The following is a 55,945-nucleotide window of genomic DNA, read 5'->3' as shown; positions in this document are numbered from 1 at the left end:
CGTGGCCACGGACCAACGCCGTCAGAAGTCGAAACTCGTTGGGCGTGAGATGGACGGGTATGCCCGCGCGCGCAACTTCGTGCGTGGCAAGATTGATGGTGACCGACCCGAACTTGGCTACGGGCGACGCTGCGCCGCCGTTCGATACGGTGCCGGCGCGCCGCAGTTGTGCCCGCACTCGCGCCAGGAGTTCGGGCACGCCAAACGGCTTGACCAGATAGTCGTCGGCGCCGGCGTCAAGCGCCTCCACCTTTTCGGTTTCCTGCTCGCGCGCGGAGAGTACGAGAACGGGCGCTGACATCCAGCCGCGCACTTCCCGGATCAGCGTCTTGCCGTCGCCGTCGGGTAGTCCGAGATCGACGATCATCAGGTCGGGCTTGCGACTGCCCGCATTCAACCGCGCCTCTTCGGCCGTGGCCGTCTCGAAGACATTCATGCCCTCTTTTTCCAGCGCCATGCGGATAAAGCGCCGAATATCGGCTTCGTCTTCAACGATCAGAATGCGCGGCTTGATCATGGATCGGTTCACTTTCGATCGCAGGCGGCGTCCCAAGCGGCAGTCGTATCTCGAACGCGGCTCCGTTTGGTTTGCGCTGTTCGGCTCGGATGCTTCCGCCGTGAGCCGTGATGATACTGCGGCAGAGCGCGAGCCCCAATCCAACGCCGGCGACCGACGACTCCTTCTGCCCGCGCGCGAACGGCTCGAAGAGCGTTTCCGGATCCCGCACGGGGAGCCCGGGGCCATTATCTTCAACGATAAGATACATGGTGTCCGCCGTAGCACCGGCCCGAACGTTTATCGTGCTATCGCGCGGCGTATACTTGGCGGCGTTGTCGAACAGATTGATCAGAACGCGCTCGATGAGCGTGGCATCGGCCTCTATGAGTGGAAGATCCGCCGGCAGATTGGTGCGAACCTTGCGAGGTTCGAGGATCGCGCGCGATTGTAACACGGCGCTGCCGACTATCTCGCTCAAGGAATTCCATTCCTTGTTGAGCCGCACGCCCTCGCTTTGCATGCGTGCCAGGTCGAGCAGGTTGGCAACGAGGCGCTTGAGCTCGTCGGCCTGAACCCGGATCGAGCGCGCCAGGTCACTGCGATCTTCGACTGGAAGCTCTTTGCGATGCTCGAGCGTCTCGGCCAGGCCGCGGATCGCGGTCAGCGGCGTCTTGAGGTCGTGCGATACGGCCGACAGCAGCGCGTTGCGGAGCTTCTCACCCTCCATCCGGACCAGGGTTTCCTGTGCGACTTCCATGAAGTGGATGCGCTCGAGCGTGAGGCCAATGGTCGAGCAGCAGGCATCAAGCAGACGGCGATCGTCCGGATCGTCGGGCAGCGGCGCGCCGACCGGCACGACCGCCAGCACTCCGCGCATGGCCATCGACGCTTTCAAGGGAAGGTACAGGGCGTGGGCGGCGCTCAAGGTCTGAGTGCCAAGGCCCGCTTGCTGTCCATGATCGAAAGCCCATTGTGCGGTCGATGTATCGACAAGGCCGGGGTCCTCGGTAGGCATCAAGCGCTCGTTCTTGTCGGGAACCAGAAGGATGATCCGCGCTTCGAACAGTGGTGTCAGCGCTTCCCGGCAAATCGCGACAACTTGGTCTATCTTGATCGCGCTTGAGAGGTCGCGGGCGATCCTGGCCAAGGCCGACGCCCTTCGTTCTCCGGCACGGGCTACACGAGCTTCCGATCGGAGCCGCGCCGCGAGTTGGCTGATCACGACTGCGACTACCAACATAAGCGCGAAAGTGAATATGTATTGCGTGTCGGTGACCGCGAACGAGAGCTTCGGCTCGACGAAGAAGAAGTCAAAGCAGCCCACCGAAAGCAGGGACGCCCACGCCCCGGCGAGGCGGCCGAGTCGCAAGGCGATGAACACGGTCGTCACCAGGAAAAGCATGACGACGTTGGAAAGATCGAAAAAGCCTACGAGCTGGGAGGCGAGGAAGGTCGCTGCGCCGCATGCGAGCGTGGCGATGCCAAGCGCCGCGATCTGCGTCTGCGGCTCCTCCGGTATCCAACGAACTCGGCGGGTCGCCCGGACTTCGTCAACGCTCAGCAGCAGGAGCCCAATTTCCGGATTGGCGCGGGCAAGCCGTTCCTGCAATCGACGTTTGAACGTAAATATGCGTCGGCGAGCTGTGTTTCCGATGATGAGCTTGGTGGCGTTGCGCTTTCGAGCATAGTCGAGGATCGCCTCGGTAATGTCTTGGCCAGGGACATTTGCAAACTCCGCGCCGGCTGATTGGGCCGTCTTGGCGATGACGAGCAGCGCCTCCCGGGATCGCGCATCATTATTTTGATAGGGCTGATCGACGTGGACGACGATCCATTTGGCCTGAAGCCGCTGGGCGAGGCGCCCGGCTTCACGGACGAGCTTTTCCTGGGACCGATCCGCGCTGACGCAGACCATGAGCAATTCCTGCGTCGGCCAGACCGTCGTGATCGCGTGCGAGACGCGGTAGGTCCGGACATCGGCGTTGACCCGGTCGGCGACGCGGCGGAGCGCAAGCTCGCGTAGCGCGATCAGATTGCCGCGGCGGAAGAAGTTCTGACGCGCGCGCTCGATTGACACGGGCAAGTAGACCTTGCCGGCGTTCATGCGGGCGAGCAGATCGTCCGGCGGCAGGTCGACCAGCACGACATCGGTCGCGGAATCGAAAATGCGATCGGGAACGGTTTCACGGACGCGAATGCCGATAATGCCGCCGACGATGTCGTTGAGGCTGTCGAGGTGCTGTACGTTGAGCGCGGTGTAGACATCGACGCCGGCGTCGAGCAGCTCTTCGACATCTTGCCACCGCTTGGCATGGCGGCTGCCGGCGACGTTCGTGTGGGCAAGCTCGTCGACCACCAGCAGCTTGTAGTCGGACGCCAGGGCGCCATCGAGATCGAACTCGGTGACAGGCCTGCCATTACCCGGCAACGTCTTGCGCGGGAGAATGGCAAAGCCGTCGATCAGCGCCTCGGTTTCCTTGCGGCCGTGCGTCTCGACGATGCCGATCCCGACGCGCACGCCCTCAGCCTGAGCCTGCCGCGCCGCTTGAAGCATCGCAAAGGTCTTCCCCACCCCAGCGCAGGCCCCGAAGAAAATCTTGAGCTGTCCGCGTTTGGAGTGCTCTGCGTTACCTCTTACGGCCTCCAGAAGAGCGTCCGGATCAGGTCGCTGATCGTTCATCGTCTACTGCCTCACGCCAGTGCCGCACGCCGTTCGTCTAAAAGAACGGCGTGAGCACGAGGTCGATGAGCTTTATACCTATAAATGGCACGATAATCCCGCCTAATCCGTAGATGAGCAGGTTCCGACCGAGAAGCCGCGCCGCCGGTTCGGCGCGATACTTCACCCCGCGTAGGGCGAGCGGGATTAGCACGACGATGATCAGCGCGTTGAAGATGACCGCAGAGAGAATCGCCGAGGCTGGGCTGTGCAGTCCCATCACGTTGAGCGCGGCGAGCGGCGGATAGGTCGCGACGAAGGCGGCGGGAATGATCGCGAAATACTTGGCCAGGTCGTTTGCGACGCTAAAGGTCGTGAGCGCGCCGCGCGTCATGATCATCTGCTTGCCGACTTCGACGACGCGCAGCAGCTTGGTTGGGTTGCTGTCGAGATCGACCATATTGCCGGCTTCCTTGGCCGCCTGCGTACCGCTGTTCATCGCGACGGCGACATCGGCTTGGGCGAGCGCGGGCGCGTCGTTGGTGCCGTCGCCGGTCATCGCGACGAGCCGTCCCTCAGCCTGATACTGGCGAATAAGACGGAGCTTGTCCTCCGGCGTCGCCTCAGCCAAGTAATCGTCGACGCCGGCTTCGGCCGCGATGGTCGCTGCCGTCAACTGGTTGTCGCCGGTGATCATCACGGTCTTGATGCCCATCGCGCGAAGCTCGGCGAAGCGCTCCTTGATCCCGCCTTTGATGATGTCCTTGAGCTCGATCACGCCCAGGACATTGGTTCCGTCGCTAACGACGAGCGGTGTGCTGCCGCGGCGAGAAACTTCTTCGACGGTCGTGGTCACTTCCTTGGGGAAGACACCGCCCATCGCCTCGACATGGGCGCGGATCGCACTGGCCGCACCCTTCCGGATCTGGCGGCCGTCGATGTTGATGCCGCTCATTCGGGTTTGCGCGGTGAAACCGATTGTCTCCGCGCCCTGCAGCTCGCGGCCGCGGATGCCGAAAGCGTTCTTGGCCAGGATCACGATAGAGCGCCCTTCGGGCGTCTCGTCGGCAAGGGATGCGAGCTGCGCCGCGTCGGCCAGCGCGGGCTCTTTGATGCCGGGCGCGGGATGGAACTTCGTCGCCTCGCGATTACCGAGCGTGATCGTGCCGGTCTTGTCGAGGAGGAGGACGTCGACATCACCCGCCGCCTCGATCGCGCGGCCAGAGGTGGCCAGCACATTGGCCTTCATCATCCGGCTCATACCGGCGATGCCCACGGCTGAGAGCAGTGCTCCGATCGTCGTCGGGATGAGGCAAACGAGAAGCGCAATGAGCACCGTGATCGTCACCACCGTGCCCGAGCCGTTGATGATCGTGCTGAAGCTAGAGAACGGCAGGAGGGTGACGCAGACGAGCAGGAAGATGATCGTGAGTGCGACCAATAGGATCGTCAGTGCGATCTCGTTGGGTGTCTTGCCACGCTTAGCGCCTTCGACCATCGCGATCATGCGATCGAGGAAGGCCTCGCCCGGCTTGGCAGTGACCTCGACAACAATCCAGTCCGAAAGCACGCGTGTGCCGCCCGTCACGGATGCGAAGTCGCCGCCTGCCTCGCGGATGACGGGGGCGGACTCGCCGGTGATTGCGGACTCATCCACCGAAGCTGCGCCTTGCAGCACTTCGCCGTCGGCCGGGATGATCTCGCCGGCCTCGACAAGCACGTATGCTCCCACACCCAATTCGTCGCTCGCCTGAGGCCAGGATTCGGCGTCACGTCGCGGCTCCTTGAGCATCCGGGCGAGAACGCGCTGGCGGGTGGCGCGCAGCGCATCGGCCTGCGCCTTGCCGCGGCCTTCCGCCATCGCCTCGGCAGCGTTGGCGAAAAGGACCGTGAACCACAGCCATGCAGCGATTGCGAAGATAAAGGGAGCCGACGCTTCGCCTTTGCCGGTCACGGCCTGAATGAAAAGCAAAGTTGTGACGATGCTACCGAGAAACACGACGAACATCACCGGGTTCTTGATCTGAACGCGCGGTGACAGCTTCTTGAAGGCTTCCGCGGCCACTGAGGGCCACGGCACTTGCTTGACGTTTCCGCCGAGGACGGCGGCGCTCTGCGCCGTAGGAGTCTCTAGATCGGACATGATGCCACCTCGGTTTTATTGGGCAGCCGGACGGGCCGGCGCGGCAGCCGCGTCGAGCGCGAGATTGAGTGCAAGGACGTTGACGCGTGGATCGCCGAACAGACCGAACTGCGGTCGATCGACATTGTCATTGATCAGCGCCAGGACGCGGTCCATCGCCAGCCCTCGGGCGCGAGCGACCCGCTGCGCCTGGATGTTTGCGTTGGCGATCGAGATATGCGGGTCGAGACCTGAGCCGGACGCCGTCACGGCGTCGACCGGAACGGCGGCGTTGGCCGCCAGTCCGTTTTCCTGACGGTAGGCGATGGCGCGCTCTTCGACTGCGGTGAGGAGCTTCTTGCTGAGAACACCCTGGTTGCTCGCGGCGCTGGCTCCAGCGTTATACGGCTGGTCGACCGTCTTGGAGGGGTCCTGCGGGTCGGGACCGGACGTGGCGCTTGGCCGACTATGGAAATATTCCGGACGGGCAAAATATTGTCCGATCTGGCGAGACCCGATGGCCTGCCCGTTCCTCTCGATCAGGCTTCCCTGAGCCTGGCTCGGGAAGAGCAGATTGGCGACGCCGGTCGTCGCCAGCGGATAGGCCAGACCTGTCACGACCATGAACAGCAGGGCTGAAACAAGCACCGGCCGGGCGATGCCCTTGAAGGCGGGGGCGGCAGAGAGGTCGGCGGATGTCGATTGATCGTATTGCATGGCGATGTCCTCAGAATGTCGTGCCAGACAGCATCAGCAGATGCTCGACGATCGGGCCGAGCGCGAGCGCGGGGAGGAAGGTCAGACCCCCGACCACCAGCACCACGAACACGAGAAGCCCTGTGAACAGCGGCGTTGCGGTCGAGAGCGTCCCTGGGCCGGCCGGCACCGTCGTCTTCGCCGCCATCACGCCCGCGACCGCCAGCATCGGCAGCAAGGTCAGATAGCGCCCGACCAGCATCGCGAGCCCAATGGTTGTGTTGAAGAAGGGCGTGTTGGCGTTGAAGCCGGCGAAGGCCGACCCGTTGTTGGCGGTGCCCGAGGTATAAGCGTAGAGCACTTCGCTGAAACCGTGGGGCCCCATGTTCGCCAGACTGTCGACGGTGGACGGCATGACGCATGCGAGCGCCGTGAAACCTAGGATGCTGAAGGCATGGGCCAGAACAGCCAGCATCACGAACTTCATCTCGCGCGCCTCGACCTTCTTGCCGAGGAATTCGGGCGTTCGCCCGATCATCATGCCGACCAGGAAGACGGTCAGGATCGCATAGGTGACGAGATTGATGAGGCCGACGCCATCGCCGCCGAACACGTTGTTGAGCATCATCTGGGCGATCGGGACGAGGCCGCCAAGCGGCGTCAGCGAGGCATGCATCGAGTCGACCGATCCCGTCGTCGCCGCCGTCGTGGTGGTCACGAACAGGCTGGTCTGCGCGATGCCGAAGCGAAGCTCCTTACCCTCCATGTTGCCGCCGCCGAGAGTTGCGGTCTGCGCCTGATCAATCCCCAGCGGCGAAAGCATCGGATTGCCCGCATGCTCGGCGCCGTAGACCAGCGCTAGGAAGCCGAGGAACATGACGAAGAAGGCGGCGAAGAACGACCAACCCTGCTTGCGGTTGGCGATCATCGATCCGAAGACGTAGGTCAGGGCCGACGGGATCAACAACATGCTCAGGATGTGCAGCGTGTTGGTGAGCGGTGTCGGGTTCTCGAACGGATGCGCGGCGTTCATGCCGAAGAAGCCACCGCCGTTTGTGCCGATGTGCTTGATGGTCTCGAGACTGGCCACCGGCCCGATGATGAGTTGCTGGCGAGCGCCTTCGAGCGTCGTGACCACCGTGTCGGCCGTCAGCGTCTGCGGCACGCCCTGCCACACATAGATGAGCGCAAGGACGAAGCAGACCGGGAGCAGCAGGCGGTAGGTGACGCGCGTGAAGTCGACCCAATAATTGCCGATGTCGCCGGCGCTCCTGCGGCTAAGGCCCCGGATGAAGCCGCCCGCGGCGGCAACGCCGGTCGCTGCGCCGACGGTCATCAGGAAGGTGATGACCGCCATCTGCGACAGGTTCGAGAGGCTCGTTTCGCCAGAATAGGCCTGCCAGTTGGTATTGGTGATGAACGAGGCGACGGTGTTGAACGCGAGGTCGGGTGTCTGCGAAGAGCGACCGAGCGAATCGCCGGGCAGAAGTTGCTGGATGCGCAAAATCAGGTAGCCGAGCAGCATCATGGCGGCGTTGCTGAGGAGCAGCACCGCGCCATACCGTTTCCAAGACATCGGCTCGGCGGGATCGACGCCCAGCAACCGGTAGGTGCCGCGCTCGATAATATTGTGTCCAGGCGCGTTGAAGATGCGCGTGAGCCACGGGCCAGTCACAAAGACGAGGCCCGTCATGATCGCCAGAACGACGATGAATTGATTCAGATCGTATCCCATCAGAGCCCCCTCAAATTCGATCGAGGGCCACGATGAACCCTGCTGTGATTGCGAAGAATCCGAGCGTTACCGCTACGAAGATGAGGTCGCCCATATTTGCCACCTGCCGGTTAGAATGGATCGTTGACGCTCAGAAGCGCTCAGGCTTCATGAGGGCGTAGAAAAGGTAGATGAAGAGGCCGACCGCGCAGGCGCCGGCCAGAACAATCACAAGGGTTGCGGTCACGAGGGTTCTCCAAACAGCGCGACGACGCCGAACGATCGTCTCTTCGTGCGAGAGCGCGGACGCACGCGGCTCAGTAGACGCGCAGATCTCGGCTCCTCGGCCAGAAAGTTGCTGAGCATTTTGGCTGCAGCTCCAGTTTAGTGTCAGTCTGCGGGACGCCTTTAAGACGTTGCACGTAAAGGCGGCGCTGAGTTTTTATGCCCGTGTATAAGGATGGCGTAAGGAAGCATGTCACAGCCACCGCCCGCGACGTTTCTTGGCCGACCATGAATAGATGAATGCGAGTGAAGTGGAGTACGCACTGGAACTGGCGAATGAGGGTTGCGTTTACGCGGTCTTTGCGGTCGCCCCTCGAAACTCTACGTGATCCTTATGTCACCCGGGGTAAGCAGCGTTCTATAGCATCGCGTTCGACTCGACGCGTTCCAATTACAGGTAACGCCGAGATGCGCTGTAGCTTCCATCCCCACCGACATCGCTGCGTAGCCCGGCCCTTCTGGCGGTGAAGGCCTTTGAGCTAGAGCTTAGGCACATACGATACGTTGTGACGGCCGCCCGGTTCGGAAGCTTTCGCAAGGCATCCTCACGCCTTGGCGTGCGGGAGTCGACGATCAGTCGGCAGGTCAGAAACTTGGAAGACGGGTTAGGCTCCAGCTTATTTCTTCGCAAAAGGTCCGGCGTTTCGCTAACGCAAGCTGGGTCTATTTTTGTCGAGCATGCCCAAGCCGCGCTGAACGAGATTGATCGTGCGGTAGGCGATGTCGGCACGATCGGTCGCGGCAGGTCCGGTACGGTTCGCGTCGGCCTGTCATCTCCGCTCGCAACCGGGTTCCTCGGGGAGCTGCTTATTCGCTTTTGTCATCAACATGAAGCAGTGCAGCTTGAGTTTGTGGAAGGCACACATACACATCTCTTCGAGGACTTAGAGCGCGGCAATCTCGATATCGCGTTCATGGCCGCGCCGCTTGACACTGGCAGCCTCGCCACCAAACGGCTGTGGACCGAGGATGTGTTTGTCGTCTTGTCGGAGAATGATGCACTCACGAAAAAGAGCGAAATCGCGTGGAGTGACATCAGGCTGAAGCAGTTTCTGGTGACCGAAGCTGCGCCGGGACGCGATATCGAAGCGTTCGTTTTCCGGCACCTCTCATCCATTGGATATTCGCCACGGATACAGCGTGACCGCGTGTCGTCACAGACCCTGATGCAGTTGGTTGCGATCGGCAGAGGCATCTCGATAGCGAGCCAATCGGTCGCGGAGACGTCGTTCCCCGGCATCACCTATCGGAAGCTCGAAGGTTGCGCGCTGCCCTTCTCCGCGGTTTGGTCGACCGAAAACGATAACCCGCCCTTTCGTCGGCTGCTGAGCTTGACGGCCGGGCAAGCCGCTACCGCATAATGGTCGAAGTCGCCCGTGCTGAGGTTCGTTACCGCCAGGCGGTCTAAGCCGCGTCAAACAGTGCGGACGCTGCTCAAATATATATGCAATCCTTACGGCTCAACGTCAGATAAAGCGCCGACTTTATACGCGTAAAATTAGTGCTTCGCTGCATCTGCCCAAGCAAATGGGGATGCATATATGCCCGGACGTGCCGATTTCTCTGCTATTCGCAAGTCGACGCCGCGACACAAACGGTGGTTGACATCGCCCTCGACCCTGGCGCTTGGAGTGGCGTGCGCTACGCTCTTCGGCGCGAGCGCGGCATATGCAGATCCGGTTCCGTCACCGAGTTTTGCTGGCCCCCTCGTCCCTAATCCTGACGCCATCGCGCTTGAGGCAGGACCGTTCGGTCAGATTCTGGTGTCGGGCCAAGTGACGGGCATTGGCGTCGCGCAGACCAATGCAACGCACGCCGGCGGGATCGGCAACCGCGATGGCTTCGTCGATATCAGCAACGCGCAAGTCCAGTTTCAAACGACCCGGGGCCCTCTACAGTTCTATGTTCAGACGGGCATTTACTCCATCCCTTCGCTGGGTACGTCTTACCTGAAGGCAACCGAAGCGACGGAACAGCTTTTTGGTCCGGTTCCAGTGGCGTACGCGAAAGCGGTGATATCGCCCGAACTATCCGTGTCTGCCGGATTACTGCCGACGATGGTCGGCGCGGAGTCGACGTTCACCTTCCAAAACGTCAATATCGAGCGCGGCTTGCTGTGGAATCAGGAGCCGGCCATCAGCCGCGGCGTCCAAGTGAACTACGCCAAGGGAGCCGTCAGTGCAGCGGTCTCGCTTAACGACGGCTACATTTCGGGAAAGCTGAACTGGCTCTCGGGCACGCTTTCCTACGCGTTTGATTCCTCGAATTCGCTGAGCTTCGTCGGCGCTGGTGCGCTATCGCGTAATGACAAATCCTCCTTCGCGACGCCTTTGGCGCAGAACAATAGCAGCATTTTCAATCTCATTTACACCCATACGAGCGGTCCGCTCACGCTGACGCCGTATCTCCAATACAGCCACGTTGGCCGCGATGATCAGCTCGGCATCAATCGTTCCGCAGATACCTACGGCGGGGCGCTGCTCGTTAAATACGCGATCGACAAGGAGTGGTCGCTCGGCGCGCGGGCTGAGTATCTGAAGACTAGCGGGGGAAGATGCGGATCGGATGCGTCGTGTGCGCCAACGAACTTGCTTTATGGTCCCGGAAGCAGTGCCTGGTCGCTGACCTTCACGCCGACTTATCAGAAAGGCATATTCTTCGCGCGAGGAGAGGTGTCGTACACCCGGATCGGGAACCTCGAGGCGGGCTTTGGCTTCGGTCGTGACTTCGATCGACGCGATCAGGTGCGCGCGCTGATCGAGACAGGCATACTTTTTTGAAGGCCGCACCGCGCTATCGCGCACGTGCGAGCTGATCGATGGGACCCGCGAACGCATAGTTGGCGCGATGAGGGCAGCGAGCATTCATGATGCCGCATCTAGACGCGGAGTCGCGCCTGACGCTCCGACGCTTCGCTACAAAACTCTGCGTCTCCTCTATTATTGGGCTATACAGCCGGGCGCATTATTTCCCAATGGTGTCGCTCGTACTCTCGCTTTACTCGATCTGTAGCGTCGTCTTTGCGATCACGCTCGGTGAGAAATTCCTGAGGCGTGATGGGTTCAACCATTGGGACGAGGCGCTGTGGCTGCTTTTGGTTAGCACCGCTGTTCGCGTCATACACGGAATATACTGAGGGGTCGTCCCCGTCAGTCCGGAGCTGACTTCCTGGCGGCTGTGAACGCGCGATCGGTCGCGATGAAACGCTGCAACATCGGCGCTATGAGCTTGATCGGATCTGAAATGGTTTGCCCCTGTTCGCGCCCCAGGACCTCCGCGTAGAGCACCAAGTCGCGATGCAGCGAGGCCGGCAGTTCGAGCGACACCTTAACAGCCTTGTCTTCCAAGAGCGCGCCAAGCTTGAGCTTCGCCATGATCACCCTCCATATGGTTCGAGTACCAGATCCCGCGTCACGATCACCCTGACCGGGAAGCCCGGCCGGATCGTGAGCGTCGGAGCGACGTTAAGCTGGCGGCGAACGATCTGCTGACCGGCATCGTTGATCGTGTCTTGGCCACCGTTGCGGATGGCTCGCAGCAGCCGGTCTTGATCATCGACGGCAAGTTCAGCACCGACGTTGAGGAGTGTGGACAGACCAGCGGCCTTGGCGAGATCCCACCAGTGGTAGTCCACGCCATCTTGAAGGCCGGCAAATCCTTGGGAGTCAGCTCCGGGTTGGCGTTCTAGCACGATCGAACGACCGTTCGGGAAAATCAGCCGGTTCCAGACCAAGAGCACGCGGCTCTGTCCGAATTGCACGCTGTTGTCGTACTGGCCCACGACGCGCGTGCCCTGCGGCACGAGAAGGATTCGCCCGGTCGGGCTGTCGTAGATGTTCTCGGTCACCTGCGCCGTGATCTGTCCAGGTAGATCGGAACGAATTCCGGTGATGAGCGCAGCCGAGATGACGGCGCCGGCTTGCAGAACGTTCGGAGATGGCGGCGCGACGACTCGATCGGGCGCCACCGTCCTGCGATCGGGCGCGGCATTGAGGAAGGCGTTCTGACGATCCTGGGCCGAAGGCGTTGCCGGCGGCGGCGCGAGCCCGAGGCTGGCGAGGTTTGGCGTCGGCGGAGGCACGACGGCCGGCGTTGTTGCGGGGGCACCGGCGCGGGACTCCGACCCGGAGAACAGCCGGCTGGTCCGGGCGGTTTCGATTTCCTGAAGGCGCCGCTGCTCCTCTTGACTAAGCCCGGGATTCGGAGTCGCGATGCCAGGGGCCGGAACAGGCTGTCCGCCGTTCGCCGGGCTGAGCATCGGCCGGCCGAGATCGCCGGGAAGCGGTGGACCGAGCCGAGGAACACCGCTGTAATCGCGCGGCAGGCCCGCGAGCCCGTCAGCCGTCGAGCGATTCTCGGTCGAGTAGAGTTCCTCATTGGGTCGGCCGCTGTCGCGGGTTTGAAGCGCGTAGATCAAGGCGCCACCGAGGCCGAGGCTCGCGACCAGGCCCACGCCAGCCAGGACCTTGCGCGATAGCCGGGTGACGCGGGGTGGATCCGCGCGCAGCCGCATCGGCGCCGCGCTGGCCGGTTCGCCGGTCAACGGCTGCGCGTCGTCGTCGGGCGCATCCTCATTCCGGAGAGGGTTCTCGCTCACGAAGTCGGCCTCCCGTCGGTGCGGGTGATGCGAACGCGCCGCTGCCGATCGCCGGAACCAAACCGCAGTTCAGCGGCGGCGAAGAGGCGGTCGACGATCATGTGGTGCCCGCGCACGCGGTAGTTCACCAACTCTGAGGTGTCGCCTTCCGCGCCAACGACGAAGAGCGGCGGCATTTCGCCCTGACCGATGCCGCGGGGAAACTCGATGAAGACCTGGCGACCATCATCGAAAGCGCGCAAGGGACGCCAGGGTGCCCGATCACCATCGATCGCATAGCGGAAGTTGACGTTGGCAAGATCGACACCGCTCGCCACAGGCTGCGCCGCCTGAGCCTCGGCGTTCTGCCGGCGCAGCGCAATGAGCTGGTCCTGCGGGTACTGCCAGGAGACCGATGCCATATAGGTGCGCTCGGTCGACCGAAGCTCCATGTGGTACGTGCGCATGTTGGTGTTGATGACGAGGTTGGTCATCAGTTCGGCGCGGGTCGGCTTCACCAGGATATGGATCTGCCGCGTCGCACCCGCGCCGCTCTCGGTGTCGCCGATGATCCAGCGCACGGTGTCGCCGGCGGCGACGGGGCCGGAGCCGACGAGCTGCTCGCCCGGCTGCAACGCGATATCGGTGATCTGACCGACGGCGGTATAGACCTGATAGAGCGCGCCTTGGGTGAAGGGATAGACCTGCATCGAATTGATGAAGCCATCGCGCACCGGCTGAATGCGCGCGGCGGCGTTGGCCTGGTTCACTCGCGCCGTCGGATCAGCGGGCTCGGCCGGACGCCGCGATGGCTCGACGCGCTGCAACTGGCCGGGCAGCGGCAGCGGGCGCGGCAGCTCGACCACGGTGACAGGTGCAGGCGAATCGACAGTCTGCACGGCGGGAGCCGCGTTGTCGTAGGAAATCTCGGGCGGCGGCGTGGTAGTGGCGCAGCCAGCGAGGGCGGTCGTCGCCAGCAGGATCGCCGGGATTGCGGCTCTGCGGAGAGCCGGAAATGCGAGACTGTGTGAAGCCGGGTTTCCGGCTTTACGGAAAGACGGCTTCATTGCCCAAGCTCCCGTGACCAATTTATTGCGTTGACGTAGATGCCGAGCGGGTTCGCCCGGAGGCGATCGGCGTTGCGGGGGATCTGGACCACGATCGTCAGGATCGCGGTCCAGCGCGTGGTCTCGGCGAGTTGGCCGTTTTCGTAGCGGCGCTCGACCCAGGCAACGCGAAAGCTGTCGGGTGACGCGCGAATGACGCTGGAGACATCGACGGCGATCTGCTGGCGGCCTACCTTCGCGAACGGGTCGTTCGACCGCGCGTAGTCGTTCAGGGCCGCAGCGCCGCGATCGGTCGTGAAATCGTAAGCTCGCAGCCAGTTTTGGCGGACGATGATGGCGTCCGCGGGAATCGATCGGACCTGCTCGATGAAGCGCGCGAGGTGAAAGGCGATTTGCGGATCGGTCGGACGATAGTCCGCCTGAGCGGGGGCAACCGCTTGCGCCTGGCCGAGCCGGTCGACTTGGACCACCCAGGGCACGATGGTCCCGCGGGCTGACTGTACGACGAGCGCGGTGGCGAATCCGGCTGACAGGAGCAACGAGCCAAACGCCATCAATCGCCAATTTTTGGCCTGGATGCGTGATGCGCCGATGCGCTCGTCCCAAACTTGGGCGGCGCGCTGATAAGGCGTCTCCGGCTCGGGGGCCTTGCCGTAATGGGTAGAGGGTCGTTTGAACATCAGCGATCGCCTTCGGACAGGTTGACGGACGAGCCACCGCCATGTGCGTCGCCTGAGCGAACGGCATGGGCTGTGGCCTGCGCGGCGTGGGTCATGTGTTGGGAGCGCCGCATGCGTTGCGCCCAGGCCGGAGCGCCGCCAGCGCTCGCGGGCGCTGCTCCGTCGCCGGCGGCATCACCGCCAATCGAGCCCATGGTGGAAGTTCCGCCTGTGGCCCCGAATGCCGCCTTGCCGCCAGCGCTGAAGCTGGAACGCATGCTTTCGGCAGCGCGCGACGCGGCACGGCGCAGCGGCGACACGGCGGCGCTGCCGCCGGCGCGGGCGACCCCGCCGAGCCCGGAAGCGACGCCGGCTGCACCGGACTGTCCGGCTGCGCCAAGGCTATATGCGGTCGATGCGCCACCCGCGAACGCGGCGCCGCCCCGAGCGGCGGCGGCGGCGCCACCAGCCAGTGCGGCACCGCCGGATGCGGCCGCGCCGACGGCGCCGGCGCCGAGAGCGACCATGCCACCGGCGGCAAGGCCCGTCCCGACGGCGGCGCCGGCGCTGAGTTGAGGACCGCCTGAGACGATCCCGCTGGCGATGCCGGGACCGAAGATGCCAAGACCGAGTAGCGACAGAGCGGCCAGCACGATCGCCATCGCTTCATCAATCGAGGGGTTCTGGCCGCCGAAACCGGACGTGAATTCGGAGAAGAGCGTCGAGCCGATGCCGATGATGACGGCCAGCACCAAGACCTTGATCCCGGACGAGATCACGTTGCCAAGCACTCGCTCGGCCATGAAGGCCGATTTGCCGAACAGGCCGAACGGGATCAGCACGAAGCCGGCGAGCGTTGTCAGCTTGAACTCGATGAGCGTGACGAAGAGCTGGATGGCGAGGATGAAGAAGGCGAGAAGCACCAGCGCCCAGGCCAGGAACATGCAGGCGATCTGGATGAAGTTCTCGAAGAACGACCAGTAGCCCATCAAGCTGGAAATGGAATCGAGCAGCGGCCGGCCGGCGTCCAGACCCGTCTGTGCGACCTTGCCCGGACGCAAGAGATCGGCCGTGGTGAAGCCTGTTCCACTGGCTTTGAGGCCGAGGCCCGCGAAGCTTTCGAAGATGATGCGGGCGAGGTTGTTCCAGTTGCCGATGATGTAGGCGAAGACACCGACGAACAGCGTCTTTTTGACCAGCCTGGCCAAGATGTCGTCCTCGGCGCCCCAGCTCCAGAACAGCGCGGCCAGCGTCACGTCGATCACGATCAACGTGGTCGCAATGAAAGCGACCTCGCCGCTGAGCAGTCCGAAACCGCTGTCGATGTAGCGGGTGAAGACCTCGAGGAAATGGTCGATAACGCCGGTGTTGCCCATGACGTTACCGAGCCTCGTCGAGCTGTGGGGTGAGGGTTGGCGCGGCGGGCGGCGGCATCGGAGGGTTGCGCTCATCAGGCTGAGGGGTGAGGCTCTCTCGCGGCGCGGACGGCATGTCCGGCAAACGCTCGGCCGGGCGGGCACCGGGCGCGAGGAAGCGGTTTCGGTTCTCGGCCCATGCGCGGCGGCACGCCGGATCGCGCGGTCCGTCTTCGCCGAGCGCCTGGCAGCGGATCAGGGCGTCGCGCAGCGGATCGACCCGCGCTTGAACGGCGCGGCCTGACGACCAAGACGCTGGCGCCTCCTCTTTCCGCGTCATCTCGATCGCGGTCGCGGTGATCGCGACGGCGACGAACACCGCCGCGCCGATCCTTGCGAGCATCTTGCCGTCCATGGCCGCGGTCTCAGTTGCCGTTCGGGAACATGCGGGCGTTGCCCGGCTGGTAGCCGCTGCCAGGCGTCAGGAAGCGACGGCGTTGCTCACGACCCTGCTCGGCCGCGGCCGCACGCTCGGCCTCGGACAGACTCTGCGCACGGCCGTTGGCGGCCACGACCGCGGTGAGGTCGGCAAGCTGCTGCGCCTGCAGGGCGAGAAGCTGGTTGCCGGCCTGGGTCGCCTGCAGCGCACCGGTCGCGCCCTGGCTCTGCCCGACAAGCGCGGACATCTCGCTACGGTTGGTGTCGATGTTGCCGACAACGCCGGCCTGGACGCGCATGGCGTCCTGCAAACCGCCGACGGTGTTCTGCCAGCGTTCACGCGCCTGCGCGACAAGCGCCTGATCGGAAGCCGACATCGATGCATTTCCGTAGGTGGTCTGGAACGCGCGATCGATTTGCTGGACGTTGAGGGCGATGCCCTGCGCCTGTTGCATGAGCTGCTGCGTGCGCTGTACCGATTGCTGAAGCTGCTGAAGCGACGAGTATGGCAGGCTCGCAAGGTTGCGGGCCTGATTGATCAGCATTGTCGCTTCGTTCTGAAGCTGCGTGATCTGCTGGTTGACCTGCTGGAGCGTCCGCGCAGCCGTCAGCACATTCTGCGCGTAGTTCGTCGGATCGTAGACGATGCCGCCGAATTGGGCCGCAGCTGGCGTGCTGATAAAGAGCGAGATAGCGACTGGTGTCGCAGCGATGATCGTGGCGAAACGCAGTGCGCGAGAGCGCGAACGGAATGAGCGTGTCATGAGAATACCTCCTGATGGGCTTGGGGGATGACGTTGGTGAGGTTGGGAATGAGATCGGCAGCCCAGGCGAGCCGGCTCGAGATCAGCCATTCGGAGAGGAAGCCGTCGGTGCCGCTTCGCGCGTGAACCTCGGCGATCAGCGCTTGGTGCTGCTTGGATGAGGCTGCGCACAGCGCCAGCGCGACATCGGATAGTCCGAGCTCGAACAGGCGGTTGCCGCGCCGCGACTGGCAGTAATACTCGCGCTTCGGCATGGCGCGGGCGAGGATCTCGATCTGCCGGTCATTGAGACCGAAGCGGCGATAGATGGCGGTGATCTGCGGCTCGATCGCGCGCTCGTTCGGCAGAAGGATGCGTGTCTGGCAGCTCTCGATGATCGCCGGTGCAATCGCCGAGCCGTCGATGTCGGAGAGCGACTGGGTGGCGAAGATGACGCTGGCGTTCTTCTTGCGCAGCGTCTTCAGCCATTCGCGGAGCTGGCCGGCGAATGCCTCATCGTCGAGCGCGAGCCAGCCTTCATCGACGATCAGGAGCGTCGGCCGTCCGTCGAGGCGGTCCTCGATGCGGTGAAAGAGATAGGCGAGCACGGCGGCGGCGGCGCCGGTTCCGATCAGTCCTTCAGTCTCGAACGCCTGGACGTTGGCCTCGCCGAGATGCTCGGCCTCTGCGTCGAGGAGGCGGCCATAGGGTCCGCCGACGCAGTAGGGTCGCAACGCCTGCTTCAGGTCGTTGGACTGGAGCAGGACGGACAGGCCGGTCAACGTGCGCTCGGAGACCGGCGCCGACGCCAACGAGGACAGCGCCGACCACAGGTGTTCCTTGACCTCGGGCGTGACGGACACGCTTTCGCGCGCCAGGATTGCGATCAGCCAGTCCGAGGCCCATGCGCGCTCTGCGACGTCGTCGATCCGGGCAAGCGGCTGGAGCGACACGCTGTCTTCGGCGCCTTCGGTGAGGCCGCCGCCGAGATCGTGCCAGTCGCCGCGCATCGCGAGCGCCGCGGCCCGGATCGACCCGCCGAAGTCGAAGGCGAAAACCTGGGACTGCGGATAGCGCCGGAATTGCAGCGCCATGAGCGCGAGCAGTACGGATTTGCCGGCGCCGGTCGGACCGACGATCAACGTATGGCCGACATCGCCGACATGGATGGAAAGCCGGAACGGGGTCGAGCCTTCGGTTCTGCCGTAAAGCAGTGGGGGTGCATCGAAGTGCTCGTCCCGTTCCGGTCCCGCCCACACCGCTGACAGCGGGATCATGTGGGCGAGATTGAGTGTGCTAATGGGGGGCTGGCGGACATTGGCGTAGACATGGCCGGGCAAGGAGCCGAGCCAGGCGTCTACGGCATTGATGGTCTCCGCCATCGCGGTGAAATCGCGCCCCTGAACGACCTTCTCGACCAGCCGCAGCTTCTCGGCGGCGATGCGCGGATCGTCGTCCCATACGGTGATGGTGGCGGTGACATAGGCTTGGCCGGCATAGTCGGCGCCGAGTTCCTGCAGCGCCATGTCGGCGTCGGCCGCCTTGTTGGCCGCATCGGTGTCGACGAGCGCCGAGGCTTCGTTGGTCATCACCTCCTTGAGAATGGCGGCGATGGACTTGCGCTTGGCGAACCATTGCCGACGGATCTTGGTCAGCAGCTTGGTCGCATCGGTCTTGTCGAGAAGGATGGCCCGCGTCGACCAGCGATAGGGAAAGGCCAACCGGTTCAACTCGTCGAGAATGCCGGGCGTCGTCGCGGTCGGGAAACCGACGATGGTGAGGATACGCAGGTGCGTTTGCCCGAGGCGGGGTTCGAGTCCGCCGGTCAGCGGTTGATCGGCCAGAAGAGCGTCGAGATACATCGGCGTCTCAGGGACGCGGACACGATGACGCTTCGTCGAGATGGTCGAATGCAGATAGGTGAGTGTTTCGGCGTCATCGAGCCACGCGCATTCCGGCATGAAGGCGTCGATCAGGTTCAAGATACGATCGGTACGATCGACGAAACCGCGCAGCACTTCGCGCGCGTTGACGCCGCCGTGGTCGCGACCCTCGTATAGCCATGCTTCGGCACGCGCCGCGTCTTCGGCCGGCGGCAGATAGAGGAAGGTGAGGAAATAGCTGGACTCGAAGTGCGCGCCTGCTTCCTCGAAGTCGGCCTTGCGTTCGGCGTCGACCAGCGCAGAGGCGCTGTCGGCGAACAGGCTGGAGGGATAGGTCGCGGCGTCGTGGCGTTGCGCTTCGACGAAGATGGCCCAGCCGGAGCCGAGACGTCGGAAAGCGTTGTTGAGCCGGCCCGCGACTGCGACCAGCTCGGCCGGCACGGCGCTGTCGAGGTCAGGACCGCGGAAGCGCGCAGTACGCTGCAGGCTACCATCCTTGTTGAGGACGACGCCTTCTCCGACCAGGGCGACCCAAGGCAGGAAATCGGCAAGCCGCGTATTGCGATTGCGATATTCGGCAAGGTTCATCATCGCGTCGTTCCCTCAGACCGACAGGTGACCGGGGACGCGTAGATGCTTGCGCACGACGTCGACGAACTGCGGATCGCGTTTGGCCGCCCAGACCGCCGCGAAATGCCCCACAGCCCAAAGCCCGAGGCCGACTAGCCATAGGCGAAGGCCGAGGCCGAGCGCGGCCGCCAGCGTGCCGTTGAGGATGGCGAGCGAACGCGGCGCGCCGCCGAGCAGGATGTGCTCGGTCAGCGCCCGGTGTACGGGAACGGAGAAGCCCGGCAGCTCGCCGCCATGATCCGCGCCGTCAGCCATCAGACGAGCGCCCCGCCGCCAAACGAGAAGAACGACAGGAAGAAGCTCGACGCCGCGAACGCGATCGACAGGCCGAACACGATCTGGATCAGCTTGCGGGCGCCGCCCGACGTGTCGCCGAACGCGAGCGTCAGACCAGTGATGATGATGATCATAACGGCGATGATTTTCGCGACCGGCCCCTCGATCGATTCGAGGATTTTTTGAAGCGGCGCCTCCCAGGGCATGGACGAGCCCGAAGCGTGGGCGGCGGGTGCCAAAGCGAGCGAAAGAAAAATCATGCACACCGCTGAGGCGATGTGCCGGCGGATACGCAAAGCGTGTTTGATCATGACGGGTCTCCTGCGGAGGGCTGGCTTGCGGGGGTGATACGGTAGTCGCCCTCAGGGCCGAGACCTTCGACGCGGGCGAGTTCGGCCAGGCGACGCGAGGCGCCGCGGCCGGAGAGCACGGCGACCAGATCGATCGTCTCGGCGATCAGCGCGCGCGGGACGGTGACGACGGCTTCCTGGATTAGTTGTTCGAGACGCCGCAGCGCTCCGATCGCGGTGCCGGCATGGATCGTTCCGACGCCGCCTGGGTGCCCGGTGCCCCATGCCTTCAACAGGTCGAGTGCTTCGGCACCGCGGACCTCGCCGATCGGAATGCGATCCGGCCGCAGGCGGAGCGAAGAGCGGACCAGATCGGAGAGCGAGGCGACGCCGTCCTTCGTCCGCATCGCCACCAGATTGGGCGCAGCGCATTGCAGCTCGCGCGTATCTTCGATCAGGACCACGCGATCCGAGGTCTTCGAGACCTCGGCGAGCAGAGCGTTGGTGAGCGTGGTTTTGCCGGTCGAGGTGCCGCCGGCGACGAGAATGTTGCGCCTGTCGGCAACGGCTTGACGGAGGGTTTCGGCCTGACCAGCCGACATGATCCCGGCCGCCACATAGTCGTCCAGGGTGAACACCGCGACGGCGGGCTTGCGGATCGCGAAGGCCGGCGCGGAAACGACCGGGGGCAACAGCCCTTCGAACCGCTCTCCTGTTTCGGGCAGCTCGGCCGAAACGCGTGGAGCGCCGGGATGCACCTCGGCGCCGACATGATGCGCGACCAGGCGAATGATGCGCTCGCCATCGGCGGGCGACAGTCGTTCACCCGTATCGGAAAGACCTTCCGACAGCCGGTCGACCCAGAGCCTCCCATCGGGGTTGAGCATCACCTCGACGATCGCGGGATCTTCGAGAAACGTGGCGATCGCAGACCCGAGGGCTGTGCGCAGCATTCGCGCACCGCGAAGAATCGCTTCCGATTTCTGGTGAGTTGCCGCCACGTCGTCCCCGTTCTCTTGCGGGTCCGCGATGTGCGGCCCTGGATCGGGGATGAGTAGAAGAGGAAGAAATCATGGCCTGACAACAACCGTCATGTGGTCGTCGTACTGTGGCGTACAAAGACAGGAGAACGGCGGAACGCTCGAATACTTGCGGCGCGCGCGTCAATGATTATTCCGCGTCGCGCGCGGGCGGGATGTCTTCCGAAATCTCCTGTCTGAGCTTCGGTCCTGTTGCGAGTCGACGGCCGAGCGCGGTCACGAAGTCATCATAGCGCTCCCCCGCCTTGGCGCGCGCCGCAAGCTGGGCCGGCTCGGGCAAGGGCGGATTGGACGTCAGCCAAAAGCGGATGAATACGGCGAGCGTCTCGACCGATATGCCGAGATCGCGCTCCATGCGCGCCATACGCCGGTCGAGCTGGTCGAGCCGCTTTGTCGTCGCCGCTTCCTGCCGCTCCGCAGCGTCGGGTGATAGGAAAGACGCGATGCCGGCCTCGGCGACCAGCGAAAGGGACACGTCGCGCCGCGCGGCATGGACAGCGAGCGCCTTCATGACGTCCGGATCGAGATAGACGGAAAGACGCTGCTTCTTCGGAGGCTTGCTCATCGGCGCCTCCTAAAGCTCGATGCCGTCGCCCGGATCCAGCGACGCCTGTCGAGCGACCTGGCGCATGGTCTGGGTCATGCGGCTGAGGCGAGCGGCGTCCTCCTCGACTTCATCGCGAGGATCGATCTCGAACTCGTTCTCGATGACCGGCTTACGCTCGACCGTCTTGGTGCGGCTCAGCTCAGGCTGGTGCCGCCGCTCCGAATCCGTGGGATCATCATCTCCTGCATCCTCCGCAGCGACGGGCGTGTTCAGCACCGGGCGTTCGGGCAAAGCCAGCGTGCTCCAATCGTCGGCCCTCGCGGTTGTCGGCTTGGTGAGTGCGGGCGGCGTCAGGATACGTTCCTGAAACCTGCGATCCTCGTAGTAGCGCGCCTTCTTGGCGCGGATCGGTGGAATGCCGGCGACCATGACGATCTCGTCCGACGGCGGGAGCTGCATGATCTCGCCCGGCGTGAGCAGTTGCCGTGCGGTTTCCGAGCGCGACACCATCATGTGGCCGAGCCATGGCGACAGACGATGGCCGGCATAGTTCTTCATCGCCTTCATCTCGGTGGCAGTGCCGAGCGCATCCGAAACGCGTTTGGCGGTTCGCTCGTCATTGGTGGCGAAGCTCACCCGCACATGGCAGTTGTCGAGGATCGAGTTGTTCGGGCCGTAGGCCTTCTCGATCTGGTTCAGCGATTGCGCGATGAGGAAGGCCTTCAGGCCATAGCCTGCCATGAAGGCAAGCGCGCTCTCGAAGAAGTCCAGGCGGCCGAGCGCGGGAAACTCGTCGAGCATCAGCAGCAGACGATGGCGCTGGCCCTTGGCGTGCAGGTCCTCGGTCAACCGGCGCCCGACCTGATTCAGGATGAGACGGATGAGCGGCTTGGTCCGGTTGATGTCGGAAGGCGGCACGACGAGGTAGAGCGTGGTCGGATGCTTGCCGCCGACCATGTCGGCGATGCGCCAATCGCAGCGGCGGGTGACCTCGGCGACGACGGGATCACGATACAGGCCCAAGAACGACATCGCGGTCGACAGCACGCCGGACCGCTCGTTGTCGGATTTGTTGAGCAGCTCGCGGGCCGCGCTGGCGATGACGGGATGCGGGCCGGCCTCGCCGAGATGGGCGGTTTTCATCATCGCCGCGAGCGTCGACTCGATCGGCCGCTTCGGATCGGACAAGAATGCGACGACGCCGGCCAGGGTCTTGTCAGCCTCTGCATAGAGAACGTGAAGGATCGCCCCGACCAGCAAGGCATGGCTGGTTTTTTCCCAGTGGTTGCGCTTCTCAAGCGATCCTTCCGGATCGACCAGGATGTCGGCGATATTCTGCACGTCGCGGACTTCCCATTCGCCGCGCCGCACCTCGAGCAGAGGGTTATATGCGGCCGACTTCACGTTGGTCGGATCGAACAGCAGCACGCGACCGTGGCGGGCGCGATAGCCGGCGGTCAGCGTCCAGTTCTCGCCCTTGATGTCGTGAACGATCGCCGAGCCCGGCCAAGTCAGCAGCGACGGCACGACGAGTCCGACGCCCTTACCGGAGCGGGTCGGCGCGAAGCACAGCACATGCTCCGGACCGTCATGGCGGAGGTAGTCGCGATCATGCTTGCCGAGGACGACGCCATCCGGCCCCAGCAATCCTGCGGCTTTCACCTCGTCAGGGCGGGCCCAACGGGCAGAGCCATAGGTTTCGACATTCTTCGCTTCGCGCGCGCGCCACACCGACATGCCGATCGCGACGGCGATGGAGATGAAGCCGCCTGATGCGGCGATGTAGGCGCCCTCGACGAAGATGGGCGGGGCATAGGCGTCGTAGAAATACCACCACCAGAAGAAGGATGGCGGATAGTAGATCGGCCAGCCCGCCAATTCAAACCAGGGGCCCCCGAGTTGAGGCTGAAAGCCCAGACGATAGGCGGTCCACTGTGTCGCGGCCCAGGTGGTCATCAGCACGATCAGGAACACGGTGAGGATCTGGCCCCAGAGGATTTTCGTCGCCGACATGGCAGGCACTCCGTTCTTGGTTGGGCTACATGCCGAGGCCGCGATTGCGACCGAAGCTCCAGTCGACGCCGCCAGCCCCGCGCGAGATGCCGGATACGTGCTGGCCGATGTGGCGTTCGAGGGATGGCGACCAGGGGACGAGCTGGAAGCCGAGGCCGTCGTCGATCATGGCGAAGCGGCCCGATGCGAGCGCGAAGCGCTGGCGATAGGTGCCCGCGACATACTCGCCCGCTCCAGCCTTCGAGAATGGCCGGCCGGTCTCGGCCGCGAGTTTTTGCCCCAGCGCTTCGACCTCACGTTGGCGCAGCGCTTCGATCAGTCCCGACGAGAAACTGACGCCCCGGCTCTGCCGCTCGGCGAGCCCTTCGCTGATGAGATGGTCAGCCCGCCGGTCCATCGCCTGACGCACCTCGGCGCCGAAGCCGCCGCCGCCAAGCGCGACCGGCTCGCGGGCGATGGCCTGCCGGTCTAGCCAGGTGGCGCCGGTCGCATGAACCTGCCGCTCGATGTCGAGATCGGAGCGGACGGCGAGCGCGACGCGGCGACGGCCCTGCGCGTCGTCGAACTTGCGCAGCTCGACGATCGAACCTGGGGCGCTGTCGCCGGCTGCGTCGAGATCGGGAAGCTTGATGTGATGGGTGCGCCCGTCGGTGCCGTCGACCACGGCGTAGGCTGTCCCCTTCAGCTCGTCGTCGAGGCCGCGATCGACCAGCCGACCGATGAGGGGATCGTCAACGCTCTCGCCGGCGAGCACATAGCTGGCCGCCCCGCGTTCGATACCGCGCTCGCTCAGGCCGCGATGAATGCGCTTGATAATGTCGCCGCGCTCGCCCAGCTCGCGCAGCGTCGCCTCGGCATTATCCGAGACGACCCATTGGCCGGGGCCGATCTGATCTGCAAGGCCGAGCGTCTCCAGCTTCCGCAAGCGGCCAACCTTCATCGCATGGAATTCGTCCGGCTGGCGGTCGGGATGCGGGGCGAGGTCGACGACGCCGGTGCGATAGGCATCACGCGAAAGCTGGCGGTCTAGGTTGGTCCAGCGCTCTGCGCCGACCTGCCGCTCAAGGTTGCGGCGGATCTCGTGGTCGGTGCGCGGCCCCAGCTCCTGGGTGACGAGATCCTGCGCGCGGGCGCGCATGCCTTCCTTGATGTAGTCGCGGGAGATGACGAGGTCCTGGCCGTCGTCGGTCCGACCCCGCAGGATGATGTGGACGTGGGGATTGTCGGTGTTCCAATGATCGACGCCCACCCAGTCGAGTTTCGTGCCGAGATCCTTTTCCATCTGCCCCATCAGGTCGCGGGCGTAGGCCTTGAGGTCGGACATCTCCGTGGCGTCCTCGGGCGAGACGATGAAGCGGAAATGATGACGATCGTCATGGGTCCGCTCGGCGAAGGCCTTCGGGTCGGCGTCCTCGGTCTCGGAACCGAACAGGCGCGCCTTCTCTCCATCCCGGGTCACGCCCTCGCGCTTGAGATAGCTGAGGTGCGCGCTGAGCGGCGCGATCCGAGCGCCATGACGGACGACTCGCGTCTTGATCACCGTGTTGCGCGATCGGCTGGTGAGCAGCCGGTTGGCCTGGACGGTCGCGCGCTGACCGCGCCCGAACCGCGAGCGGTTGCTCGAGCTGATCTTGCCGGAGCGGGAGACGCTGCCGCCGGCCCGCTGCGCGGCCGCCAAGGCCTGCGCGATGAAGGGCCGCGCCTGCTGAGCCCGGGTGGAGCGGATGCGACCAGGCCGGATGCGGAAATCGTCCTCGCCGCTCATGGCCGAGGCCCCGCACATCGCGCGAAGGCGCCGAAATTCTTGCGGAAATCGGGAAAGCGCAGGCTGTGCCGATCAGGCGCACCTCGCGCGGACGCGGAATAAGTCACTGAAAACACACGACCGCACCAAGCCGCACCTCGCGCGCTTTTATCTCGCCATCGTGCGGTTGTGCTGACTGCTCCTCCTGCGCGGACCGCCTTCCGTCCGCGAGACCACGCTATGGTGCGATGCGGCACGAACGCGATCATCGGGGGCCTCCATAGGCATTGCGCGCCACGAAAAGCCCATCGGATTGGGATGCGATCGCGCCCGGATCGGTCGTTGCGGCGTCGCCGGGCGCGCTTCCGCGACGCACTGGCGTTGCAGTCGCGCTGCTGGCAGACTGCACGACGAAGAGCGGCGCCCGCGTCCATGCGAGCGGATCGGCTGCAGCCACCCTGACGGGCCCGGCGAGTTCGCCGCCGCCGACAACGGGGGCGAGCGCGGCGACATAGGCGCGCGTTTCGGCAGGTAATAGTCGGCCGGCGAGATACTCCTCGTAACGACCGGGACCGGCGTTATAGGCCGCCAGGAAGCCGGGCGAACCGTAGCGATCGTGCATCTCGCGCAAATACGCCGCTCCGGCCAGGATGTTGTCGCGCGGGTCGTAGGGATTGCCGCCGAGCCGATGCCGGACGCGGAGTTCGGCCCAAGTGGCGGGCATTATCTGCATCAAACCCATCGCGCCGGCCGACGATATCGCGCGCAGATCGCCCGCGCTTTCGACGCGCATCACTGCACGAATCCACGTTTCGGGAACGCCGAACCGCTGTGCGGCCTCGGTGATGTAGGTGGCGTACGGCTCGCTTTGCGACGACCGCTCTGCCGGCGTTTTTTGCGCGCTGGCGGGGCCGGTTACCGGCATCGCTAATAACAGGCCGGAAAGGAGGAGGAAGGTTGTACGTCGGAGGGCGATCCTCCCCCCGACGACAGGTTGAATGCGGGCAGCGGACATCGCTCAGTCCCGCTCGCCGCGCTTTGGCGGGCGGTTCCAGTGCAGGCCCCAGGCGGATTTGTCGTCGGCCGACTGAAACAGGTTGGCGCGGATCGGATGTTCAAAGGTCGGATCGTCGAGTTGCAGCGATACGTACTCGCCAGCTTTCTCGCCGGTGCGCTTCCAGCCGGCGCCGATCTCCGCGCCGGTCTCGTTGCTGTTGGTGTCGAGCACATGGACGCGGAAGTCTGGCGCGTTCTCCGCATCGGACGGTTCGGCCGCGACGATGATGACGTCTTGGTGTAGAGACAGCGTCGTCAGGTGGCCGATGAAGCCGTCATTTTCGCGTATGAATTGACCGATCACGGGCATTGGTCGTCTCCTTCAGATTGCGGTGGACAGGGTCATGGGCGCGCCGTCACCGCGTCGGCGCGCGCCAGACGAAGCGGCCATCGCCGTCCTCGTCGGTGTAGAGAGGGGTGGCCCGGCCGATCACGGCGGAGGCCGGAAGCGGGCCGAAATAGCGACCGTCGAGGCTGTCGCGGACTTGCCAGTTCATCAGGAACAGTTCGCCGGCCGCGACCGAGCGGCAGCCCTGCCACACCGGGAGCGGGCGACCGCGACGATCGCGATCGAGCGCGTCGCCCATCGGCACGCCGTCGACGGTGATGGCGAGCCCGGTCCGGCAAACGCGCTGACCCGGGACCGCGGCGACGCGCTTTAAAAGCGGCACGCCGCGCGGCAGGTAGCCGCCATCGGACAGGAAGGTTGCGAGCGGCTCGGGCGCGTCTACGGCCACAAGATCGGTCACGTCGACCGCGCCCACATCGCCGATCGTGTAGAAGCCGACCGGCGTGCTGGCGGACGCGTTCCAGATCAGGCGCGGCGCGAACGAAGCGATCGAAGCTACGCCGATAAGCGAGACGGCCGCCGTCGTGATGACGGCGTAGGAGAGCCGGGTCATGCGCCGATCCTCCGACGCAGGAGAAAGGCGCGATGCTGGCGCGGACCATAGGCGCGCGGTGTTTCGCCGACGGTCATTCGGTTGTGGACGTGGCGCCAGTGGTCCGGCGAGACCTCGATCGGGTCGATGCCGCGCGCTTCGATGGCGTCGATGAGCTGGAGCATGCGCTCAACCTTCGGCCAGCCATCGACGTGCAGCAGGACCTCTGCGCCAGGCGTCACCGTCGGGACCGTCTGACACGGCGCGTCGCACTCGACTGTGCGCAGGATGTCGAGGCGCGAGACGACGGTGCCGTGTTCGTTCGCCGCCCAGCGCACCAGCGCGAGGACGTTGCCGGGAGGGAAGAAGAGGATGCGGCGGCGGCGGTCGAGGATCTGCTCGCGCTGCTCGCGACCGAAGCGAATCCAGTGTTCGGTCTGCTTCTCGACCCAGACGAGTTCGACTTGGGTGAACGCTTCGGGCGGCGGCTCGGCGGCAGCACGGCCGACGCGCATTGGCGCGGCGACGAGGCCGGTCATTGTCCTTCTCCTGACGGGGGTGGGAATTCACGCTCGAACAGCGCGCGCAGCATGTCGGCGACGGTCTGGCCGCGCTGGAAGGCGGCGATTTTGATGCGGCCCCGCATGTCCGCGGTGACGTCGATCGTCAGCCGCGCCGAGAAATCCTCGCTGGGGTGAGCCCGAAGGGAATGACGGCCGGGCGCCTTGATCCAATCTTCGGGATCGGCAGGACGTGCCGCAAAGCTGCGCTTGGAGGACCGCTCGCTCATGCACCGACCCTCGCGACTTCCGCCGCGAGCGCGGTGATCTCGCGCGCGCCAGGGCAATCCTCGTCCTGCTCGGCGGCGAGCCGACCGGTTTGCACGACGTCGGCAAACACGATGCGCTGGCCGATCGTGGTCGAGAGCAAAGGCGGGTGTTGATCCGCCAGCGTCTCGGCGGTCTCGCGGGCCAGGATCGTGCGAGCGGCGCAGCGGTTCAGCACGAAGCGCGCGGCGAGCTGCGGGCGATAGACGCGCGCCTCGCCGAGCAGCGCCAGCATTTCGGCCGACGCCCAGCCATCTAGCGGCGACGGCTGCACCGGGATCAGCACGAGATCGGCAGCAAGCAGCGCCGAGCGCATCAGGCCGGCGACGCGCGGCGGTCCGTCGATGACGACGTGGTCGACATCGCGCGCCAGCTCCGGGGCTTCTCGGTGGAGCGTATCGCGGGCCAGACCCACGACACCGAACAGCCGCTCCAGGCCTTCCCGGGCGCGCTGCTGCGACCAGTCGAGCGCTGAGCCTTGTGGATCGGCGTCGACCAGTGTGACACGCTGCCCACGTCGAGCCCATTCACCGGCCAGATGCAGGGCGAGCGTCGTCTTGCCGACGCCGCCCTTCTGGTTGAGCAGCGCCACGATCATGACGGTCTCCCGGCGATCGGGAACTCGTCCACAGCGGCCGAAAAACGCGGTCGCGTTAGAAAGATTCCGTAGGAATCTAGGTTAGATAAGTTACGGGGCTCGCAAGCTGCTGATTCAGCGCGAGGAATCGACGATTTCGGTCCCCGATAGCACGAGAGTCCGGTCCCCGATGGCACGATAGTGCCGGTCCCTGATAGCACGAGGCGATTCACAGCTTATCCCCAGGGTAAGATTTGGCGCGGCGACGGCGGCGCGGGATGCCAAGGGAATCCGGATCGGTCGGCACGAAGGAGAGGATTTCCGGACCGCCGAGGCACTGCTCGATCGTCAGCCGGTAACCGGGCAGCGGCTGGCGCTTGACGATGTCCCGCAGGTCGTAGGCAAAATGCTTGAGCGGCGAGAGGCTGCCCGACTTGGCGTGCAGATGGGGGAAGTCGAAGCTCCAGCCGAACTCCTGCTTGCCACCATGTTTGCGCACCAGGCGGTACAGCCAGCGTTCGAGGCCGCCGGTCAGGCCGAAGTAATTGCGGTCGATCGTCAGCACGAGTGCGTCGTCGAGCACCGCGCCATAGAACCAATCGGGCACGATCAGTTCGATACCGAGCGGGCGGCCGCGATGATCGGCGCGCTCCTTCCATTCGTTGATCCAAGAGAAGCGATGCATTCGCCGCTCGGTCGGCTGGCGAATCGAGGTCGCGACGGTGGTCGACTGGAGCCGGTCGAGCGCTGCCTTGAGGCGGTCGTAGTCGCGCAGCGACACGCCGCGGCCGATGAAGTTGAGAATCTCGTAAGGGGTGGTCGCCATCAGACGCGACGGGCGGAGCCCAACGTCGCGCGCCTCGACGATCTGTGACGCGGCCCAGATCAGGACGTCGGCGTCCCATATGGTCGCCATGCCATGCTCGGCGACGGCTTCGACGCGAATCTTCACCGCGCCGGCCTTGAAGTCGATCGGCGCCAAGCGCTTCGACTTGGCGAGCGAAAAGAACGGATAGGCCATGAGATCCTGCGCGTCGCGGGGCGCGAGATCGCCGGGCAGCGCCCGGAACAGATCGAGTTGCGCGCGCTCGCCGCTGTGATGCTGATGACTGGGCGACATGCGACCGTCTCAGCGCAGTGTGCGGCCTACGACGAGCGACGCGGCCTTCTGGGGCTTGGCGGGTGAAACGTTTCCGCTCGGATCGGAGGTCGAGGTGACGAGACCACGATCTGCCCAGGCTTGAAGGTCGTTTATGGAATAAACGACGCGGCCGCCCAGCTTGCGATAGGTTGGACCAGTGCCATACGTACGATGCTTTTCAAGGGTGCGCTCCGATAGGCCCAAGAAGCGCGCTGCTTCCTCGGTGCGCAGGTATCGTGGCGGTAGATTGGCGGCTTCCTCGCCCATGATCGAACCTCCGTGCTCTCGCGGCGGCCGCTACGGATGAGCGGCGGCCTGCGGGTACGGTGGCGAAAGAAGGCCGGGCAGTTGTCGTGGAGATTTGGGGGGAGCCTAATTCCCACACCGTGATCGGATCGTCGTCCGAGGCCGGCGGTCTGCGGCGCATCGCATGGCGGGCTGAGCCGGTTAGCCGCGGCGGTGGCGATGCCGAAGGAGTTTACGGTAACCACCCTCGATCATGCGTCTAGCTTCGCGTAGCAGAGACATGGTTGCATGTCGGCGCGACGAGGCTTGCCATTCGTCGCGACTGACATCGCCGATATCGAAGATCACCTGCGCAATTGACTGCTGCGTGGCGCCGTAGCGGAAACCGTCGAATGCTTGGAGCATTCTGCGAGCTCTGGCACGTTGCTGGGCTGTCAACCGCGTGTCTGGTGGCACGGCGCGGTGATGAAGCGTCGCGAGAAGGCGTTCAACCGACTCCAGACGGTCGAAGCCGCTGATGTCGAGCGGGATGACCGCGACCAACGGGGTGCTCGTCGCCGACTCGCCGATCTGGATAAGCTGCAGCGATGGGACGTCAGCGTCATGCAGTCTGAAATCTGCGCCGATTGAATCAGATGCAAGCGGCGGCGGTAAGATCGCCGCTGTTGTCGTCGTCGCGAGAAGGTCTGGCGCCGTGTCGAGAATAACAGTGCTGGTATCGTCCGTAGGCGACCAAAGCACGGGAGCGGCCGGCGGCGGATCCAGCGGATCGACAGGGAAATCGCAACCCCCAACGGAGTCGGAAGTCTTCTAGATCTTGTTCGGGAGAGATGTCGCGATGCAGGAGCGCCGTGAAGTCACGGTCGTAGGCGTCATTGCGCCGAAGCCACTCCCAAGCAAGGTCAGACGCGCTCAGTCTATCGACGTGATCATAATTTGCCGAGGCTCGCCACTGAGAGGGATCCGGCGTCACAGCTTTGCTCCTCATCGTCTTCCGATCGAGTTCGGACTGACAATGATTACCGTGAGTTGCGTTGCGCGGAAGTCCAGGTTGAAGCAACAGGTGTTGCTCCCGAGGCATCGCGGGCGCTAACGGGCAAGGCTCTCTCTCGCGACTTCGCGGTAGCCGTGCTCGGACATCCAGCGCGCCCGTGCGAGGTGTGTCGCATGAACGCGACGGCAACGCTCCGGATCAGCGTCAGGATCGAGGCCGAACAACGTGCGTGTGGCTTCTCTCCAGTCGGCTCCGTCGCGCCATGAATCGATCAGGCGCAGGTACAAGGCCATATGCGCCCGGTCGTACGGCGTGAGAGCCGATCCCGTTGGTGCTTCATCCTTGAAGTCGTGCGTCGTCACCGCATCCCCCTGATGTCCGAAATATCCACTGTGGAGGGATTTGTTAACGATGATCTGACGCCGTTACGAATGCAAGCCGTGTCGCCGGACAATCGCGTCACGGCGGCGATATGCCGATAATCAGCGACGAACCTTATGATCGACAAGCATGACCCCTACGCCTTGGTCGGAGCTCAAGAAGACGATCCCATCTCGTTCCAAGGCTCGTCTCACCTCGTCGCGCGTGCTTTCGTAGATCCCGAGATTGCTCTCGGATTCCAATCGCTTGAGTGCGGTGAGGGATACACGGGCCTTGTCCGCGAGCGTCTCCTGTGTCCAACCCAGCAAAGCGCGTGCGGCCCGCGATTGTCGGGCGGTGATCATGCATGATCACCTCCCACTTGGACCTACGCGCACGCCAGAACTACGGCTATAATAGTCGCCTCTTAATGATACTTCCATCCGAATCGTGCTCTCGCGCCTGCCCGCGAGGCACTTTCACTGTGACTGATTCGGTCGCCTTTGGACGCCGAAGGCCCCGGCCTTTCGGCCGGGGCCTTGCGCCGGGCGTCAGTCGCCCCGGCGCCCGTTGGGGCGGGACCAGATCAGCGAGAAGGTGTCGCTGTCCTCGTCGTCGAAGAGGTTGGCGTAGATCGGGGCGTTGAAGCTCGGATCGTCGAGCTTGAGGCCCAGATAGTCGCGGCCCTCGTTGGAGCGCTTGGACCAGGCGGCGCCGATTTCGGCGCGGCCGACCAAGACCCGGTGGCTGGGGGCGTTCTCGCCGGTTGCGCGCTGGTCGGGAACGATGCGCACGTTCTTGGCCTGGACGCTGAGGGTGACGATTTCGCCGGTGAACTCGTTCGAGCCGGTCTTCTTGAAAGTGCCGATGGTCGCCATTGTAAGTCTCCGTTTTCCGTTTCCGAGCCCGCACCATTGCGGCCTCGATGGCGATCGGTTGGCCGGAGGCGATCGACGGCGCACCCCGCAGGGGCCTGACAGCTAAGGAGGGCTTTCTTGTCTCGCGAGGAATGGCGGCGCAGCCGGCAGGGGAAGAAAGTTTGACGCGGCTGTTGCGTCATAGGCGATCGGGGCTTTAGCCGGCCTTCGGCCAGATCAGGCCATTGAAGAGGCCGTTTGGAGCGGTCGAGACACGGTCACATGACGGAAGAGATGGCGGCCGTCCTGCATCGACAAACCGGCGCGTCGGCATGTCACCGGCTTCGTCCATCTCACGACAGGGGCCAGCACTGCTCTATCCTGACCTTCAGCCGCCGTTCGCAGGGGAGTGCCTCACCGGGTATTCTCTCGGCCGCTAAGACACGGGTCGCACGCAGGCAGCGCTTCAATGAGGGCCGTTTCTTCAGGACAGCGCCGATCCGCGCTTCATCGACCTATCGTCGCAAGAGGAGATGACGAAGAGGCCCCCCCGTAGCTCTGGCCCCTTGACGGGAATATGGGAGATCAGGCCCGTGCAAGGCCTCGGCCGGAAGGACCCGGGGCCGCCGCCATTCCCGCAACTCGTACAAGCGCGGTGATGCCGACAGCGACAGCGCCGATGACCGAGAACGTGATCTGCCATGCCTCAGATGGCATGAGGTGTTTCACGATGCCGTGGGTGGCGTGGAAGCCGGCAACAGCGGCAGGGGCGACGAAGACGATCGCTACGGTAAGCTTCAGCCACATCGGTTTGACGAAGGTGATCAGGAGCTGACCAGCGGCGAAGGTCGCGGCCGCGGCGACGAGGCCGACGGCGATCCCGCCGAGAACGCCTGCGCCGCTGCCGTGCGCCCACATTCCCACGGTTGCACCTACGAAGGTCGGCAGGGCGAAAATAGCCAGCGTGAATAGCAGCCAGCAGAGCACGCCGATTGCTGCGAGCGATCCGAGTATTCCGAGGATGATCATGACGGTGGCCTCCGTTCGAATAGGTTCAACGGTTTCGCCTGCCACCACCACCACGGCGCGATCGCACAATAGCGAAAGATAAAGGACGCCGGGAGCGGAAATCGCGAGCGACTTCCGCCTGGGGCAGCCAATTTTGCGGGGTCAGGGGGCAAACGGATCAATTTCATGGACAATCTCCGAAGCGCTGCCGTCGTATTCGCTGGCGGGCGTAACCGAAAGAGTGCCGTCACCGGCCTGGAAGATGACGATGGCTGCCATGAGCGTGGTGGCGAGGCTGAAGGCGAAGGCTTGGGCTTCGTTCGGGGACATCGGATCGGCTCCTGTCTTCGAGCGGAGGACCCTCCCCCGCTGACAGGCGCCCGAAGTGTCGGACTGGTCGCTGCAATCACCGCGCAGGCGCAGCCGGAGCGGCGGCATGCGCGCATAGCCGACCCTTTACGGGTTGATGGCGCCAAGCGACCAGTCCGGCCAAGGATTAGCGCATAGAAGCGGGGTGGTCCGCTCCGATCAGAGCGAGGTCGTGGTCGATGTTCACGCGAATGCGTTCCGAAGAATTGCTATCGCGAGAAACAGAGCGCCAATGGAAAGCACTACCGATCCTGAGACATAGGCGCACGCCGCAAGGTGCTGTCCGCGTTCGATCAGAAGTGCTACCTCAAGCGAGAACGCCGAGAAGGTGGTGAACCCGCCGATGATGCCTGTCGTGAGAAACAGGCGCGCATGCTGGGATAGCCCGCTGCGGAGCGCGAAATACTCGACGACGATCCCCATCAGGAACGAGCCGAGGACGTTGATGGTCAGCGTTCCGAACGGAAAACTGCTTGAGCCGAGCGTGCGAAGGGCCGTGACGTTGATCGCGTGCCGGGCCATGCCGCCGAGTCCCGCGCCGATGAAACAATCAGATAGTTCATGGTTGCCCTGTGCATGCGGCAACCAACAAGTCGAAGGCGAACACCTACCATCGACAGGCGGGTTGCCTGTGTTGGTAGGAGTCATCAGCCGGAACGGCGGTTATCGGGGAACTCCATCCCCGTCACCGTGCATGATATCGAAAGAGATCGGCTCTTGGTAGAGGTCGGGGCGGCGCTTACGCGCCGCCGAACCTCCAGACCGGGATGCCGAGCTTCTTGGCCTTGTCGGCGAGGTTGTCGTTGATGCCGGTGCCCGGGAAGTGGATCACGCCTTTCGGCACGATCTGCAGCATCTCGTCGTTGCGTTTGAACGGTGCGGCCCGGCCATGTTTCGTCCAGTCGGGTGCAAAGCCGATCTGTGGAACGTTGCGGGTCTTTGCCCAGAGGGAGGCGATCTTCTCGGCCCCTTTGGGGGATTTGCCGTGGATCAGCACCATGTCGGGATGCTTCGCGTGAACCTGATCGAGCTTGGCCGAGATGAGCTGGTGATCGTTGAAGTCCAGCCCGCCGGTGACGGCGATCTTCGGACCGGGAGGGAGGAGCACTTGCTGATCGGCGCGCTTCTTCGCCATCAGGAAGTCGCGGCTGTCGATCATCGCCGAGGTCAGATTGCGATGGTTGACCTTCGATCCGCTGCGCGGGAGCCATGACTTGCCGACGTGGCGTTCGTAATGTTCGGCAGCCTGGTCGCGCATCAGCTCGAAGGCGTTCTGGCGCTCGATCAGCGTCATGCCTTCGGTGATCAGGCGCTCAAGTTCGACCGACTTCACTTCGCTGCCGTCCTGTTCCCGCTGCGCCCGCTTCTGGGCCTGCTCGTTGTCGTCCAGTTCCCGACCGATCCGGTCGGTGGCGCGGTGAAATACGTTGGTGGTCGACCAGAGGAGATCGTCGAGGTCGGGTTCGAGGCGTGTGTCCTCCAAGGTGCTAATCAGGGCGTCGAAGATGTCGGCGACGGCGCCCGCGACTTGGTTGCCGTCGGGCAGAAGCCGTTGATCGGGCTCGTCGGCGAAGGGTCGGTAGCCGTGGAGCTGGAGTTCGTTGAGGACATGGTCGGTGGGTGAGGCTTCGTGGTGGGGTTCGTAATCGTCGTGATCACGCATGGGATGCTCCGTCGGTTGGACCGCGACCGTCGCGGCCTTCATGGCGACGAAGCCCACGGGCCGGACGGCCGGGCACCCGGAGCGCAAGCGCAGGGCTTGATGGCTAAGGCCGGCTATTTTGCCTCGCGATGGAAAGCGGCCTTCAGGCCGCGCCGGAAAATAGTCGGCCGCCGCCATTGCCCGGTTGGCCGGCTTGTGGGCCGATCGCCCTCTCGAAGGCCGAGGCGCGGTCCCCTCCGATGGATTGCCGCATCCGCTGAGCACGACGGCTAACCGCAGGCCCGTTCTCCTGCCGGCTATGCCGCCAATGCCATGAAGCGGACGACGTCCTGCGGCGCGACCTGCAAACGGGCTTCCATGCGCAGTGCGTTCAGGCCGAGCGTACGCAGATCCTCGTTGAAGTCTCCCAGCTCCGGCGAGATGACGATCGCTTCGATTCCGGCTGCGTGCGCTCGTTCGATCAGGGTGTCGCGCGCGCCGTCACCGGCCGGATCGTTGTCGCGGACGATGTAGAGCCGCCGCAGCGTGTCGGGGAACAGGATGGCGGCGAGGTGTGCCGCCGAGAGCGCTGCCAACATCGGCATGTCGGGTATAACTTGCCGGAGCGACAGGACGGTCTCGATGCCTTCGCCAGCCGCCATCACCTCGCCAGCGATGCCGAAGCGCACAGCGTTGCCGAGAAGATCGCCCATCGCCCGCCTCGGCGTGTCGATCGGCGCCTTGTCGCAGCGGCGGGGATCGAGCCAGGTGCGATGCGCCCCGGTGATCTTGTCGTCGAGGTCGGTGACGGACGCGATCATCGCCGGCCAGGTCTCGGTCGCTGCATGCTCGTCAGGGCGGTAATAGCAACGCGGGTGGAAATGCAGGCTTCCGGTTCCGCGTAAATCCGTAATGGCGCGTTCACGTAAATACGCTTGTACGAGCGTGCCGTAGATTGGCTGTGACATGTGAACGAGCCGGCGCGCCGCCTCGGGCGAACCATGCGGCGCCGGACTATGCCGCTGGTGTTCACGTTCTTTCGGCTCCGGGGGCGGCAAGCTGAGGAAGGTCCGCGCTTCGTCGACAACGTCCTTGAAATCGATCAGGCCGCAGCTTGCGCGGATGACGTCGAGAAGATCGCCATGCTCGCCGGTGGCTGCGTCAGTCCATTTTCCGGCGAGACCCTTGGGCGAGTCCTTGAGCCGGACATACATTGAGCGGCCGGGCGTGTTGCGCACATCGCCCACCAGCCAATAGCCGCCCTCGCGCCGGCCACTGCCGAGATAGTGGCGGCACACCGCCTCGGCTTGCCGGCCGAGACGATGCGAAAGATCGGAAGCATCCTGACGTGCCATCACGCAGCCTCCCGCTCGGAGATGCGCGCCACGGGGAAGGCGTCGAGCAGCTTGGCGAGGACGCCCGGGCCGGTGGCGTCCGCAGGCACGAAGAAGCGGAGCTTCCACGAGATGATCTCACTGAACAGGCCGTAGGCGCGCAGGCGATCCCGCATGGCCTCGGTGAAACCGGTCAGTTCTAGCCGATAGGCGCTCATGACGCGCGCGCGGCGAAGCTGAAGGCCATCGGCAAGATCGAGAATCGTCGTGCCGTCCATCAGCGCGGCGAAGGCCTGCTCCGTAGTCAGTGACGCGGCGCCCGTCGTCACAGCGTTCGCCGCCCAGGCGGGCGAGACGCGGCGACCGATGATGCGCTCGCCGGCATCGGTCTGGAGCCGGTAGACGCGTGTCGATTCGTTCGGCAGGCGCTTCCAGATCGGCAGCAACAGGCCGGCGACGATGTGGATCGTGCTGTCGGCAAATTCCGGCAGGTCGTTCACCTCCGCCCACCACGCTGCGGCGAAGACGGCGCGATCGGCTTCCTCCCAATGGCTCTCGTCCATCATGCGCAGCGGTGCGTAATGCTGCTCCATTGGGCGGAGCAGGCACACGCGTCGTTCGATTTCGCCATCGTCGAGCATCATTGACGGTGCGGGGATCTGCACGGCGGCGCGTCCCGAACGGCCGTTGACGAGGAGCCGCGCCCGGGGATCTGAAAGGTGATCGAGCGCGTCCGCCAGGCTCGTCGGCCGATTGCGCTCGCGCCGGGTGATGGTGAGCAGCCGCGTTTCCGCCCCGGTGCCCGGATGGGTATGGATCACCTCGCTGCCGGTGATGACGAAGCTCTCGGCCTGCAGCGTCTCGAGCCCGACGTCGTAGACGCCGCTGCGGATGGCGCCTTCGATCTTCGCCGTCAGGAGCTGCTCGAACGCGGTGAAGAGCACGCCCTGCAGATCGATGGTGAGCGCCAGCAGCCGATTGAGAAAGGTGGTGATGGGAGGCAGCTCGTCCTTGATGCCGTTGTCGTCCGTCAGCTTGAGCCCGGTGGCGGATTCGAAGCGGTGGAGCGAGCAGCCGTCGACCTTTCCCCGAACCAGCAGCAGATAGAGCTGGCGGAGCGCATTACGCGCGTAGGAGCTTTCGAGATTGTCCTCGGGCCGGAACAGGCCCTGTCCCCCGGTCTGGCGCTGGCCGCGCGTGATGGCGCCCAGCGTGTCGAGCCGGCGCGCGATCGTCGAGAGGAAGCGCTTCTCGGCCTTCACGTCGCTGGCGATCGGTCGGAAGAGCGGTGGCTGCGCCTGATTGGTCCGATTGGTGCGGCCAAGACCCTGGATCGCCGCGTCGGCCTTCCAGCCCGGTTCCAAGAGATAATGGATGCGCAGGCGCTGGTTTCGGGCGGCGAGATCGGCGTGATAGCTGCGACCCGTGCCGCCGGCATCCGAGAAGATGAGAACGCGCTTCTGGTCGTCCATGAAGGCGGCCGCCTCGGCGAGATTGGCCGATCCGGCCCGGTTCTCGACCGCGAGGCGCTCGCCCTTGCGCACCACGCGCCGCGAGCGTCCCGTCACTTCGGCGACGACGTCCGTCCCGAAGCGCTGGACGATCTGGTCGAGCGCCCCCGGGACCGGGGGCAGCGATGCGAGCCGCTCGATCAGCTCGTCGCGGCGGGCGACGGCCTCGCGGCTCTCGACGGGCTGGCCATCCCGATAGACCGGACGCGACGACAGATTTCCCTCGCTGTCGGAGAAGGGCTCGTAGAGCTGCACCGGGAAGGAGTGGGCGAGATAGTCGAGGACGTATTCGCGCGGCGTGATGTCGACCCGCACGTCGTTCCATTCGTCGGTCGGGATCTCGGCGAGGCGCCGCTCCATCAGCGCTTCGCCGGTCGAGACGATCTGGATGACGGCGGAGTGGCCGTCGGCCAAATCCTGCTCGATCGAGCGCACCAGCGTCGGCGTCTTCATGCTGGTCAGAAGATGGCCGAAGAAGCGCTGCTTGGCGCTCTCGAAGGCCGAGCGCGCGGCCGACTTCGCCTGCCGATTCAGCGTGCCGCCGTCGCCGGTGATATTGGCGGCTTGCATCGCCGCGTCCAGATGGTTGTGGATGATGGCGAACGCCCCGGCATAGGCGTCGTAGATGCGCGTCTGCTCGGGCGTGAGCTGATGTTCGACCAGCTCGTATTCGACGCCGTCATAGGAGAGCGAGCGGGCCGTGTAGAGGCCAAGCGCCCGCAGATCGCGCGCGAGCACTTCCATCGCCGCGACGCCGCCATTGTCCACTGCCTCGATGAATTCGGCGCGATTGGCGAAGGGGAAATCCTCGCCGTCCCACAGGCCGAGCCGCTGGGCATAGGCGAGATTGTGGACGGTGGTCGCACCCGTCGCCGAGACGTAGACGATCCGGGCGTTCGGAAGCGCGTGCTGGAGCCGCAGCCCCGCACGTCCTTGCTGCGATGGGGCGACGTCGCCCCGTTCACCCTTGCCGCCGCCGGCGTTCTGCATCGCGTGGCTCTCGTCGAAAATGATCACTCCGTCGAAGTCGGAGCCCAACCATTCGACGATCTGCTTGACGCGCGAAAGCCTTTCGCCGCGGTCGTCGGACCGTAGCGTGGCATAGGTGGTAAATAGGACGCCTTCGCCAAGCCGGATGGAGGTCCCCTGCGGGAAACGCGAGAGCGGCGTGACCAGCAGGCGCTCCATGCCGAGGGCTGACCAGTCGCGCTGAGCGTCTTCGAGCAACTTGTCGGACTTCGAAATCCAGACCGCTTTGCGGCGGCCCTGAAGCCAGTTGTCGAGGATGATGCCGGCCGACTGGCGGCCCTTGCCGGCGCCGGTCCCGTCGCCGAGCATGAAGCCCCGGCGGAAGCGGATGGCATTCGGCGCGTTATCCGGCGCGGCGCTAACAAGATCGCCGGTCTCATCCACGGTCCAGGCACCGGCGAGGAATTCGCCATGGGCTTCGCCGGCATAGATGACCGTCTCGAGCTGGGCGTCGGACAACACGCCGTCGGTGACGATCGCGGTCGGAAGCGTCGGGCGATAGCTTGGCTTCGGTGGCGCGACAGACGCCATTGCGGCCGATTGCACCAAATTGGTGGGATGGGGCTGAGCGTCCGGGATGCGGATCGACTGCAGCGCATAGGATTCGTAGATCGAGTCCGACAGGCGGCCACCCTCGGGTGGCGTCCACGCCACGGTCTCATAGTCGAGCGGCGCACCCTCGATCTGCGTAGTGCGTCGGGCGGGCGCGCCCGACGCGGCCCGGGCGAGATAGCCGCGCACGGTGCGCGGCGCGGACTCGGGCGCTTCTTTCGGCAGTGTGACTGCGAGCCGTGGCGGGACATGCCGCTCGATCCAGGCGAGCAGGGTCGCCACATCAGGCGCGATACCGGCGGTTTCGGGAAAGCGGGCCGGAATTTCGGCGGGTGCCTTATCGATGACGGTCAGGCGCGTCTCGATGGTCGTGCCGTGCTTGGCATAGACCGAGCCCGCTATCGCTGCGGTGAACACGACGCGACCGCGTTCCTGAAGGCGGACGAAGCTGTCCCGCCAGGCTGGAAGCTCGGGCGAGAAATTGGCGCCGGTGATCGCGACCATCCGGCCGCCCGGCGCGAGCCGCGCCAGCGCCGACGTCATATGGCGGTAGGCGGCGTCGGCTACGCGCCCCGAGACGTTCGCCATGACCGAAAACGGCGGGTTCATGATGACAACACTGGGGATGGCGCTGCGATCGAGATGATCGTCGATCTGGGCTGCGTCGAAACGCGTGACGGTCGTTGCTGGAAAGAGAGATGCGAGCAAATCGGCGCGGGTCTCGGCCAGCTCGTTGAGGATGAGATTAGCACCGGCAATCTCAGCGAGGACCGCGAGCAGGCCCGTGCCGGCCGAGGGCTCCAGCACCCGGTCGGCGGGTGTGAGCGATGCGGCGGTCAACGCCGCCAAACCGAGGGGCGTCGGCGTCGAGAATTGCTGAAAGGCCTGGGTTTCCTCGGACCGGCGCGTGTGGGTCGGCAACAGGCCGGCGATCTTGGCCAGCGCGGCGAGCCGTGCAGTCGGAGACGCAGCTTTGCGGAAAAGCGGCTTTCCGTATTTGCGCAGGAACAGAACGGTCGCCGCCTCGCAAGCCTCGTAGGCCGTCTTCCAATCCCAGGCGCCGCCGGTGTCGGACGCACCAAAGGCCTGTTCCATGACGGAGCGCAGGATGGCGGCGTCGATGGGCCGGCCCTGTTCGAGATGCGGAAGGAGATATTCGGCGGCGGCGAGAATGGCGGCGGCCGGCGGCGCGTGGGACGCGAGCGGGAGCGAGGCCGCCGAAGCGGGTTCCTGGATCGGAGCGTGAAGCATGGAAGATACCTCGAAAGAGCGAAAGACGGGCGAGCCGGCCCGGCGCTCTCTCTCGACCGGACGGGCTCAACCCGTCCCGGCCGACCTCTCACTCTGGTGCGGTCGACGCGCGTCGTCATCGATCCGGCTTCCGGCGGACGCGATGGGACGCTAGTCTCAGTTGGGAGAATTGGCCGCGGCGCGCCCTTCGACAGGCTCGCCGCGCCTGGCGAGGAAGGTAGGCGGCATGAAGGGAAGCGTGATCGGCATCATTGCGGCCGGATGCCTGGCAGTCGGATTCGGCGCAGGCTTCGTTCTCCGGCCGGTGATTTCGCCAGTCTCGGCATCGCCGGCCATCGCTGCCGGCGTGGCGCAGCCGAGCGAGGAAGAAGCCACGGCCGCGGTAAGGCGCCATCGCTTGTTCACCGGCACATCGCTGGAGCGGGCGACGCTGAAGCTCGGCGACTGCTCGCCTGGCGGTGTCGGACCCGGCGTGACCTGTATGACGCAGCTTGTCATGGACCCGGCGAAGACCGGTGCGGCTCCGCAGAACCGTCCGATCGGCTTCGCCCGGGTCAACGGCCAGTGGGAGGTCGCGGTCTGGTAGGGCGGCGATCGCGCTCAGGTCAGGCTTCCGGCGGACGATAAAGCTCGAAGGGGTTGCCGTCGGCCAGGTGACCGAAGGGCGTAAGCATATAGTCATCACCCTCGCGCCCCACGGCGCAGATGACGTAGGGCGTCTCGCCGGTCGCGACCTCGGTGCATTCCATGAGCGCCAGGTCACCGCTGGTCGCGGCGTTTAGCAACGTTTCGAAGTTGGTGCGGGCATGAGCGGGGATGCTCATCGGGCATCCCCGTCGGCAAGGCGGTCCGCGAGCCAACGTCCGGTGCTCAGCCACTCGACCGTCGCGCCAGTTGAAAGTTCAAGGACATGGGCGCCCCCGTAGAACCCGTCGACGACAGGGTTGGAGGCGATGGTGGCCCATTGAAACCCCCAGCGCCCGGTCAGCCCAAAGGCTTTGGCGCAGCGCGTCACGAAGGTGATCGCGAGTTGCTGGTCGGCGCTGCCCGGGTCGCGCAGCCAGAGCCGGGCCGGCCCATACTCGGGCGTCAGCGAGAGCACAAACGGCTCGGCCGGCGGGTCCTCGCGGGCGTTCTCGGCCATCAACGCGGTGTAGATGTCGAAGGCGCGCACAGCGTTCGGGGGGGTGCCGACGTCGAGGAGGCAAGAAAAGCGGGTGAGAAAGTCGGTCATGGCGGGCTCCAGAAACGAAAAAGCCCGGCGCTTGGCCGGGCTCGGGAGGGTTCGGATTGTGGTCGGGCTAGTAGCCGAACTGCCAGGACGGCCAAGATTGGCCGTCGTCGGCGGCTCGCACGGCATCGTCGAGATAGGCGGGGTCGCCCTCGACGACGATGGGATCGCGGACCGGCGTCTCGTCGATGACGGCGACGCGAGCAACGAGCCCGTCCTCGACCTCGACATGCACGGGCACGAGATATTGGAAGACGACGCGTCGGGGCGCCGGTGGGGATTGCAACTTGGCGCAGCTCCTTGGTTGGAAGGATAGGCGGAGCGACCGGAGCCGCTCCGCTCTAGCGATCACTCGGCCGCGACGAGGTGGCGTTCGTCGTCTTCGCCGGCGGGCTCCTCGTCATCGCCCGCGAGGAAGTCGGGCAGCGCAGCACCCTCATCCTCGCCGCCGGTCTGGATCTCCGGCGCGGACGCATCGGCCTCGGCGACCAGGCGGAGCGGCTCCGGGAGCCATCCGGTGTCGACCAGCAGGCGCTCGGCCTCCTTGGCCATGTCGCCCTTCTTCAGATGGTCGATGAGCTGCGCGGCCTGCTCGCCGGCGCCCTCACGAACCGCCTGGAGGATGCGGGGCTTGGTGACCCGGTTGAGATAGTTGCCGAAGGTCGGACGCCAGCCGGCCTCGACGAGATCGAGTCCGGTCGCCTTGGTCAGGCGGTCGGCTTGGGTGAGCCGCATGTCGAGAGTGTGCTGGGACACGCCACCGGCGCTGTGCGGGTTCGGCCGCTCATAGAGCGCGTTGATGCCGAAGCTGACGCAATGCGCCAGGAGCGCCATCCGGCTGGCATCGTCCAGGCCCGCGAGCCAGTCCCACAGCGCGTCGTCGTCCTTCGGGATGTCGCCCGCCCATGCGGTATGGCGATCCTGCACGGCGCGCGCGGACGGGCTGTCCTTCAGCCCATCGTCCTGGGCGGGGAAGAAGATGTGCTTCACCCCGGCTTCCATGGCGCCCGTATACATGCGGGTCATGAAGCTGTCCGAGACGAGCTTGTGCAGCAGCGCGGTCATGGCGACGTGGGGGTTCTCCGCGACGGCGTTCCGCAGCGCGAGTGTGCGATAGGCCGTTAGCTCGATCACGAGACGCTCCGGTAGCGGCTTGATGAGGTCGTCCTCCTCGTCCTCCTCGGGTTCGGCTGGCTGGCCGCCGATGGTGATGATCGCGCGCTGAACCGCGGGTTCGCCCGGATCGCCGCCAGCATCCACGCCGGCCTCGCCCTCGGGCTTGATCGGCGCTTCGTCCTCGGCCCGCACGTAACCGCGATCGATGTCGAGGCTGCCGTCATGCGCGATGCTGATGAACACGCCCGCGCGCGCGATGTCGTCCGGCTCGAAACGCACCGGCCGGGTCTCGAACGCGGCGAGAGCCGTCTCGATCTCGCCGAGGCGCTGGTCGACCTCGTCCGGCAGCTCGTCGGCGCCCTCATATTCGCCCTCAAGCTTCTGATATTCGGCGTTGAGCGCGTCGATGGTGGCCTGTTCCTCGGCCGAGATGTCGAGCGGTTCGCCTTGCAACTCGCGCAGGCCCCGCGCGGCGTCATAGGGGAAGCTGACCGCCACTTCGATCCACTTCCAGCCTTCGGCGGCGATCGTCCCTGCCGTCGCCTTCAGCTTCTCGGCGACCAGCCGGTCGAGCAGCGCGGGGTCCTGCAGCCAACCGCCATCGTCGGACTGGAAGAGATCGCGCATGATGACGCCGCCAGCCGCCTCGTAGGCGTCGAGCCCGACAAACACGGCTCGCTTGTCCGAAGCGCGCACCGTTGTCTCGGTGAGCATGCGCCGGATCTGGTACGGCTCTTTCGACCAGGAGTCCTTGATCGCCTCCCAGACCTGCTCCTGGCGAACATGGTCGTTCGAGACGGTGAAGGCCATGAGCTGCTCCAGCGTCATGCCATCGTCGGCATAGATGTCCAGCAGCGTCGGTGAGACCGCTGCAAGGCGCAGCCGCTGCTTCACCACCTGAACGCTGACGCGGTGGGCGGCAGCGATATCTTCTTCGGGCGTGCCCTTGAGGCGCATATCCTGAAAGGCGCGGAACTCGTCGAGAGGATGCAGCGCGGCGCGCTCGGCATTTTCTGCGTAGGACACCTCTTCGGCGAGGATCGGATCGTCGACCGGACGGACCACGCAAGGCACGAGGGCGGTCTTGGCGAGGCGCTTCTGCTTTACCAGCAGGTCGAGCGCCCTGAAGCGGCGGCCGCCGGCGGGCACCTCGAACATCCCGGTCTCGTTGCCGTCGCCATCGACCACGGGCCGGACGTTAAGGCCCTGGATAAGCCCGCGCCGGATGATCGAGGCCGCCAGGTCCTCGATTGAGACGCCGGCCTTCACGCGCCGAACATTCGACTGGCTCAGGACCAGTTTGTTGAAAGGGATGTCGCGCGAAGACGACAGGACGATCTTTTGAGCTGCACTAGCCATCGGGATTTACTCCGCGACGGGCGGCCGAGAGCCTCTCTCTCGACCTCCAACCCGTCACGAAATCCCGGCCCTCCTCTAACTCTCTCATCTTCCACTGTCGGCCAGCGGCCGATCGGACGACTTCACGCTCGTCTTGACACCATCGCTTTCGGAGAATGTCGAGCCCGACTATAATAGTCGTCGTAGAGACTGTTCGACGTCACTTCCCTTCGTCGGGCGGGATGCCGACGCTGGAGTTGATCGGAGACCGATAATGAGCACGACGGGCTGTTGAGGACGCGCTAAGGGGATTGCGCCGTTGGTTTGCGAATCTAGTGCAACGAGGCGCTAACCTGAGGCTATCGCGGGTGGAGCGCGCCATGATCGGCGCAAATGGCAAGGCGCTGACGATGTTGGTCACGGCGCTGCAGGCTCGCGGACATCTCAAGGTCGAAGAGTTCGCCGACACGCTGGCTGTGTTCAGCGTAGTGGTTGGGGAGGATAATGACCTTGAAGGGATGCTGCTCGCCGCGTGGGCGGGGATGATGAAGGAGAGTCTTTAGCGTAGAAAATGGGCAACCGGCCACGCGAAGAGACGCCGCGCGTTTGCGCGGCGTCTCTCGATAGGACGTGGAATGTGGTCGGCGGCAGAGGCCGCATTAGCCATCCCTGCGACTGGCGCGATGGGCTGCGTAGAGCACGCGCTCGGCGGCCCGGATGCTTCCGGTCCTTCGCGCCGCCTCGGCCCAGGCGGAGATCGGGAAAAGGCCCTCGAACAGGATGTCGCGCTCGATGCCAAGGCCGAGCGGTAGGCTCACCTCGGCCATTTCCGACAGGCTGAACGATCCCAACTCAGGTTCGCCGAGATCGGCTAGACCGAACAGTGTGTCGCCGTCGGCATCGAGTTCGGTCGCCAGCCATACCCCCTCGCCCAAGGGGTTGAAGAACTTCACCACGGGGATGGGATCAGCGTCGCGATCGCGGCCGTTGGCGAGGAGCTGCTCGCGCAGCTCGGTGGTGAGAAGGATCATGCCGCCCTCCTGTCGATCGAAGGGCCGGCTTGGTCGTCGCCCGGCAGGAAGCCGAGCAGCCAGTCCGCTGCCTTGCTCGCCTGCGATGCGGCGCGGACGATGGCGCGATTGTCTTCGCGCAACACCTCCAGCCACGAGCCGATATAATCGGCATGTCTGACGGTGGGTACGATGCCGATGGAGGCGCAACAGAAGGCGGCGTTCATCTCGGCTATCAACTCTTCGAACGCGTACTTCTTGGTGCCAAAGCCGCCTGACAGGTCGCGGCCCAGCCGCGAGGCGTGGCCGCTGGCGTGACCCATCTCGTGCAGCGCCGTGCGGTGCCAGTTGATCGGGTCGTAGTAAGCTTGCGGCGGCGGAACCTGCACATAGTCGAGCGCTGGGGCGTAGAAGGCGCGGTTGCCGCCGATGCGGAAATCGATGCCGGTGGCCTGGATCAGCGCCTCGACCCGGGGTTCGATCAGGCCCGGCGGCGGGGGAGGAGTGACGATTGCGACATCCTCAGGCAGGTTCTCGCACTGCGCGCTGTTGAAGACCGTGAAGCGCTTCAGGAACGGGATCGCCTGGGCGTCTTCGCCCGTGTCTCGCGCGCGTCGTTTCTCGTCGTCAGGTATGAAGCGGTCGGCGTATACCACGGTCGTGCCGCGCTCGCCCTTGCGGACGTTGCCGCCGAGCGCGAGCGCTTGGCGGAAGGTGAGCCAGCTCTGCCCGGGAAAGCTATGTTCGATGACGGCGCCCCACAGGATCAGCACGTTGATGCCGGAATAGTGCCGGCCTGTAGAGCCGTTCCGCGGCATGGCGAGCGGCGCCTTCGCCGCCGCCGTCCCCCATGGCTGGACCCACGGGACGCGGCCGACCTCCAGCTCGGAGATGATCTTGCCGGTGATTTCGTCATAAAGGCTCGTCCGATCCTGGCCGGCGCGAGCGGATGTGGTTTTTCTGGACATCGCGGATCTCCGCGACGGGCGCCGGGAGCCTTTCTCCCAGTCCTCAACCCGTCACGGCAAAGCCGGTCCGCACTCTCACTCTAGGGGTGTTGCGGGGCAGGCTGTGCAAAAACTCTATGGCCGTGCCGGCTGCATGGGACATCCTGCCCCAAAGCCGACTCTCGGAATTACTGTTCGGGGTGGTGAGCGGACCTCCGTCTCGCTGGACCACACAAGCTTCGCAAGGCAAGGTTGAGGATGGTTCGATCTTTCGCAGCAGCGCTCGCCGCCATACTCCTTATGGCGGGGCAGCGTTCCGAAGCTGCCGTCATTCAACGGGACCTTCAGATACGCCGCGCCGATAGCAGCACCCTGAACGTCGAGGTCTACGACCGTGGCCTTGGAGCGGCGGATCGAGCTTTGGTGGTCGTGCAGGGTTCCACCTGCAACACCACGCAATCTCTGAAATGGTTCGATCAGGTTATGCGCGGGGCCGCAACCCGGTGGGTGGTGGTTGTGGCGAAAGACGGCTCGTCCGGAAACGGCGCGTGCGGCGCTGGATACGAGGCACACGCCACCGAGGAGGCGCGGTGGTTCGATCATCTAGTGGCGCTTCGCCGTGTAAAGCAGGAGCTACACCTCCGTAGCGACGGTGCTTTTCAGTTGCTCGCTGTCTCTGCTGGCGGACTGACCGCGTGCGCTGTCGCGGGAGCCACTCAGGATGTGAGCGCCGTCGCCCTACTCAGCACAGGCGGCGGGATCACGTTTGAGCAAGAACTTGGAATCTTGACCAAAGGCGACCCCCGTTTCGCGGAACGGCGCCGCCGGGTCCAAACCGACCCACGGCTAGGGCAAACGTGGATGGGAGACACCAACCCGGAAATCTGGTGGTGGTCAGTGCTGGATAAGCGCTGCTTGCCGCTACTCGACAACTATCGTGGGCCGGTGTTCGTCGCACATGGGCTAAGCGACACTTCCACGCCCATTGAGAGCGCGCGGTCCTTGGTGGAGAGCCTGAAGGCTCGCCGTCTGGATGTGACCAGCGTCGAGTTGCCGACTGAGCATGATCTCGGACTTTCTACCCTGCCTGCGAATGAGAACGGCATCGGACGTGCGTTGGCTTGGCTGAAGACCCATTGACTGGGCCGAAGCCCATCTGAATGTCCGCAATTGATGACGTGGACGGCTCTCCACCAACCGCGGGAGCATGGTGCTCCTGCAACAGGAGGAGAGCGATGGGTCAGGTGGTTACGGTCGGTCTGGATCTCGCCAAGTCGGTGTTCCAGGTCCACGGCGTTGATGCGGCCGGTCAGGTCGTTGTCCGGCGCCAGATCAGGCGCTCGCAGCTTCTGGCGTTCTTCGCGAAGCAGCCGGCCTGCGTGATCGGCATGGAGGCCTGCGCCTCCTCGCACCACTGGGCGCGCGAGCTGACTGCGCTCGGCCACGACGTGAAGCTGATGCCGGCGCAGTACGTGAAGCCCTACGTCAAGCGGGGCAAGAACGATGCGGCGGATGCGGAGGCGATCTGCGAGGCGGTGACCCGTCCGACCATGCGGTTCGTGGCTATCAAGAGCCCTGATCAGCAGAGCGCAATGATGCTGCATCGGGTCCGGCTGGTGCTTTGTCGCCAGCGGACCCAGCTCTCGAACGCCCTGCGCGCCCACCTGGCCGAGTTCGGCGTCGTCGCCCCGGCCGGGCGCCTGGGGCTGGAGCGGCTGCTCGAGATCGTCGCCGACACAGCTGACGAGCGGCTGCCGGCCGCGGCGCGGCCCTGCCTGCAGATGCTGGCCGACCAGCTGGCCATGGTGAAGCGCCAGATCCTGGAGAACGATCGCCGCATCATGGCCGACGCGCGCCGGACCGAGCTCGGCCGCCGGCTGATGGAGATCCCCGGCGTCGGCCCGCTGCTGGCCAGCGCCTTCGTGGCGAGCGTCGCCGATCCGGGCGTCTTCCGGACAGGGCGCGACCTGGCGGCCTGGATCGGCCTCGTGCCGCGACAGAACTCCAGCGGCGGCAAGGAGCGGCTGGGCTCCATCTGCAAAGCTGGCCATCGCTATCTGCGCCAGATGCTGGTCGTCGGCTCCATGGCGGTGATCCGGCACGCCGAACGCTCCGCGACGCGCCGTCCGTGGCTAGCGCAGCTGCTGGCGCGCAAGAAGGCCAAGGTCGCCGCGGTCGCGCTGGCCAACAAGATCGCCCGAACGGTCTGGGCGATGATGATGACCGGCGAGCGCTACCGAGCGCCGCTGGCGGCATGAGCTAGGCGCGGCAAGCGCCGACGAGCTTGGGAAGGGCGAACTGGAGTTGATGCAGAAAGCCGGTTGAAACCGCCGGACCGGGAGACCCCGCTACGACCCTGCACTTCGAGTGCGCGCAATTGGTCGGGACCCGGTACGCGCGATCAAGGCATTATGGCCCGCGGCCCTAAGCGCCGCAGTGACAGGCCGAACACATGGCCGCACCGACCAGCTCTGCAGAAGCCCACATCACCCTTGCCACCGGAGAGCCGTCCACACAGGGTCGTGAAGCGACATTGGCTCCAATCCGGAAAGCCGACATTCAGCGGTTCTTTGACAATGTCGGCTTCCAAGCCGTGACCTAAAGACCGGTTTCGACCCATCGCTGACGTTGAGAACGTCTGCTTAGCGGCTCTCGGTCGGGGTTGCGGCTTGCGAAGCGCTTAGCCGCCGTCTTCGCGCTCGCCTTCGCTTGCAAGCTCCGGATGCCTGCGGATGAGGTCGAGGCGATCGGCGGCCAGCTTCTCCCAATGCTCCGCCATCGACAGCAGCTGCTCGCGCTGCTGCGCCCCCGCCATCTGAGCCGCGAGGTCACGGCAATCCCTGGCGTGCTCGCGGTATTCCGAGGCTTTCTTCATGGTCTAGGCGCCCGAACGGCAGCGAGCCTCGACCCACGAATGCACCATCGTTGCACCGGGGCGCAACCTGGAAACCGCCGTGAAGCGACTGGCGCGGATAACGCGGTATTTTTCTGGATATGAGCTTCGGGAGCCGCTAAGCGCCGGCGTCCGAGATGTCCCGGAGCTTGCCGTGCCTGAGTTGATCAAGTCGCAAGAACCCCACGCCGACATTTTCGTGGGCGACGGCGAGATGGCGCAGCTGATGCGCGCCCACGACTGGGCAGCTACCTCGCTCGGGCCACCCGAGGCTTGGCCCAATGCGTTGAAGGTCGCGCTGCGGCTGCTGCTCACCTCACGCTTCGAGATGTGGCTGGGCTGGGGCCCGGACATCAATTTCTTCTACAACGACGCCTATCGCCCGACGCTCGGCATCAAGCACCCGGCCTCGCTGGCCAAGCCGACCAAGATCCTTTGGGCGGAGATTTGGGACGACATCAAGGACCGGCTTGCCACCGTCTATGAGAAGGGCGAGGCCACCTGGGACCGGGCGCTGCTGCTGCTCCTCGAGCGCAACGGCTATCCGGAAGAGACCTACCATACCTTCTCCTACAGCCCGTTGATCGGCGACACGGGCCGGGTCGAAGGGGTGTTCTGCGCGGTCTCGGAAGAGACCGACCGGGTGATCAGCGAACGTCGCCTGGCTTCGCTGCGCCTGCTCGCGTCCGCGCTCGCGACCGCCGACAACCGCGAGGCGGTTCTCGGCTGCGTCGAGCAGGTGCTGGCGCAGAACCTTCGCGATCTGCCGTTCAGCGTGACCTACGTTTTCGACGGCGAGGGGAAGGCGCGGCTGGCGAGCGCATCAGGAATCCAGCATGACCACCCGTTCGCGGCCGATCTGATCGATAACGAGACCGCCGCCTGGAGCCTCGCACGCGTGTGGAATGGGGCCGCCGAGCAGGTCGTCGACTTGCCGGAAGACGCGCAGCTGCCCTCCGGCGCCTGGGACAAGGCGCCCATTCACGCTGCGATCGTCCCCTTGATTGGGCAGGGCGCCGAGCGACCGCTGGGCGCCATGCTCGTGGGGCTCAACCCCTACCGGCCGAAAGACGACGAATATGTCCCGTTCCTGAAGTTGCTGGCGGGCCAGATCGCCTCAAGCCTTGCCAGTGCGGATGTGTTCGAGGCCGAGCGCCAGCGCGCGGCCGTCCTGGCCGAGGCGGTGCGTCTGCGCCAGGAGGCCGCCGACGCGCTGACACGCGCCAACGCCCAGCTCACCAGTGAGGTCGAGGCACGGACGGCGGAGCGCGACCGTATCCGCGAACTGTTCCGTCAGGCGCCGAGCTTCATGGCCATCCTCAGCGGCAAGGACCATGTCTTCGAACTGGCCAACGACGCCTACATGCAGCTGGTCGGACACCGCGACCTGATCGGACGTTCGGTGCGCGAGGCTCTGCCGGAAGTCGACGGCCAGGGCTATTTCGAGCTGCTCGATGGCGTCCTCCATAAGGCCGAGCCCTTCATCGGTCGCAACCTCCGGGTTGAGATCCACCGCAATGGCAGCGGCGAACTGGAAGAGCGCTTCGTCAATCTGGTCTACCAGCCTGTCATCGAGGCGGACGGCACGGCCTCGGGCATCTTCGTCAACGGCTTTGACGTCACGCACCAGAAGCGCGCCGAAGACCAGCTCCAGCAGATGAACGAGACCTTGGAGCAGCGGGTCGCCCAACGCACCGAGGAGCTCGGCCAAGCGCTGGACCGGCTTCAGCGCGAGACCACGGAGCGCCAAGCCGCCGAGAACGCGCTTCGTCAGGCGCAGAAGATCGAGGCGCTCGGCAAGCTCACGGGCGGCGTCGCCCACGACTTCAACAACCTGCTGCAGGTGATCAGCGGCAACCTGCAACTGCTCGGCAAGGACATCGCCGGCAACCTAAGGGCCGAGACGCGGGTGCAGAACGCCCTAGCGGGCGTCGCCCGCGGCTCCAAGCTCGCCTCTCAGCTGCTCGCCTTCGGACGGCGCCAGCCGCTTGAGCCGAAGGTCGTCAACGTCGGCCGGTTCATCAAGGGCATGGACGACATGCTTCGGCGGGCCTTGGGCGAAGAGATCGAGGTCGAGACCGTCGTCTCGGGCGGGCTTTGGAACACCCTCGTCGACCCCGGGCAGATCGAGAACGCCATCCTCAACCTGGCCATCAACGCGCGCGACGCGATGAACGGCCACGGCAAGCTGACAATTGAGGCTGGCAACAGCCTGCTTGACGGTGAGTACGCGCGCCAGCACGACGACGTCACGCCGGGGCAGTACGTGATGATCGGCGTGACGGACACCGGCGCCGGCATGTCCGCCGACGTGCTGGAAAAGGTCTTCGAACCCTTCTTCAGCACCAAGCCCGAAGGCAAGGGCACGGGCCTCGGCCTCTCGATGGTCTACGGCTTCGTCAAGCAGTCGGGCGGCCACATCAAGATCTACAGCGAGGTGGGCGAAGGCACCACGGTCAAGCTCTACCTGCCCCGGGTGCTGCAGACGGAGGACGTGCTCGCCGACACCAGCAACGTGCCCGTGCGCGGCGGCACCGAAACGGTGCTCGTGGTTGAGGATGACGACGACGTGCGTGAGACCGCCGTCGGTCTGCTGTCCGAGCTCGGTTACCGGGTGTTCAAGGCTCGCGACGCCGCCAGCGCGCTCAGCGTGATCGAGAGCGGACTGCCCATCGATCTTCTCTTCACGGACGTGGTCATGCCCGGGCCGCTCCGCAGTCCCGAACTTGCCCGCAAGGCCAAGGAACGGCTGCCGAACATCGCGGTGCTGTTCACCTCAGGCTACACGGAAAACGCCATCGTCCACGGCGGTCGGCTCGACCCGGGGGTGGAACTGCTCGGCAAGCCCTATACGCGCGAAGCCCTGGCGCGGAAGGTGCGGCACGTGCTGGGCAACGAGGCCCAGCATCGCATCGCCGAACAGCAGTTGTCGCAGGCCAAGGCGCGGCCGCCTCAGGAGCCGTCGCCGAGCGCGCCGACGGTGCTCTTGGTGGAAGACGACGACCTCATCCGATCCAGCACTGCGGAGATCCTCACGGACGCCGGCTTCGTCGTGGTCGAGGCGGCCGACGCTGATGCGGCGTCGAAGGCCATGGCGGCCTGCCCTGTCGACATCCTGCTTGCCGACGTGGGTCTGCCGCGCGTCTCCGGCATCGACCTCGCCCACCAGGCGGCCGGTCGCCACCCGAGGTTGAAGATCATCTTCGCCACAGGCGACGACGTGCCCCGGGAGGACGCCGCCCGGCTTGGCGCCTCGCTGCTGATGAAGCCCTACAGCCCCGACGATCTGAAGGCCGCGATCAACAATGCGATGGAGGGCGCGGCGAGCGGCGGCTGACCGAAGGCAACGGTGAACAGCTGGATCGGCAAGGTGCGCCGCGCCGGGTCGAGCGACGAGGGTCAGGACGGGTGAACCAGATATCGCAGGGCGGCGTCTTCGGCGACTTTGCGACAGTGACCGCCTCCGCCCTTCGGTAGGGTGCTGCGCCGTTAGAAGCCTTTGATCAGAGACCTTATGCACCACGACGCTGATGCCTGCCGCGTCAAGGCCGACGAACACGAACGTCGCCGCCAAAGTAGGCCTGCAGGCGCCGGTTCCGATGCCAGATGCGCAGTCGCGCGGATGCACTTCCGCTTCACGGCGCTGAGCCAAGGTCCGCAAACCACCCATCTCAGACGTTTAGAGCGTCTGTTAATGCAAGGCTTGAACGTCCGCCTGTCGGCGCGGGGTCAAAGACTGCTACCGACCTCTAGCGGACTAACACCCAGCACGCTCCGCATGTCCGGCAGGCGCCAGAAGCCGACCTTAGACATCATCTCAGTTCCGGAGTCGTGAAGTCGTGGGTAGGCTTCTCTCAGGCGATGCCGAACCCGCTGGTTACGACGGATGCCCGCAGCGGCGGCTCTTCCGGGCCGCCGCTGCCCCTCCGCCCCAATCCGATGAACGGCGATGCATAGCGCGACTAGACCGATCTTATCGCGTCAGGCACTGACCGCTTGAATCAGCTGGGATTGCGTCGGATGAGCGAAACAGGATGGCATGTCTGGGTCGAGCTTAGCGGCGACATTATCGTTGCGCGCCTTCGAGGCGATCTGACCGAGAGCCACATCGCCGATGTTCAGGCGAAGGTTCTGGTTTTACTGGGTGAAACAGAGCGACGGCGAGTGCTCTACGATGCCCTGGAGATGGACCCGCCGAGCATCGAGATGACGGTTGCGCAGCAGCAGATGAGCGAACAGCTTCATCGGAAAGGTGTACGCGTTGCGATCCTGGTCCCCAACACCCGAATCGCCTACCTCGCCCGGATCGCGTTTGGGCAAGGTGATCATCGCGTGTTCTACAACGATCTTGCAGCCGCGGTGACTTGGCTAACGCAGGACACCGCCCACTGATCGCCGGCTAGGGCGTCCGCTATGGTGCGTAGCGGGCACCAACACCAGGCCCACGAGCCGACCTTCTGAAGGTCGCTTCAAAGTCAGGATTCGTCATCCGAAGGGCGCAACGCCAACGACCGCTACCCACCCCGTACGGTATTTCGGCGGGTCCGCTTCGGGGCAGACCCGCCAGGCCCATCAGAAGTCGAGCTGCTCGGATATCTCAAGAGCATCGTCGACCTCGATGCCCAGGTAGCGAACGGTGCTCTCCAGCTTACGGTGGCCAAGCAGCAGCTGACAGGCCCGCAGGTTTCCCGTCTTCTTGTAGATCATCGCTACCTTGGTTCGTCTGAGGCTATGGGTGCCATAGCTCTGCGTATCGAGCTCGACCATCTTCACCCAGGTTTTGAGCAACCGAGCATATTGCCGCGTTCCGATATGTGAACCGGCATGGCTGCGGCTGGGGAATAGCCAGTCATTCGATAGCTTACCCCTCTCCGTCAGCCAGACTCGTAGGGCGTCACGCGTCGCTTCAGTGAGCTCGAACGGCACGGGGCGGCCAGTCTTTTGCTGGATGATCGTCGCCCTAGAATGGATGACGTCACCGCTCGCAACGTCACTCACCCGCAGTCGCACGAGATCGCAGCCGCGGAGTTTTGCATCAAGGGCGCAGTTGAACATGGCCAGGTCACGTGCGCGGCCGAGCTGCTTGAGTTGCTGGCGGATCGCCCAAATGTGCTTCGGCTTGAGTGGGGACTTCGCCCCTACGATGCGGCCGGCGTTCCAAGGCTTTCTCGGCAGACGGAATAGATCAGATTGAGTCATGGGATCTCCTCGAAGAAGTCTCCCCCAGCCCTGGCTCTGAACGAGCGAGCCAGTGAAAATCACAAGCCCAAAATGGCCGTCCCGATGTCGATCTGGCGCTTCAAAGTGCAGGCGAAACACTGCAGAATCAGATGGTTCGGTTCTCTTGGACGGAGGCGCCAATGAGCTTCATCGAAGGCCCAAGCCGAGCCGAAGTCAGCCTGCTCCCGCCTTGCATCGACGACTACGTGCCGGCCAATGCGCTGGTGCGGGTCGTGGACGCGTTTGTCGACAGCTTGGATCTCAGTGAGTTGGGTTTCGACCGCACTGTCGCAGCGGCCACGGGCCGTCCAGGCTTTCGGCCTGGTGACCTGCTGCGGCTCTACATCTGGGGCTACCTCAACCAAGTGCGTTCATCGCGCATGCTGGAGCGCGCCTGTGTCCGAGACCTTGAGGCCCTGTGGCTGATGAGGCGGTTGGCGCCGGACTATCGGACGATCGCTGCCTTCCGGCACGACAATCCCGAAGCGATCGTCCGCACCAGCGCCGCCTTTATTCAGTTCTGTCGCGAGCAAGGCCTGCTCGGTGGGCGGATGGTTGCGTTGGACGGCACCAAGATCCGTGCTGTCGCCAGCCCGAAGAACATCGCGGGCGCTGACCGCCTGGCAAGAGACATAGCGCATACCGAAGGTGAGATCGCCTATTACCTCGACCGTCTCGACGTGATGGATGAGCAGGTGGCGAAAGGCTTTGACGACCAGCCCGCTCATCGCGAGGCCTTCAGTCAGGCAGTCGCAGCGCTGAAGCGCCGCAAGGGGCGGCTCACCAAACGCCAGACTGAACTCGCGGAGCGAGACGAAAAGGTCCTGGTCTTTGGCGAGCCTGAGGCAAAACCGATGGGTTACGCGCACGCGCCGAAGCTTCCGGCCTATAACCTTCAGAGCGTTGTCGATGTGGAGAGCGGACTGATCGTTCATCACGACGTCTGCAACGACGCCAATGACAGCCACCTCCTGCATCCGATGGCCGTCGGGGCGAAGGAGGTTCTGGAGACCGACGAGCTGTGGATCGGCGTGGAAAAAGGACCCCGGTAGCGGGGTGATCGGCGTCGAAAAAAGACCCCTCATCCCGGTGGCCTAGGCTGCACGCTTGGCGGTGTGTCAGGCGGCGAGATCGGGATGTTGGTATTGGAGACGGTGTTGAGGATCCGACGCGAGCACGCGTCGGGGAAGGCCATCAAGGCGATAGCGCGCGACCTGCATCTGTCGCGTGGTGTGGTGCGTAAGGCGGTTCGGGCGCCGGAGGCGGACATGGCCTACCGGCGAGAGGTTCAGCCGTTACCGAAGTTGGGACCGTTCCAG

The 55,945-nt window shown here is 64.8% G+C and carries 56 protein-coding genes, 1 pseudogene and 1 riboswitch (1 of these 58 cut by a window edge); of the genes and pseudogenes, 10 read left to right on the top strand and 47 right to left on the bottom strand.

The window, feature by feature from the left end; all coding sequences use genetic code 11:
* From HJG53_RS13150 to kdpF, 6 genes are all read right to left on the bottom strand, one after another.
* Positions 1–517, bottom strand: partial view of a response regulator gene (locus HJG53_RS13150; protein WP_171131315.1) — the 5' portion only. 203 nt of this gene lie to the left of the window's left edge; only the first 517 of its 720 coding nucleotides appear in the window; it begins with the start codon at positions 515–517; its stop codon lies off the left edge, out of view.
* Positions 489–3,179, bottom strand: coding sequence for a sensor histidine kinase KdpD (locus tag HJG53_RS13145; RefSeq protein ID WP_171131313.1), 2,691 nt, complete (start codon positions 3,177–3,179; stop codon positions 489–491). The genes HJG53_RS13150 and HJG53_RS13145 overlap by 29 nt, the downstream gene beginning before the upstream one ends.
* A gap of 37 nt (positions 3,180–3,216) precedes the next feature.
* On the bottom strand, positions 3,217–5,301 hold the full coding sequence (gene kdpB, locus HJG53_RS13140; protein WP_171131311.1) for a potassium-transporting ATPase subunit KdpB: 2,085 nt from the start codon (positions 5,299–5,301) through the stop codon (positions 3,217–3,219).
* A gap of 15 nt (positions 5,302–5,316) precedes the next feature.
* Entirely contained in the window at positions 5,317–5,997 is a 681-nt protein-coding gene (kdpC, locus tag HJG53_RS13135) for a potassium-transporting ATPase subunit KdpC (protein ID WP_171131309.1), read from the bottom strand.
* Positions 5,998–6,007: 10 nt separating this feature from the next.
* On the bottom strand, positions 6,008–7,711 hold the full coding sequence (kdpA, locus tag HJG53_RS13130; RefSeq protein WP_171131307.1) for a potassium-transporting ATPase subunit KdpA: 1,704 nt from the start codon (positions 7,709–7,711) through the stop codon (positions 6,008–6,010).
* A 130-nt stretch (positions 7,712–7,841) separates the two neighbouring features.
* Positions 7,842–7,937 carry a K(+)-transporting ATPase subunit F gene (gene kdpF, locus HJG53_RS13125; protein ID WP_163540569.1) on the bottom strand — a complete coding sequence of 32 codons (96 nt, stop codon included), beginning with the start codon at positions 7,935–7,937 and terminating at the stop codon, positions 7,842–7,844.
* Between the two features lie 502 nt (positions 7,938–8,439).
* On the opposite strand from kdpF, the gene HJG53_RS13120 reads away from it, so the two are divergent.
* Both HJG53_RS13120 and HJG53_RS13115 read left to right on the top strand, forming a co-directional pair.
* A complete protein-coding gene (locus HJG53_RS13120) occupies positions 8,440–9,336 on the top strand; it encodes a LysR substrate-binding domain-containing protein (protein ID WP_322431473.1) in 897 nt (298 codons plus the stop codon).
* A 180-nt stretch (positions 9,337–9,516) separates the two neighbouring features.
* Positions 9,517–10,755 carry an outer membrane beta-barrel protein gene (locus tag HJG53_RS13115; RefSeq protein ID WP_171131303.1) on the top strand — a complete coding sequence of 413 codons (1,239 nt, stop codon included), beginning with the start codon at positions 9,517–9,519 and terminating at the stop codon, positions 10,753–10,755.
* Between the two features lie 369 nt (positions 10,756–11,124).
* On the opposite strand, the gene HJG53_RS13110 is transcribed toward HJG53_RS13115, so the two are convergent.
* From HJG53_RS13110 to HJG53_RS12955, 33 genes are all read right to left on the bottom strand, one after another.
* Positions 11,125–11,349 carry a DUF2274 domain-containing protein gene (locus HJG53_RS13110; RefSeq protein WP_099957423.1) on the bottom strand — a complete coding sequence of 75 codons (225 nt, stop codon included), beginning with the start codon at positions 11,347–11,349 and terminating at the stop codon, positions 11,125–11,127.
* A 2-nt stretch (positions 11,350–11,351) separates the two neighbouring features.
* A complete protein-coding gene (locus tag HJG53_RS13105) occupies positions 11,352–12,572 on the bottom strand; it encodes a TrbI/VirB10 family protein (protein WP_171131300.1) in 1,221 nt (406 codons plus the stop codon).
* Positions 12,569–13,618, bottom strand: a complete 1,050-nt coding sequence (gene trbG / locus HJG53_RS13100) for a P-type conjugative transfer protein TrbG (RefSeq protein WP_171131298.1) — start codon at positions 13,616–13,618, stop codon at positions 12,569–12,571. Before trbG ends, HJG53_RS13105 begins: the two co-directional genes overlap by 4 nt.
* Positions 13,615–14,298 (bottom strand): conjugal transfer protein TrbF, encoded by a 684-nt coding sequence (gene trbF, locus HJG53_RS13095; RefSeq protein WP_099957426.1) that lies wholly within the window; start codon positions 14,296–14,298, stop codon positions 13,615–13,617. The genes trbG and trbF overlap by 4 nt, the downstream gene beginning before the upstream one ends.
* On the bottom strand, positions 14,298–15,653 hold the full coding sequence (gene trbL, locus HJG53_RS13090) for a P-type conjugative transfer protein TrbL (protein ID WP_171131297.1): 1,356 nt from the start codon (positions 15,651–15,653) through the stop codon (positions 14,298–14,300). Before trbL ends, trbF begins: the two co-directional genes overlap by 1 nt.
* A gap of 4 nt (positions 15,654–15,657) precedes the next feature.
* Positions 15,658–16,047 (bottom strand): putative entry exclusion protein TrbK-alt, encoded by a 390-nt coding sequence (trbK-alt, locus tag HJG53_RS13085; RefSeq protein WP_171131295.1) that lies wholly within the window; start codon positions 16,045–16,047, stop codon positions 15,658–15,660.
* A gap of 10 nt (positions 16,048–16,057) precedes the next feature.
* Positions 16,058–16,834: a P-type conjugative transfer protein TrbJ gene (gene trbJ / locus HJG53_RS13080; protein ID WP_171131293.1), complete on the bottom strand. Its 777-nt coding sequence runs from the start codon at positions 16,832–16,834 to the stop codon at positions 16,058–16,060.
* Positions 16,831–19,287, bottom strand: a complete 2,457-nt coding sequence (gene trbE / locus HJG53_RS13075) for a conjugal transfer protein TrbE (protein WP_171131291.1) — start codon at positions 19,285–19,287, stop codon at positions 16,831–16,833. Before trbE ends, trbJ begins: the two co-directional genes overlap by 4 nt.
* A 12-nt stretch (positions 19,288–19,299) precedes the next feature.
* The gene (locus HJG53_RS13070) at positions 19,300–19,581 is read right to left on the bottom strand and encodes a VirB3 family type IV secretion system protein (RefSeq protein WP_099957431.1); all 282 of its coding nucleotides are present in this window, start codon (positions 19,579–19,581) and stop codon (positions 19,300–19,302) included.
* On the bottom strand, positions 19,581–19,913 hold the full coding sequence (locus HJG53_RS13065; protein WP_168074010.1) for a TrbC/VirB2 family protein: 333 nt from the start codon (positions 19,911–19,913) through the stop codon (positions 19,581–19,583). Before HJG53_RS13065 ends, HJG53_RS13070 begins: the two co-directional genes overlap by 1 nt.
* Positions 19,910–20,893 carry a P-type conjugative transfer ATPase TrbB gene (trbB, locus tag HJG53_RS13060; RefSeq protein ID WP_171131289.1) on the bottom strand — a complete coding sequence of 328 codons (984 nt, stop codon included), beginning with the start codon at positions 20,891–20,893 and terminating at the stop codon, positions 19,910–19,912. Before trbB ends, HJG53_RS13065 begins: the two co-directional genes overlap by 4 nt.
* A gap of 169 nt (positions 20,894–21,062) precedes the next feature.
* A complete protein-coding gene (locus HJG53_RS13055) occupies positions 21,063–21,497 on the bottom strand; it encodes a CopG family transcriptional regulator (RefSeq protein ID WP_171131287.1) in 435 nt (144 codons plus the stop codon).
* Between the two features lie 9 nt (positions 21,498–21,506).
* A complete protein-coding gene (locus HJG53_RS13050) occupies positions 21,507–23,492 on the bottom strand; it encodes a conjugal transfer protein TraG (RefSeq protein WP_171131285.1) in 1,986 nt (661 codons plus the stop codon).
* 25 nt (positions 23,493–23,517) lie between these two features.
* Positions 23,518–25,257 (bottom strand): VirD2 family relaxase/mobilization nuclease, encoded by a 1,740-nt coding sequence (locus tag HJG53_RS13045; protein WP_171131283.1) that lies wholly within the window; start codon positions 25,255–25,257, stop codon positions 23,518–23,520.
* 244 nt (positions 25,258–25,501) lie between these two features.
* Positions 25,502–26,251, bottom strand: a complete 750-nt coding sequence (locus HJG53_RS13040; RefSeq protein ID WP_171131281.1) for a lytic transglycosylase domain-containing protein — start codon at positions 26,249–26,251, stop codon at positions 25,502–25,504.
* Between the two features lie 3 nt (positions 26,252–26,254).
* Positions 26,255–26,602 (bottom strand): DUF736 domain-containing protein, encoded by a 348-nt coding sequence (locus tag HJG53_RS13035; protein ID WP_171131279.1) that lies wholly within the window; start codon positions 26,600–26,602, stop codon positions 26,255–26,257.
* 46 nt (positions 26,603–26,648) lie between these two features.
* The gene (locus HJG53_RS13030; protein ID WP_099957439.1) at positions 26,649–27,194 is read right to left on the bottom strand and encodes a S26 family signal peptidase; all 546 of its coding nucleotides are present in this window, start codon (positions 27,192–27,194) and stop codon (positions 26,649–26,651) included.
* Positions 27,191–27,712 (bottom strand): DUF2840 domain-containing protein, encoded by a 522-nt coding sequence (locus HJG53_RS13025; protein WP_171131277.1) that lies wholly within the window; start codon positions 27,710–27,712, stop codon positions 27,191–27,193. Before HJG53_RS13025 ends, HJG53_RS13030 begins: the two co-directional genes overlap by 4 nt.
* Positions 27,709–27,963, bottom strand: coding sequence for a hypothetical protein (locus HJG53_RS13020; protein ID WP_171131276.1), 255 nt, complete (start codon positions 27,961–27,963; stop codon positions 27,709–27,711). Before HJG53_RS13020 ends, HJG53_RS13025 begins: the two co-directional genes overlap by 4 nt.
* On the bottom strand, positions 27,960–28,598 hold the full coding sequence (gene parA, locus HJG53_RS13015; protein WP_171131274.1) for a ParA family partition ATPase: 639 nt from the start codon (positions 28,596–28,598) through the stop codon (positions 27,960–27,962). The genes HJG53_RS13020 and parA overlap by 4 nt, the downstream gene beginning before the upstream one ends.
* Positions 28,599–28,806: 208 nt before the next feature.
* Entirely contained in the window at positions 28,807–29,697 is an 891-nt protein-coding gene (locus tag HJG53_RS13010; protein WP_171131272.1) for a replication initiator protein A, read from the bottom strand.
* A gap of 9 nt (positions 29,698–29,706) precedes the next feature.
* On the bottom strand, positions 29,707–29,985 hold the full coding sequence (locus tag HJG53_RS13005; protein WP_171131270.1) for an AlpA family transcriptional regulator: 279 nt from the start codon (positions 29,983–29,985) through the stop codon (positions 29,707–29,709).
* A 180-nt stretch (positions 29,986–30,165) separates the two neighbouring features.
* On the bottom strand, positions 30,166–30,705 hold the full coding sequence (locus HJG53_RS19175; RefSeq protein ID WP_217352832.1) for a DUF2285 domain-containing protein: 540 nt from the start codon (positions 30,703–30,705) through the stop codon (positions 30,166–30,168).
* Positions 30,596–30,952, bottom strand: coding sequence for a DUF6499 domain-containing protein (locus tag HJG53_RS18790; RefSeq protein ID WP_254447765.1), 357 nt, complete (start codon positions 30,950–30,952; stop codon positions 30,596–30,598). The genes HJG53_RS19175 and HJG53_RS18790 overlap by 110 nt, the downstream gene beginning before the upstream one ends.
* A 101-nt stretch (positions 30,953–31,053) precedes the next feature.
* Positions 31,054–31,320: a DUF2285 domain-containing protein gene (locus HJG53_RS12995; RefSeq protein WP_099957446.1), complete on the bottom strand. Its 267-nt coding sequence runs from the start codon at positions 31,318–31,320 to the stop codon at positions 31,054–31,056.
* A 120-nt stretch (positions 31,321–31,440) separates the two neighbouring features.
* Positions 31,441–31,683 (bottom strand): helix-turn-helix transcriptional regulator, encoded by a 243-nt coding sequence (locus HJG53_RS12990; RefSeq protein ID WP_168073986.1) that lies wholly within the window; start codon positions 31,681–31,683, stop codon positions 31,441–31,443.
* A 186-nt stretch (positions 31,684–31,869) separates the two neighbouring features.
* Positions 31,870–32,196, bottom strand: coding sequence for a DUF736 domain-containing protein (locus tag HJG53_RS12985; protein ID WP_099957448.1), 327 nt, complete (start codon positions 32,194–32,196; stop codon positions 31,870–31,872).
* 564 nt (positions 32,197–32,760) lie between these two features.
* Positions 32,761–33,204 carry a hypothetical protein gene (locus tag HJG53_RS12980; protein WP_168073983.1) on the bottom strand — a complete coding sequence of 148 codons (444 nt, stop codon included), beginning with the start codon at positions 33,202–33,204 and terminating at the stop codon, positions 32,761–32,763.
* A gap of 141 nt (positions 33,205–33,345) precedes the next feature.
* The gene (locus HJG53_RS12975; protein WP_168073981.1) at positions 33,346–33,513 is read right to left on the bottom strand and encodes a hypothetical protein; all 168 of its coding nucleotides are present in this window, start codon (positions 33,511–33,513) and stop codon (positions 33,346–33,348) included.
* A 222-nt stretch (positions 33,514–33,735) separates the two neighbouring features.
* Positions 33,736–34,137, bottom strand: a complete 402-nt coding sequence (crcB, locus tag HJG53_RS12970; protein ID WP_254447764.1) for a fluoride efflux transporter CrcB — start codon at positions 34,135–34,137, stop codon at positions 33,736–33,738.
* Positions 34,138–34,183: 46 nt separating this feature from the next.
* Positions 34,184–34,245, bottom strand: a riboswitch (Fluoride riboswitch).
* Between the two features lie 46 nt (positions 34,246–34,291).
* A complete protein-coding gene (locus HJG53_RS12965; protein ID WP_171131568.1) occupies positions 34,292–35,215 on the bottom strand; it encodes a DUF2493 domain-containing protein in 924 nt (307 codons plus the stop codon).
* Positions 35,216–35,511: 296 nt separating this feature from the next.
* Positions 35,512–36,549 (bottom strand): toprim domain-containing protein, encoded by a 1,038-nt coding sequence (locus tag HJG53_RS12960; RefSeq protein ID WP_171131266.1) that lies wholly within the window; start codon positions 36,547–36,549, stop codon positions 35,512–35,514.
* A complete protein-coding gene (locus HJG53_RS12955; RefSeq protein ID WP_171131264.1) occupies positions 36,549–40,871 on the bottom strand; it encodes a strawberry notch family protein in 4,323 nt (1,440 codons plus the stop codon). The genes HJG53_RS12960 and HJG53_RS12955 overlap by 1 nt, the downstream gene beginning before the upstream one ends.
* A 226-nt stretch (positions 40,872–41,097) precedes the next feature.
* Between HJG53_RS12955 and HJG53_RS12950 the strand changes: the two genes are divergently transcribed.
* Positions 41,098–41,457, top strand: coding sequence for a hypothetical protein (locus tag HJG53_RS12950; RefSeq protein ID WP_171131262.1), 360 nt, complete (start codon positions 41,098–41,100; stop codon positions 41,455–41,457).
* Between the two features lie 19 nt (positions 41,458–41,476).
* On the opposite strand, the gene HJG53_RS12945 is transcribed toward HJG53_RS12950, so the two are convergent.
* From HJG53_RS12945 to HJG53_RS12930, 4 genes are all read right to left on the bottom strand, one after another.
* Positions 41,477–41,695, bottom strand: a complete 219-nt coding sequence (locus tag HJG53_RS12945) for a DUF6117 family protein (RefSeq protein WP_171131260.1) — start codon at positions 41,693–41,695, stop codon at positions 41,477–41,479.
* Positions 41,692–42,105, bottom strand: a complete 414-nt coding sequence (locus HJG53_RS12940; protein ID WP_171131258.1) for a hypothetical protein — start codon at positions 42,103–42,105, stop codon at positions 41,692–41,694. The genes HJG53_RS12945 and HJG53_RS12940 overlap by 4 nt, the downstream gene beginning before the upstream one ends.
* Before the next feature lie 67 nt (positions 42,106–42,172).
* Positions 42,173–42,388 (bottom strand): hypothetical protein, encoded by a 216-nt coding sequence (locus HJG53_RS12935; protein ID WP_171131256.1) that lies wholly within the window; start codon positions 42,386–42,388, stop codon positions 42,173–42,175.
* Positions 42,389–42,450: 62 nt separating this feature from the next.
* Positions 42,451–44,577 carry a ParB/RepB/Spo0J family partition protein gene (locus HJG53_RS12930; RefSeq protein WP_171131254.1) on the bottom strand — a complete coding sequence of 709 codons (2,127 nt, stop codon included), beginning with the start codon at positions 44,575–44,577 and terminating at the stop codon, positions 42,451–42,453.
* Positions 44,578–44,936: 359 nt separating this feature from the next.
* Here HJG53_RS12930 and HJG53_RS12925 point away from each other — a divergent pair, with 359 nt between their 5' ends.
* Positions 44,937–45,119: a hypothetical protein gene (locus HJG53_RS12925; RefSeq protein ID WP_171131252.1), complete on the top strand. Its 183-nt coding sequence runs from the start codon at positions 44,937–44,939 to the stop codon at positions 45,117–45,119.
* 96 nt (positions 45,120–45,215) lie between these two features.
* Here the strand turns inward: HJG53_RS12925 and HJG53_RS12920 are convergent, their stop codons facing one another.
* Together HJG53_RS12920 and HJG53_RS12915 are read right to left on the bottom strand one after the other, a co-directional pair.
* The gene (locus HJG53_RS12920) at positions 45,216–45,587 is read right to left on the bottom strand and encodes a DUF2958 domain-containing protein (protein ID WP_171131250.1); all 372 of its coding nucleotides are present in this window, start codon (positions 45,585–45,587) and stop codon (positions 45,216–45,218) included.
* Complete coding sequence (locus tag HJG53_RS12915) at positions 45,584–46,534, bottom strand: ArdC family protein (protein ID WP_171131248.1); 951 nt, start codon at positions 46,532–46,534, stop codon at positions 45,584–45,586. The genes HJG53_RS12920 and HJG53_RS12915 overlap by 4 nt, the downstream gene beginning before the upstream one ends.
* 279 nt (positions 46,535–46,813) lie before the next feature.
* Between HJG53_RS12915 and HJG53_RS12910 the strand changes: the two genes are divergently transcribed.
* Positions 46,814–47,653: a S9 family peptidase gene (locus HJG53_RS12910; protein ID WP_217352831.1), complete on the top strand. Its 840-nt coding sequence runs from the start codon at positions 46,814–46,816 to the stop codon at positions 47,651–47,653.
* Positions 47,654–47,748: 95 nt separating this feature from the next.
* Positions 47,749–48,771: an IS110 family transposase gene (locus tag HJG53_RS12905; protein WP_171131245.1), complete on the top strand. Its 1,023-nt coding sequence runs from the start codon at positions 47,749–47,751 to the stop codon at positions 48,769–48,771.
* Positions 48,772–49,193: 422 nt separating this feature from the next.
* On the opposite strand, the gene HJG53_RS12900 is transcribed toward HJG53_RS12905, so the two are convergent.
* On the bottom strand, positions 49,194–49,388 hold the full coding sequence (locus HJG53_RS12900) for a hypothetical protein (protein ID WP_171131243.1): 195 nt from the start codon (positions 49,386–49,388) through the stop codon (positions 49,194–49,196).
* A gap of 232 nt (positions 49,389–49,620) precedes the next feature.
* Here HJG53_RS12900 and HJG53_RS12895 point away from each other — a divergent pair, with 232 nt between their 5' ends.
* Both HJG53_RS12895 and HJG53_RS12890 read left to right on the top strand, forming a co-directional pair.
* Positions 49,621–52,743: a response regulator gene (locus HJG53_RS12895; protein WP_171131566.1), complete on the top strand. Its 3,123-nt coding sequence runs from the start codon at positions 49,621–49,623 to the stop codon at positions 52,741–52,743.
* A gap of 683 nt (positions 52,744–53,426) precedes the next feature.
* On the top strand, positions 53,427–53,798 hold the full coding sequence (locus HJG53_RS12890) for an STAS/SEC14 domain-containing protein (RefSeq protein ID WP_171131241.1): 372 nt from the start codon (positions 53,427–53,429) through the stop codon (positions 53,796–53,798).
* Between the two features lie 180 nt (positions 53,799–53,978).
* Here the strand turns inward: HJG53_RS12890 and HJG53_RS12885 are convergent, their stop codons facing one another.
* Positions 53,979–54,605, bottom strand: a complete 627-nt coding sequence (locus tag HJG53_RS12885) for a tyrosine-type recombinase/integrase (protein ID WP_171131239.1) — start codon at positions 54,603–54,605, stop codon at positions 53,979–53,981.
* A 161-nt stretch (positions 54,606–54,766) separates the two neighbouring features.
* Between HJG53_RS12885 and HJG53_RS12880 the strand changes: the two genes are divergently transcribed.
* Positions 54,767–55,678, top strand: a complete 912-nt coding sequence (locus HJG53_RS12880; RefSeq protein ID WP_217352830.1) for a transposase — start codon at positions 54,767–54,769, stop codon at positions 55,676–55,678.
* Between the two features lie 84 nt (positions 55,679–55,762).
* Positions 55,763–55,945, top strand: a pseudogene (locus tag HJG53_RS18390) (IS21 family transposase); the annotation flags it as partial.

Source organism: Sphingomonas sp. ID1715 (assembly GCF_013044515.1).
In the GTDB taxonomy this organism is placed as follows: Bacteria; Pseudomonadota; Alphaproteobacteria; order Sphingomonadales; family Sphingomonadaceae; genus Sphingomonas_B.
Note: the sequence above shows the minus strand (reverse complement) of the source record. Positions and strands in the feature narration are given on the sequence as shown.

Coding starts and splice junctions, on each gene's coding strand:
- HJG53_RS13035 (WP_171131279.1), bottom strand. CDS start 26,602: ATGCCCGTGATCGGTCAATTCATACGCGAAAATGACGGCTTCATCGGC.
- HJG53_RS12955 (WP_171131264.1), bottom strand. CDS start 40,871: ATGCTTCACGCTCCGATCCAGGAACCCGCTTCGGCGGCCTCGCTCCCG.
- kdpB (WP_171131311.1), bottom strand. CDS start 5,301: ATGTCCGATCTAGAGACTCCTACGGCGCAGAGCGCCGCCGTCCTCGGC.
- HJG53_RS13030 (WP_099957439.1), bottom strand. CDS start 27,194: ATGACCCGGCTCTCCTACGCCGTCATCACGACGGCGGCCGTCTCGCTT.
- HJG53_RS13110 (WP_099957423.1), bottom strand. CDS start 11,349: ATGGCGAAGCTCAAGCTTGGCGCGCTCTTGGAAGACAAGGCTGTTAAG.
- parA (WP_171131274.1), bottom strand. CDS start 28,598: ATGATCGTGGCGCTGCTCAACCAGAAGGGCGGCGTCGGCAAGACGACG.
- HJG53_RS12895 (WP_171131566.1), top strand. CDS start 49,621: ATGGCGCAGCTGATGCGCGCCCACGACTGGGCAGCTACCTCGCTCGGG.
- HJG53_RS12910 (WP_217352831.1), top strand. CDS start 46,814: ATGGCGGGGCAGCGTTCCGAAGCTGCCGTCATTCAACGGGACCTTCAG.
- HJG53_RS12900 (WP_171131243.1), bottom strand. CDS start 49,388: ATGAAGAAAGCCTCGGAATACCGCGAGCACGCCAGGGATTGCCGTGAC.
- HJG53_RS12930 (WP_171131254.1), bottom strand. CDS start 44,577: ATGGCTAGTGCAGCTCAAAAGATCGTCCTGTCGTCTTCGCGCGACATC.
- HJG53_RS12905 (WP_171131245.1), top strand. CDS start 47,749: ATGGGTCAGGTGGTTACGGTCGGTCTGGATCTCGCCAAGTCGGTGTTC.
- HJG53_RS12975 (WP_168073981.1), bottom strand. CDS start 33,513: ATGTCCCCGAACGAAGCCCAAGCCTTCGCCTTCAGCCTCGCCACCACG.
- HJG53_RS13020 (WP_171131276.1), bottom strand. CDS start 27,963: ATGAGCGAGCGGTCCTCCAAGCGCAGCTTTGCGGCACGTCCTGCCGAT.
- HJG53_RS12920 (WP_171131250.1), bottom strand. CDS start 45,587: ATGATCCTTCTCACCACCGAGCTGCGCGAGCAGCTCCTCGCCAACGGC.
- trbJ (WP_171131293.1), bottom strand. CDS start 16,834: ATGACACGCTCATTCCGTTCGCGCTCTCGCGCACTGCGTTTCGCCACG.
- HJG53_RS13115 (WP_171131303.1), top strand. CDS start 9,517: ATGCCCGGACGTGCCGATTTCTCTGCTATTCGCAAGTCGACGCCGCGA.
- trbG (WP_171131298.1), bottom strand. CDS start 13,618: ATGAAGCCGTCTTTCCGTAAAGCCGGAAACCCGGCTTCACACAGTCTC.
- HJG53_RS13065 (WP_168074010.1), bottom strand. CDS start 19,913: ATGATCAAACACGCTTTGCGTATCCGCCGGCACATCGCCTCAGCGGTG.
- HJG53_RS12925 (WP_171131252.1), top strand. CDS start 44,937: ATGATCGGCGCAAATGGCAAGGCGCTGACGATGTTGGTCACGGCGCTG.
- HJG53_RS12990 (WP_168073986.1), bottom strand. CDS start 31,683: ATGATCACCGCCCGACAATCGCGGGCCGCACGCGCTTTGCTGGGTTGG.
- HJG53_RS13145 (WP_171131313.1), bottom strand. CDS start 3,179: ATGAACGATCAGCGACCTGATCCGGACGCTCTTCTGGAGGCCGTAAGA.
- kdpA (WP_171131307.1), bottom strand. CDS start 7,711: ATGGGATACGATCTGAATCAATTCATCGTCGTTCTGGCGATCATGACG.
- kdpC (WP_171131309.1), bottom strand. CDS start 5,997: ATGCAATACGATCAATCGACATCCGCCGACCTCTCTGCCGCCCCCGCC.
- HJG53_RS13045 (WP_171131283.1), bottom strand. CDS start 25,257: ATGAGCGGCGAGGACGATTTCCGCATCCGGCCTGGTCGCATCCGCTCC.
- HJG53_RS12980 (WP_168073983.1), bottom strand. CDS start 33,204: ATGATCATCCTCGGAATACTCGGATCGCTCGCAGCAATCGGCGTGCTC.
- HJG53_RS12880 (WP_217352830.1), top strand. CDS start 54,767: ATGAGCTTCATCGAAGGCCCAAGCCGAGCCGAAGTCAGCCTGCTCCCG.
- HJG53_RS12890 (WP_171131241.1), top strand. CDS start 53,427: ATGAGCGAAACAGGATGGCATGTCTGGGTCGAGCTTAGCGGCGACATT.
- HJG53_RS13010 (WP_171131272.1), bottom strand. CDS start 29,697: ATGTCGCCCAGTCATCAGCATCACAGCGGCGAGCGCGCGCAACTCGAT.
- HJG53_RS13005 (WP_171131270.1), bottom strand. CDS start 29,985: ATGGGCGAGGAAGCCGCCAATCTACCGCCACGATACCTGCGCACCGAG.
- HJG53_RS12950 (WP_171131262.1), top strand. CDS start 41,098: ATGAAGGGAAGCGTGATCGGCATCATTGCGGCCGGATGCCTGGCAGTC.
- HJG53_RS12885 (WP_171131239.1), bottom strand. CDS start 54,605: ATGACTCAATCTGATCTATTCCGTCTGCCGAGAAAGCCTTGGAACGCC.
- HJG53_RS13055 (WP_171131287.1), bottom strand. CDS start 21,497: ATGAGCAAGCCTCCGAAGAAGCAGCGTCTTTCCGTCTATCTCGATCCG.
- HJG53_RS13025 (WP_171131277.1), bottom strand. CDS start 27,712: ATGACCGGCCTCGTCGCCGCGCCAATGCGCGTCGGCCGTGCTGCCGCC.
- HJG53_RS18790 (WP_254447765.1), bottom strand. CDS start 30,952: ATGAGGAGCAAAGCTGTGACGCCGGATCCCTCTCAGTGGCGAGCCTCG.
- HJG53_RS12940 (WP_171131258.1), bottom strand. CDS start 42,105: ATGACCGACTTTCTCACCCGCTTTTCTTGCCTCCTCGACGTCGGCACC.
- HJG53_RS12915 (WP_171131248.1), bottom strand. CDS start 46,534: ATGTCCAGAAAAACCACATCCGCTCGCGCCGGCCAGGATCGGACGAGC.
- trbK-alt (WP_171131295.1), bottom strand. CDS start 16,047: ATGGACGGCAAGATGCTCGCAAGGATCGGCGCGGCGGTGTTCGTCGCC.
- HJG53_RS13050 (WP_171131285.1), bottom strand. CDS start 23,492: ATGTCGGCGACGAAAATCCTCTGGGGCCAGATCCTCACCGTGTTCCTG.
- HJG53_RS12965 (WP_171131568.1), bottom strand. CDS start 35,215: ATGCGTGATCACGACGATTACGAACCCCACCACGAAGCCTCACCCACC.
- HJG53_RS13040 (WP_171131281.1), bottom strand. CDS start 26,251: ATGTCCGCTGCCCGCATTCAACCTGTCGTCGGGGGGAGGATCGCCCTC.
- trbL (WP_171131297.1), bottom strand. CDS start 15,653: ATGGGCAACACCGGCGTTATCGACCATTTCCTCGAGGTCTTCACCCGC.
- HJG53_RS12985 (WP_099957448.1), bottom strand. CDS start 32,196: ATGGCGACCATCGGCACTTTCAAGAAGACCGGCTCGAACGAGTTCACC.
- trbE (WP_171131291.1), bottom strand. CDS start 19,287: ATGATGAACCTTGCCGAATATCGCAATCGCAATACGCGGCTTGCCGAT.
- trbF (WP_099957426.1), bottom strand. CDS start 14,298: ATGTTCAAACGACCCTCTACCCATTACGGCAAGGCCCCCGAGCCGGAG.
- HJG53_RS12960 (WP_171131266.1), bottom strand. CDS start 36,549: ATGGCACGTCAGGATGCTTCCGATCTTTCGCATCGTCTCGGCCGGCAA.
- HJG53_RS13070 (WP_099957431.1), bottom strand. CDS start 19,581: ATGGCTGACGGCGCGGATCATGGCGGCGAGCTGCCGGGCTTCTCCGTT.
- HJG53_RS12945 (WP_171131260.1), bottom strand. CDS start 41,695: ATGAGCATCCCCGCTCATGCCCGCACCAACTTCGAAACGTTGCTAAAC.